The following is a 53809-nucleotide window of genomic DNA, read 5'->3' as shown; positions in this document are numbered from 1 at the left end:
GGGTATTACCCATGTGAGAGTAGGGTGCCGCCAGACTTTTAAATTAGAGCGAAAGCCCAGCAGCAATGCTGGGCTTTTTTGCATTTAGGGATCAGTATTTTTAATACTATTGAGCAAATAAATTCCTATATCTCTCTAATATTTTAAGCAACTTAATAATCAAAGAAAATAAAAGAATATAACAAAGCACTTCTTTTAAATGATTAATACGTTAAATGCTACTTGCCTATAACTTAAAAACATCATAATTTCTTTCATATTATCTTTAGTAACAAGATAATTTGGGGAAAAGGTAATCTTTTCTAAAATACTAAATACATCTAAATTAACAAAATTATTAAATTAATAATTGAAGGGTTTAATGACTTCATGATTGGATGAATAACGTTTAAATGAAACGAAAGTTAATTTGGTAGATAAAATATGAATTTTGAGAATACTCACAAAATCAATAACCATTAATAGTGAGGGATAAAAGCTTGTTAGATTTTGTGTTAATGGAGATTGAATAAATGAACAATAGATTGAAAAAAGCAATATTCATTAAATAAATATTGCTTTAAATTTTTATTATTAGCCTAAAAGTAGGGCATCATCTGTTACTTTTTCACCGCGAGTTTTTTCGAACATCTCTAATAAATCATTGACGGTTAATTTATCTCGCTTTTCCCCTGAAACATCAAGCACCACTTGCCCTTGATGAAGCATGACTGTTCTAGTGCCGTATTCTAAAGCTTGTTTCATTGAATGGGTAACCATCATTGTGGTTAACTTATTTTTTAAAACAATTTCATTAGTGAGATCCAAAACGAATTGTGCTGTTTTGGGATCAAGTGCAGCAGTGTGTTCATCAAGTAATAAAATCTTAGATGGTTGTAATGTCGACATTAATAGACTTACTGCTTGTCTTTGTCCTCCTGATAATAATCCCATCATATCTGATAAGCGATTCTCAAGGCCTAAATTGAGTGTTGCTAGTTTTTCTTTAAATAAGGCCCTCAGCTTGCGATTTAATGCTGGTAGTAAAGTGAAACTATTACCTCGGTTATAAGCAATCGCTAAGTTTTCTTCAATAGTAAGATTTTCACATGTCCCTACCATAGGATCTTGGAATACTCGTGCAACCATACCGGCTCTTTTCCAAGCAGGCCAACGAGTCAAATCTTTATTATTAATAATCACATGTCCCGAATCAGCAATCAAATCACCACTAATCACATTAAGTAAAGAACTCTTTCCTGCGCCATTACTACCGATTATAGTAACAAACTCACCTTCACTGATATTGAGATTTAAACCTCGTAATACATGATTTTCAATTGGTGTTCCTTGATTAAACGTCAATTGCAATTGCCCAACATTGATCATGCTTACTTCCCTCTTCTTTTTGAGTATTTTTTCAGTTGTTTTGGTAAGACTAAAGCTAAAACAACCAATATTGCCGTGATAAGATTTAAATCTTCTGTACCGACACCGATCTCTTGTAAAAATTCATTGCTAAGTGCAAAGGCAATAAATAAACGGTATAAGATAGCGCCGAAAATAACAGCAATCATAACCGCCCAAATGCGTTTTGTTGGGAAAATACTTTCACCTATAATGATTGATGCAAGGCCGATAACAATAGTCCCCACCCCAATAGTAATGTCAGCACCGCCTTGAGTTTGAACAAATAATGAACCACCAAGTGCGATTAATCCGTTTGAAATTGCCATACCTAAAATAGTGATACCACCTGTTGGAATTCCTTGGGATTTAGCCATTCGTTGGTTAGTACCAGTCGCTCTTAAAGCCAATCCGATTTGGGTATTTAAAAATAGGTTAAGTAGCAACCAAAATACAACAACAAAAGCTAAAACCATAAGTGGTTGCACTAAATATTGATTACTATAATCTTCATTAATAAATGGAGAGAAAATAGTTTTTGCATCGAGTAAAGATAGATTAGGCGAACCAGCCATTCTTGGTGTTTCATCCATGAGATAAGGTCCTAATCCTAAAATTCTTAGATTAATTGAATAAAGGCCTATCATCACGATAATACTTGATAGTAATTGTAATATGTTAAGTTTAACATATAACAGTCCAGTCATTGCACCGGCAATACAACCTGCAAACATACCTAGAAAAGTTGCAATCCATGGATCAATACCGACATACATACACAAACCACATACTGCCCCACCAAGTGGGAAACTCGCATCAGCGGTTAGATCGGGGAAGTCAAGTAGTCGAAACGATATAAACACGCCTAAGCTAACTAATGCGTAAATAAGTCCTATTCCAACTGAGCCTAATAAAAATTCAAATGACATGAAAATATCCACTAAAAAAAGTAACCGCCAAAGTAGGCGGTTTAGTTATTAAAACGGTTTAATAAATTATTTTTCAACAATTTTTGCTGCTGATTTTAAAACCTCTTCAGATAGAGTGACACCTTGGCGTTCAGCAGCCTTTTTATTAATAGTTAATTGTGTGATGTTACCAACTTGTGGTGGAATATCACCTGGTTTTTCACCATTAAGAATTCGAATAACAATTTTACCTGCTTGGCGACCAAGGTCATAATAACTCATTCCCAAAGCAGCAATTGCACCTCGTTCAGCTGAATCAGGATCTGATGCAAGAAGAGGAATTTTGTTTTCATTGGCAACCTTTGCTAATGCTTCATAAGCTGAAACGACGTTATTATCGGTTGTTGTGTAGATCAGATCAACTTTTCCTTTTAAACTTATTGCGGCGGTTGAAATATCAGATGTTCGTTGTGCTGGTGCAGCAATAATTTTCATGCCGCGTTTTCCAAGTGCAACTTGTAATTCTTTAAGCACAATTGTGGAATTTACTTCACTTGGGCTATAAACATAACCAATATTTTTTGCATCAGGTTTAATTTTTAACATCATATCGATTTGTGATTCTAAAGATAATGCATCTGATACACCAGTTACATTGGTTTTAGAAGCTTCCCAACTAGGTGTTAATTTAGCAGCAACGGGATCAGTGACAGCAGTGAATACAATAGGAATCGTTTTGGTTGTTGCCACTAAAGCTTGGGTGCTAGGTGTTGCAATACCAACGATAACATTGGGCTTATTAGCAACAAATTGTTTTGCTATTTGGGCAGCATTAGCGCTACTACCTTGAGCACTAGCAAACTGTAATTTTAAATTTTGACCAACAATATAGCCATTATCTTTTAATTCATCTTCAACACCTTTGCGAACATTATCTAATGCAGGATGTTCTACAATTGCTGTTATCGCGACATATTTTTGCTCAGATTTATTATCTGCTAATGAAAAAAATGTTACTACAGACAAACTAAGTAACATAAAAAGCTTGATGATTAAATTCCGCATGTGGTGCTCCTGTAATATTTATTTTACAACCAACCTAATTATACGTTTACTATAAAGCAAAAACAGATAATTTTCTAGATTTAATAAAAAGTATATGTGTAAATATTTTAATACACCTTATTGCAAGGAATTATGAATAGAATAGACTTATCAATAATACTTTAAAAAATTTTGCGGTGAGGAACGGGGTTTCTGAACATTCTTTGCCCATTAAAGTGGACAAAGAATTGATTTTATTTAGATATATGATTTTATTTTTGACCAATAACTTTATAGGCAGACTCGATAATGTCAGGAGGTAAAAAGATTCCTTGTTTTTTGGCTGCATCAGTATTGACGACAAGGCGTAATGTTTGTCCGATTTCGGGTTTAATATTGCCAGGATCTTCTCCATTTAAAACTCTTACCACCAGCTTACCTGATTGACGACCTACATCGTAATAGCTCATTCCATAAGCAGCAACAGCTCCTCGCTCAATGGCATCAGGAAACGATGCTAACAGTGGGATTTTATTTTCATTGGCAAATTTAACTAATGATTCATAAGCTGAAACAACGTTGTTATCTGTTGTGGTGTAGATAAGATCAACTTTTCCTTTTAATGTATTGGCTGCTGTTGAAATATCCGCCGTACGTTGGGCAGGCACCGCCACCAATGAAATATTTTGTTGGCTAAGTTCATTTTGTAGATTTTTTAACACTACAGTTGAATTAATTTCGCTAGGACTATAAATATAACCAACAGATTTTACATTAGGCACAACTTTTTTCATAAATTCAATTTGAGGGCCTATTTCTTGATAGTCTGAAACGCCAGTGACATTGTTATGAGAGGGATTCCAATTTTTAATTAATTTTGCTGCAATTGGATCAGTGATTCCTGCAAAAACAACGGGTATTTGTTTAGTTGCGGCAACTGTTGCTTGAGCACTTGGTGTTGCAATTGCAACGATGACGTCTGGTTTAGCTGCAACGAACTGTCTGGCAATTTGTGCGGCTGTTGCACTACTACCTTGGGCACTTCGATATTGGACATTTAAATTATCGTTTAACTTAAATCCATTTGCTGTTAACTCATCTTTTACTCCATCACGGATTTGGTCTAATGAAGGGTGTTCAACAATTGCTGTTATCGCAACATTTTTTACCGCATTAGCCAAACAGAAAAATGGCGTAATTACTAACATCAATATTAAAATTATAGCGCGTTTCATCATAAAGAACTCGTAAACTAGTACAGTGATATGATTCTAATCTTAATATTACAAAATGTTAAGTAATATTTTTAACTTTTGTAATTTCTTATTGGGCAAAGACAAAAGGATTTAACCCACTTTTTGCAAATCCTTCTTCTTCAGTCTTGATATCCAATATTAATGAGGCAATATCATCAGCAATGATTTCGATATGAGGATCTTTATCTTGGTCTAAGATTTTCAAATAGCTATGGCAAGCATCACAGCACTCGGTTTTTATTGCAGCTAATTCTTTATCCAAAGAGAAGTATTGAATATCTTGCATATTATCACAACAAGTACATTTCACTCGTGGTACATACCATTCGCTTTCACATAAGCTACAATGAAGGTATCTTAATCCATTATTTGCACCAAGCTGAATAATACTCGCAGCTGGCATACTATTACACACTGGGCATAGCCAGCTTTCATTGGTATTTTCAGCGACGGCTTTGCCTTTAATTTGACTAGCTAGTTGGCAATAATAGACTGATAAAGCTGACCAAATAAATATGGATTCATTACCGTCAACCAAATTAAATTTACCATTGAGTAAGTTGAGTGCTTTCTCTTGAAGTTGATTAGAATGGTTTTGTTTTAATTGTTCAATAACAGATTGAATTTGATAGGTTGTATTTGAAAATGAATTTAATAATGTTAATAAATAATCTTGCCAAATATCATTTAATGGTAAGTTTTCCAAACTTAATGGTGGTAAATCATTATTAAGTGATGGAGAGATATCAATAGGTTTTTTGATTAAAATAGCCTGTTGCTCGACAATCTTAGCGCAGAAATTTAAATAATCGCTTAAAGAATTGTTTCGTGCTAGCGTTTTTAAGCGCTCAGCGCGATGAATATAAAGTGTTTTCGGTGATGGATAAAAGAGTAAGGGAATCTGTCTAATTACGGTGTTTTGTTGTTCAAGCTGCTCTCGTGGGATGATTTTTATACTCATTCTTGATTACCAATTTTGTTATTTTTTCCATCATTAATCTAATAGGCTAAGAATTCCGCTGATTAATATCAGCGGAGATTAATTATTCTTATAAAGCAGGTTTTTGTTCTGTTTGAGATGATGGCTCAACATCGTTCTTTTGATTGTCTTTAAGTTCTTGCTGATAGATTTTTTTCATTTCATCTTCGTACCATGAGGAGTGGTTTTTAAATGCCCACGCTCGTGATACATATCCAGTTATCATTCCTTTTATAGACCCTTTAACCCAAATTGCCATATAAGCATGACCAATAGCCAGTAAAATAAGACAAATAGCAGCAAAAGAGTGGAAAAATATTGCGATTCGGACTATTTGAATAGGAAAATAATCAGATACATATCGGCGCCACATTATCAAGCCCGTAACGAATAGCACAAAGATTAAGCTCATAATGCACCAGAATAAAAACTTTTGGCCAACATTATATTTACCAATTGGGATACCTTCTTCTTTTCCCATAATCACGTTTTTAAAGTTTTTAATCCATAAAAGGTCATTTTTATTTGGAATATTGTGATGAGCTAATTTGATAAACATGAACATCAGTAAAATGAATACTACACAACCAATTATAGGGTGTAAAGCTCTCACCAATTGTGGCGTGCCAAGAAATAATCCAAATAACTTGATTGATGGAAAAAATAAAGATAAACCTGATAACGCGGTTAATATAAACAAACAGACCATACACCAATGACAGAAGCGTACAATAAGTGGTGTTCTTAATATCATTCCTTTCTTATTCATGACGAGCCTCCGATTGTGTTGAATTAGGACTATTTTTTCGACCTAAAATAGGTAATCCTAAACGTTTTCTTGCTTGTTTGTCCGCTTCTTTTTCGTGTTCAATATCTTCGTCATCGACTTCAACTGCACCTACCCCCATGTAGTGGAAGAGTAATCCGCCAAAAGTTGCAACAAAAGCAGCAGCTGATAGTGGTTTCCATGCGCCTTTCCAGAATTTAACGATTTCGCTAATTTGAGGATCTTTCGGTAATCCATGGTAAAGTTCAGGTTGATTAGCATGATGTAGTACATACATAACATGAGTACCGCCGACACCTTCTGGATTGTAGAGTCCTGCGTTTTCAAATCCACGTTTTTTTAAATCAACAATTCGGTGTTCGGCATGGCGAATCATATCTTGTTTGGTGCCAAAATGGATTGCTCCAGTAGGGCAGGTTTTTACGCAAGCAGGTTCTTGACCAACAGCAACTCGATCAACACATAATGTGCATTTATAAGAGTGGTTATCTTCTTTGCTAACACGTGGAATATTAAATGGACATCCTGCGACGCAATAACCACATCCAATACAGTGTTCTGATTGGAAATCGACAATCCCATTAGCATATTGAATGATTGCTCCTTCAGATGGGCACGCTTTTAAGCAACCAGGATCTGCACAATGCATACAACCATCTTTACGTATAAGCCATTCGAATTTGCCATTGATTTCAACTTCTGAATAACGCATTACGGTCCATGCTTTTGGTTCTAAGTCAGCTGGATTATCATAAACGCCGACGGTATTTCCTACTTCTGCTCGCAGATCATTCCATTCGCTACAAGCTACCTGACAAGCTTTACAACCGATACAGGTGGTCACGTCAATTAATTTAGCTACTTCCTGCTGATAATCTCTTGCCCTAGGTGCAGGTGTTAGGGCATTAGTTGCTGAGCGGCGAATAATATCTTGAGTTTGTAATGACATAATCTATCCTCCTTCTTATGCCGCTGTGGTAACTTTTTCGATGTTGACTAAGAAGGACTTGTATTCTGGGGTTTGTGAATTAGCATCACCTAAATGCGGTGTTAATTCATTAACCAAAAAGCCTTTTTTAGTTTGACCTGTGAATCCCCAAACAATTGGAATTCCTATAGTTTCGATCTCTTTACCATCAACTGTCAAAGTAGGTAAACGTTTTGTCACAACTGCTTTGGCTTTGATATAACCTCGATATGAAGTTACTTTCACTGTATCGCCCAATTTTATGCCTTTTTTATTCGCAAGATTTTCACTGAGCTCAATAAATTGTTCTGGTTGTGTTATTGAAGCTAATCTTGCATGTTGCGTCCAAAAGTGGAAGTGCTCAGTAATACTGTATGTTGTACCAACATAAGGAAATTCATCTGCTTTACCTAAGCGAGCTAAATCTTCTTTAAATGCTCGAGCTACTGGACTATTTACTTGTTTAGGGTGCATTGGGTTATTTGAAATTGGTGTTTCAAATGGTTCATAATGTTCAGGAAACGGTCCATCAACTAAACGATTCAAACAGAACAGCCCACCTAATCCATCATTGTTCATGATAAAGGCTCCCGCTCCAGAATCTGGTGATAATGTGGCAGTAAAATCTGGTACGTCATTGCCGACCCAACTTGTTCCGTTCCATTTGATTAACATCCGATTTGGATCCCATGGTTTTCCATTTTCATCAGTAGAAGCACGATTATAGAGTACACGTCGATTCATCGGCCAAGCCCAAGCCCAGCCAGCATGAATACCCTTACCTGATGGATCACTAGGATCTCGGCGAGCCATTTGGTTACCTTGTTCAGTCCAAGAACCACAAAATATCCAAATTCCAGATGAGGTCGTTCCGTCGGCTTTTAATTGAGAAAAACCACTTAATAGTTGGCCTTTTTTAAGGATGATGTTGCCATTAGTGTCCGTTATGTCAGCCAATGCTCGACCATTACACTCTTTTGCTAACTCTTCGGCTGCCGGACCTTCAGGATCTTGATAATCCCAAGTTAAATTATTAATTGGTTCGTGATAAGCGCCGCCTTCTTCTTCATAAAGCTCTTTAATTCTTAAATAGATTCGCGCAATAATCTCTGGATCGTAAAGTGATTCATAAGGTGGTCTAGCAGCTGCCCAATGCCATTGTAATAAACGTGATGAGTTAACAATTGTCCCATTTTCCTCTGCAAAACAGTTGGCCGGAAGTCTAAAGACTTCTGTTTGTATTTTACTTGGATCAACATCATTTGATTCACCATGATTTTTCCAAAACTCGGCTGTTTCAGTTGGCAATGGATCGATATTTACCAAGAATTTGAGTTTGGATAATCCCTCACGAATACTATTTTTATCAGGTAAGGCAGCCAGTGGGTTAAACCCTTGGCAAATAAAACCATTAGCTTGTCCGTCACGCATCATTTTACTAAAACGTAAAATATCATAGGTTTTATCCCATTTTGGTAACCAATCAAATCCCCAATTATTATCCCCAGTTGCCTTATCACCATACATTGCTTTCATAAAACTAATAAAGAATTTAGGGTAATTACCCCAAAAATTAACCTCATTTGGACCAAGAGGTTTTGGTGTTTTTTCTGCTAAGTATTGTTCAAGCGATGTTTGAGAATCTTTTGGTAGATCAAGATAAGCAGGTAACCGATTAGACAGTAAACCTACATCAGTTAATCCTTGAATATTTGAGTGACCACGTAAAGCATTTATACCACCACCCATGACACCAATATTACCAAGAATCAGTTGAATCATTGCTGCAGTACGGATGATTTGTGTACCATAAGTATGTTGAGTCCAACCTAATGCATATAGGAAAGTTGCCGTACGATCATTGGTTTTAGTACTGGCGAGTGAACGACAAACATGTAAAAAGCCATCTACAGGACTACCCGTTATTTTATTTACAATTTCTGGCGTATAGCGACTAACATGTTGTTTTAGTAAATTCCAAACACAGCGAGGGTGACTTAATGTTTTATCTCTTAATGCAAAACCATTTTCATCTTTTTGATATGCCCAACTGGTTTGATCGTATTGACGATTTTCTGCATCGTAACCACTGAACAATCCACTATTATTATCAAAGTTGAAATCGTCACGCACAATTAAGCTAGCATTAGAGTGTGTTATAAGATATTCAAAGTTGACTTCGTTATTAGTGATAAGGTAATTAATGATACCAAGTAGAAAAGCGATATCTGAACCTGCACGAATAGGTACATAATGATCAGCTACCGAAGCGGTTCGATGAAAGCGTGGATCAATCGCTATGAGTTCTGCACCGTTAGTAATTTTGGCTTCAATTGCCCATTTAAAACCAACTGGATGGGCTTCAGCTGCGTTACCCCCCATAACAATAACCACATTAGCATTTTTAATATCGTTCCAGTTATTGGTCATGGCGCCTCGACCAAAGGTAGCACCTAAACTAGATACTGAGGGCCCATGGCAAACTCTAGCTTGAGTTTCAAGGCTTAGCATTCCTAAAGAACGGGCAACTTTAAATGCTAACCAACCTGTTTCATTACTCGCAGCAGAAGTCACTAGCCAGCCAGTAGTTGTCCAGCGGTTAACCGTCGTTCCTTGTTCATTTTTTTCTTGAAAATTTTTATCACGGTCAGCTTTCATTAAGCGAGCTATGCGGTCAATTGCTTCATCCCAGCTGATTCGTTGCCATTTGTCAGAACCTGGCGCACGATACTCAGGGTATTTAACTCGTTGTTCGCTTTTAATATAGTCGAGTACGCCAGCACCTTTCGGACAAAGTGAACCGCGACTAACAGGATGGTCAGGATCGCCTTCGATATGAAAAATAGACGATTCGGCATTCTTAGCGCCATCTCCTCGGCTATAAAGGAGCATTCCACATCCAACAGAACAGTAAGTACAATTATTTCGCGTTTCTTTTGATTTTAACAATTTATATTGGCGAGTTTGTGCAAGCGCTACATTCGGCATTAATCCTAAAGTAGCGACAGTTGTTCCTGCCATGCCACCAGCACAGATCTTAAAGAACTGTCTACGGTTAAATAGCATATGAACTCCTTAAAAAGCTGACATTACATTTTATTATCTAATTTTTTCGATGTTATAAACATCCTTACTAATTGTAATGATAATATTTAATTGAATGGAAATAAAGGTATACTTTCACAAAAGTTTGACATATGTCAAAAAAACAATGGTGCTATTTATTAAATTAGTTAATGAAGATTATAAAGAATAAAATTATTTAGAAAACAGTGATAAAGCATAAAAAAAGATACTTTATTTAATGATTGAAGTTTATTCGGCTTACCCAGAATAATCAAGTAAGCCCAAGATAATTTAATTTTTAAGGATTGATTTCATCAATTGTTTGCATTACACGGTTAGTAATTAATGGTTTAAGTATATTATTCATGGTTTCGATTTTCGGTAAATTTGCATCACCTTTATCATCTAAATAACCTTGTTCCCGAAGCGAAGCAACTAGTGTTGAAAAAACACCTTTATCAAAAAATTCAGGAGCATTTATACCATGTAATATTGAAAGCCGTTCTGCAATTAAACGTCCTTCTTTTTCTAAGGTTGCACGACTAATTGTTGGATCTTTTTGTAACAATGAAAATGCAATGACATAGCGTTGTAATGTATCTCTTGATGATGACGCTAACAACTGTAATCCTGACATTTTTAAGTAGTTCAATGTTAATTTATCAGGTGAATAACTTATTAGATTCAAATCAGCATAAGTTGCAATAATTTTATTAACGTATTCAGTTAATTGATCTTCATTATGATATAAAAATAGCTCTGATTTTATTAAAGGGAAGAGCAATTTAACCTGCATAAGTACTTCATCAATTGAAATGCGATTATGTTTAAGTAAAATTCTAGCCACAATTGCCGGTATAATCAGTAAATGCTGAATATTATTGCGATAATAGGTCATCAATACTGCTTGTTCGGTCGTTAACCCCACCATTTCACCAACTTCATCAGTAGTAATGACAAATTTACCCATTTCTTTGGCATGTTCAAACATCTCTTCGGCAGTTTGATCGGGAATGGTAATCAAATCAGAGTAAGGAATGTTTTTTAATAATTTTAAAAGATAATCTAAATGCTCTAATAATTTTACTTTTGTTAATGTGCATTGATCAGCGGCTAATAATATTGAACAACATAAATTCATAGCATTAATCGCAGCCGAAGAATTGATGTGCTCCATAATTTGTTTCGCAAGCAAATTAGTTGTTGGTGTTAACCAATTAGGGCGCGGTGTTCCTGTAGGATCAATAGCATCTCGCCATTCAGGTATATGCTGATTTAAAAATTGATTTAAAGGTATTGGGCTCCCAAAGTTAACGTAGCCAAAGCCTAGTTTTTTTAATTTTAAGAAGGCTTTAATTGTGCTCCACAAGCTTTCTTTTTCTTTTTTAGCGCCACGCAGCTCGTTAGCATAAGTGGCAACTTCTAAAACATGTTCATAACCAATATAGAGCGGGACAATTGTGATTGGGCGTGTATCACCCCGTAATAAAGTTTGGATTGTCATCAACAACATTCCGGTTTTAGGGTCGAGTAGTCTTCCTGTGCGTGAGCGCCCACCTTCAATGAAATATTCGACGGCATAACCCCGGATAAATAACTCTGCTAAATACTCTCTAAATACGGCGGTATAGAGTTTGTTACCTTTAAATGAACGGCGGATAAAAAATGCCCCTAAGCGCCTAAAAATAGGGCCTGCTGGCCAGAAATTTAAATTGATACCAGCTGCAATATGTGGTGGAACTAATCCTTGCCGATAAAGTACATAAGACAATAACAAATAGTCCATATGACTTCGATGACATGGTGCGTAAACGATTTCGTGTCCATTTTCAGCAAGCTCTCGAACTGGGTCAGCATTCGTTACTTTTAAACCTTGATAAAGTCTATTCCATGCCCAAGTAAGAACAGAGTCAGTCACTCTTAGCATGCGGTAAGAAAAATTAGCCGCGATTTCATTTAGAAGTGATAAAGCATTTTTCTTGGCTTTATCTAGCCCAATATGTTTACTTTTAGCTTCTTCTTGTATTGCTTCAGCAAGAGCTGGGTTAGTTAATAATTTATTAAGCATTTCCTGTCTAACAGGCAATTTAGGACCAACAGAAGCCGCTCTTTGTTTAGCAAAGTGAATACGTGCTACACGCGCAAGTTTATGTGCTAAAACAGAAATATCTTGTTTATCGTCGACTTTAATATCTTTAAAAGATACGGTTCGAGAAAATCGAGTATAGCAGTCACGACCAGAAATTAAGATTTTATAAAGTTTATAGGTAGCACCTAACACTTGCAGTGAAGGCATTTTTTTGCCTTCTTTATCTGGTTTACGACCAAACATTACAGATACAGGCAACATTTGAACATCAAGTTCATCATTTTGTTGATGGGCTGAAATGTATTCCCTTAAAATTTCGATAGATTTATTTTTTTGTTTACTTGAAGCAAAAATTCCTGGGCCTTTATCGATATAAATATAAGCAGGTACAGTTTTATCATTAATATCAATTCCTAATAAAGGATCTGGTAAATGATATTTTAGACAAAGCGACCTAACTACCATTAAATCAATTTGAGAGTTATAAGGAAGCACATACAAAATTGGACGATGGATATCGAGGTCCAGTTCAGTAATGGGATCGGTAGGAATTGGTTTACTTTTAACAAAAAGCTTAACAGGAATTTGAATTAGTGAAAAATAAATTTTTGTCCACCAAGAAAACATAAAAATAAACCTCATACTTTGTTGCTAACTATATACTTAAATCATTTTAAGTTATTTATTTACCAACCTAATAATGAATGTTTAAGCTGTAAATTGATATGATTACTCTAATATAAAAAACATTAATCCAAGTATATATGCGTTACAGTATAGCAAATTTGCATAATCTTGTAGTGATTACATTATAATAATGACAACGTATTATAAAGGTTTATTTCTATCAGCACCATATCAGCATGAATTGAATATTACCGTTAATTAAAGCAAGTTATTCACACAATTTTCATTAAGGATACAAATCGGTTATTCTTTATTTGCAATGTTAGCATTAAATTTATTATAAGTTTTCTTTAGTCTTACCTAAAAAATAATTTACGCTAGTAAGCGTATACTAACAATTGCACTTTATATATCTATCGCCTAGAATAACTATCTTTATTTTGCTACGAAGAATCTATTTATGAATACTATTCTTGAGCTGTTTTCCTCGGTAAATGCAGTGGTTGTTGCAGTTATTTTAATGTTAGTCCTTTCGCTTTGCCGTGTTCATGTGGTGATTAGCTTAATCATTGGTGCTTTTGTCGGTGGTTTATGTAGCCATTTAACATTAAAAGAAACAATTGACGCTTTTAATACTGGGATTAGCAACGGGGCTAATATTGCGCTTTCTTATGCTATGCTTGGTGCGTTTGCAGTAGCAATTTCAAAATCAGGATTACCAGAATTGTTAGCTGACAAAGCCATTAAGCAGTTAACGACTAATGATGCTAAAACTCGAATTAAATGGTTGTTAATTATCATAATCGGGTTAGTTAGTATTTCCTCACAAAATATCATCCCAATTCATATCGCCTTTATACCGTTGTTAATTCCGCCACTTTTATATGTGATGTCGAGATTGCAACTAGATAGACGAATGATTGCTTGTATCATGACATTTGGTTTGATTACACCATATATGTTTTTACCTGTCGGATTCGGAAATATTTTCTTAAATCAAATCTTATTAAAAAATATTATTTCATCGGGGATGGATGTTAGCCATGTTAATGTTATGCATGCTATGGCTATTCCGGCTTTTGGTATGTTTGTTGGTCTACTTTGGGCTATTTTCGTTAGTTATCGTAAACCGAGACAATATAAACTGATTAATGAAGAAAGCCATGCCGAAGAGTTTAGTAATGTAAGTACTCGTTCACTTGTCGTCTCATTATTAGCAATTATTCTCTCTTTTACTGTCCAACTTTATACTGGATCGATGATTTTGGGTGCTTTAATTGGCTTTATCTGCTTTATTGCTTCAGGCTCAATTAAATGGGGTGAGGCAGACGGAATCTTTACCGATGGTATCAAAATGATGGCGATGATCGGCTTTGTGATGATATCAGCTCAAGGCTTTGCTGAAGTATTAAAACAGACTCATGAAATAGAACCATTAGTTGTTAATAGTGCCTCATTATTTGCGGGGAATAAAGTAGTTGCATCTTTTATGATGATGTTAGTTGGCTTGATCATTACACTTGGTATTGGTTCATCTTTCTCTACTGTACCAATTATTGCAGCTATCTATGTTCCTTTATGTGTTCAGTTGGGCTTTTCACCAATAGCAACCGTTTGTTTAATTGGTGCGTCAGGAGCGATTGGCGATGCAGGTTCACCTCCTTCAGATACTATTTTAGCAACATCTGCTGGTTTAAACAGTGATGGTCAGCATGATCATATAAGAGATAGTGTTATTCCAACCTTTACCCATTTTAATATTCCATTGTTTATAGCTGGTTGGGTGGGATCATTAATTTTATAAATATTTAGATTGATGAGTTAAGGTCATTATTGATTATGAATAAAAAGTCACACTCAAATATTCGAGCTATTTGTGCTAAAGCGATTTTTAATGTACTTGAAGAGGGGCAATCGCTTAGTACGGCCTTAACGTTATTTAGCCATAAAGTAGCAGAAAAAGATCGCGCGCTAATGCAAGAAATCTGTTTTGGTGTGATGCGTGTTTTACCTGAACTTAATTTTTATATTCATACTTTGATGAATAAAGTTCTTACCGGGAAAAATCGAGTTCTACACTATTTATTGTTAGTGGGTATTTACCAAATTTTATATACCAGAATACCTGAACATGCAGCTGTAGGTGAAACAGTTAATGCAGTAAATGATTTAAAAAAATCAGCGCTCAAAGGATTAGTAAATGGCGTATTGCGTGAATTTTTACGCCAACAAGAATCATTACAACGAAAATTTGTACAGGATGATAAAACACCTCAAACTTTGCATCCAAGTTGGTTAGTTAATCGTCTTAAGCAAGCTTATCCCGAGAAATGGCAAGCAATCATTTCTGCCAATAACCAAAAACCACCAATGTGGTTACGCGTTAATCTTAATCACTATTCAGTTAGTGAGCATCAACAATTGTTAACTGAACGGCAAATTGAATCAGAAGCTTTTGCTGATTTGCCTTGTGCTATTAGGGTATTATCGCCTGTAAATGTAACGAAATTACCTTATTTTGCTGAAGGAGCCGTTACCGTACAGGATTTGTCTGCTCAATATGCTGCATATTTGTTAGAACCCCAAAATGGTGAGAAAATTTTGGATATGTGTGCCGCTCCAGGTGGAAAAACAACCCATATCTTAGAAATTGCACCTAAAGCAAATTTATTAGCGGTAGATGTTGATGCAGGTCGTGCTAAACGTATTGAAGAAAATCTGGCTCGCCTAAAACAAGTAGCAGAAGTTAAAGTGGGTGATGGTCTTACACCGGAAAAATGGTGCTTGGGTAAACAATTTGACCGAATTTTGCTTGACGCACCATGCTCGGCAACAGGCGTAATTCGTCGCCATCCTGATATCAAGTGGTTACGGCGAGATAGTGATATTGCGCAACTCACTGAATTGCAACATGGGATCTTAACCAATATTTGGTCTTATTTAAAAACAGGTGGCACTTTAGTCTATGCTACCTGTTCAATCCTACCTGATGAAAACAGATTGCAAATTGAGCGTTTTTTAAAAGAAAACAGCAATGCCCAACTTGTGGGTGATACGAAACAATTTTTACCAACTATACACGGCGGCGATGGCTTTTTCTATGCTGTTTTAAAAAAAAGTAGTTAATACATTTTTACAATGCCAGCTCTGTTTAAAAATGATTAATGTATTAACGCTGAGCATCCAGCTTAAAAAGTTGGAGGAAGATGAACTTATCACTCGTAGTGTATATGGTGAAAAAACACCACTTAAAGTGTTATACAAATTACCCCCTTTGGGTGAAAAAATTGGCCCAGCACTTGAACAGCTTTGTATGTGGGGACTATCTGTTTAGTATTCTTTCTTCATTTCTAAACTGAAGCTAATTAATATTGATTAACAATGAAATTTCTTGCAAAAAAAGTTGAGGAACAGGGTTTTTGAGCCGTAAAATTTAAGAAATAACTTCTTATAATCCTTACTTGGACAATCTTTAGTAGATATGGTAAATTCCGAATCTGTTTTACATTTTTAAGACTTTCGATATATGGCTTATACATTAACCTATAATGATCTCCCAGAAAATATTCAATACTGGCAAGGTTTACCTTTGTCTTTAAATGGTTGTGAAGTTGTTCCATTGGATTACAATGCGGGTAAAACGGGTTGGATTATTTATGGGAAAAAGTTAAATAAAACACTGCTTTCAAAATTTCAAAGACAACTTGCAATGCCAATGGTTGTAGTTTCATCTTGGAAAATTAAAACCTATCAAATAGTACGTATTGCTGGCGTAATGCCAAAAAAAGCCAAATCGATTTCGCTAACATTAGGTATTGATGTTTCACCAATTGATAATTTACCCACATTGCATTCTCCAGGTTTATTAGTCATGGATATGGACTCGACCGCAATTGGTATTGAGTGTATTGATGAACTAGCAAAATTACACGGTGTCGGTGAACAAGTTGCTGCAGTGACTGAGCTTGCTATGCGTGGTGAACTTGATTTTGCTACCAGCTTACGTAAACGAGTTGCTACATTAAAAGGCGCACATCAAGATATTTTAGAACAAGTAAAAGAGAGTCTACCATTAACACCAGGATTAACTTATTTAGTTAAAGAGTTGCATAAAAAAAATTGGCATGTTGCCATTGTTTCGGGTGGATTTACCTATTTTGCAAATCATTTAAAACAGAAGTTAAAACTAATTGACGCTCACGCTAATGAATTAGAAATTAAAAACGGTAAGCTGACAGGTAAAGTTAATGGGCAAATTGTTGATGCTAAATATAAAGCGCGGATGTTACAACAATTAGCCACCTCTTTAGATATTCCTATTGAGCAAACTGTTGCGATTGGTGATGGGGCAAATGATTTAATGATGATTAGAATTGCAGGGCTTGGTGTTGCTTATCATGGAAAGCCTAAAGTCGTTGAAAAAGCAAGAATCAGCATCAATTATGCTGATTTAACCGGTTTATGGTGCATCTTATCTACCAGTTTATTAAGTGAAGGCTAGGAGAAGAATTTGGCAAAAACAGTAAAGCGCGCTTATGTCTGTAATGATTGTGGTGCTGACTATCCTCGTTGGCAAGGTCAATGTAGCGCTTGTCATGCATGGAATACCATTACTGAAGTTAGGTTAGCTAGTAGTTCATCACGCAATGACCGATTAACCGGCTATGCCGGTGGTGCAGGGCAAACTAAAATCCAAAAATTATCTGAAATTAGTCTGGAAGCCTTACCCAGATTTTCAACTGGATTTTCTGAATTTGACCGTGTACTTGGTGGTGGTGTAGTACCAGGTAGTGCTATCTTAATTGGTGGTAACCCCGGTGCCGGTAAAAGTACTTTGCTACTGCAAACCATGAGTAAACTGTCAGCACAAATGAATACCCTTTATGTAACTGGTGAGGAATCATTACAACAAGTAGCGATGCGTGCACATCGTTTAGGTTTACCGACAGATAATATTAATATGTTGTCTGAAACCAGTATTGAGCAGATCTGTTTACTTGCTGAACAGTCACAGCCAAAGTTAATGGTTATTGACTCAATTCAAGTTATGCATCTTGCTGATATTCAATCTTCGCCAGGTAGTGTGGCTCAAGTTCGTGAAACTGCAGCTTATTTAACGCGTTTTGCGAAAACCAAAGGCATAGCTATTATTATGGTTGGCCATGTGACTAAAGATGGCTCACTAGCAGGCCCTAAAGTACTTGAACACTGTATTGATTGCTCAATTTTACTTGATGGTGATGCTGACTCTCGATTTCGAACTTTACGTAGCCATAAAAATCGTTTTGGCGCAGTCAATGAGTTAGGTGTGTTTGCTATGACTGAACAAGGATTGAAAGAAGTCAGTAATCCATCTGCAATCTTTTTAAGTCGTGGTGAAGAGATGTTATCGGGCAGTTCGGTAATGGTGTTATGGGAAGGTACTCGTCCATTACTGGTTGAAATTCAAGCGTTAGTTGATCATTCTGTATATGGCAATCCAAGGCGAGTGACTGTCGGGCTTGATCAAAATCGGCTGGCACTTTTACTCGCGGTTTTGCATCGCCATGGTGGTTTACAAATGGCTGATCAGGATATTTTTGTTAACGTTGTTGGCGGGGTAAAAGTGACCGAAACTAGTGCCGATTTAGCATTGATTGCTGCATTGGTATCCAGTTTTCGAAATCGCCCTTTACCACAAGATGTGGTTATTTTTGGTGAAATAGGTCTGGGAGGAGAAATACGACCAGTACCAAGTGGTCAAGAGCGTATTTCTGAAGCCGCTAAACATGGTTTCAAAAAGGCAATAGTGCCTATAGCTAATATGCCAAAGAAAAAGCCAGAAAATATGCAGATCTTTGCTGTTAAGAAAGTGTCGGAAGCGTTAGATATTTTAAGTGATCTTTAGAGTGTTCAAATATTGCTAAATACTCCGCCGATTTTTGTATCGGCGAAGTATAACTGGCTAATATTAAGGTTAATTAATAACAAATTTCATAACAAGGTTGATAGGCACTACCGCCAGGAAGCTTCATGCGATCTTGTTTTACATAGCTAAGCAGTAAATTATCTAATTGCTTCATGATTTCAGGATCACCTTGCAATTTATAGCGACCATGTTCAGCAATTTGCTTCATACCAAACTCTTTAACATTACCTGCAACAATTCCAGAAAAAGCACGGCGTAAATCAGCAGCTAATAATTCAACTGGCTGATCTTTATGTAGATTAAGTGATGCCATGTTTGCATGGGTTGGTTCAAATGGGTGCTGTAATGCTTCATCAATTTTGAGTAACCAGTTAAACCCATAAGCATCACCAGTTGCTAACCGTGATGATTTAACCTGTTTTACCCCATGTTTCATTATGCGTGCAACTTGTTCAGGTGAATCAATGATAATTTCATACAATTTAGTCGCTTCTTCGCCTAAAGTATTACGAATAAATTGATCAATCGCGTCAAAATAATCTTCACACTCTTTTGGACCCGTTAGAATAATTGGTAAAGTCTGATTTTTATTAGCAGGATTGAGCATAATCCCCAAAATATAAAGTAGTTCTTCAGCAGTACCAGGTCCGCCAGGAAAGATAACTATACCATGCGCCATTCGAACAAACGCTTCAAGTCGTTTTTCGATATCTGGCATAATGATGAGTTCATTAACTAATGCATTTGGTGGTTCGGCTGCAATTATCGATGGCTCAGTCATACCAATAAAGCGACTATCTTTTATACGTTGTTGTGCATGACCAACAGCGGCGCCTTTCATTGGTGCTTCCATTATTCCCGGACCGCAGCCTGTACAGATATTAAGTTCTCGTAATCCAAGTTGCATACCAACTTGACGAGCATAATAATATTCACTTTCGTTAATTGAGTGTCCACCCCAACAAACAATTAGATTAGGCTCTTCGCCAACGTGTAGGGCATTGGCATTACGCAGAATAGAAAAAACAAGATTGGTGATGTAATAGGAGTGCTCTTTTTCAAGCTTCTCGTTAGGTACCAAGTGTTTAATTGCCGTAATTTGGCCATTTAAAAAAAGAATATCACGTAAAACCGCAAACAGATTAGCTTGTATGGAGCGAATAATGCGTTTGTCGACAAAAGCACTTTCAGGTGCATCAATAAGCTCTAATTTAACTCCACGCTCTTTACTGATAACGTTAATTTCGAACGATTTAAATCTATCTAGTAATTCTTTAGTGTTATCCGTTTTACTACCCGCATTAAGAGTAGCTAATGAGCAATTTCTAAACAATTGATAAAGTTCGCTATTTGCTGATTTTTTTAAAATATCAACTTCAGCCTGCGCAAGTAAATCCATTGATCCTAACGGACTTATATGGGTAATCATCACAACCTCCATTTGACGGTTTTATCGACAAGGAAATCATTATATACCGAAATATAATGAATACTAAGCAAAGCTGTAAATAAGCTAAAAATATGAGGCAATAGGGTGAATTAAAAAATTTTTTCTAGTTATGAAATAAATACCTCATAATAAGAAAAAATAAAAAAATTAGAATATTATTCAACCTTCAAGGTGTTTGTCAGGTTAGTGAGTTATCAATGAAAAAGGAATTTATTTGTTTATAGGGGTTGTCAGTAAGTTAAAGAAGAGAGAAAAGGGCGACCGAACGCTTTTATTAATCTTGTCGAAGGGCAACTTACTTAATTACATCACGGTTATTTATACTTAAAAGAAAAATGATGAAATTGAATCATCTAATCAATTATCGAATAGTGATAATTGTCCGTAGTCAATAAATAGTGTCTATGCTAGACTTAAACAAACTCTGAAGCTTTTTCACCTAAGTGAATTCATATGGTGGACTAGCCGCGGTATAGCGCAGAAATGGCTATGCTTCCCGATTTGGATAAGGTGTTTGTGATATGCAATTAATGGATAATTATCAGCGTCGATTTCAATATCTACGCTTGTCGATTACCGAGCAGTGTAATTTTCAGTGCCAATACTGTTTGCCTAATGGTTATCGACCTAATAAAGATCATCAATTTTTATCGTTAAATGAAATTGACAATGTTGTGTCAACGTTTACTGAACTTGGTGTACATAAAATTCGGCTAACGGGCGGTGAACCGACTTTGCGTCGAGACTTTATTGATATTTTGTCAATAATTTCTGCTTATCCCAGCATCAAACAACTCGCTATCACAACCAATGGTTCACGGTTATTAAAAAATGTGCATTATTGGCAACAAGCAGGACTTAATGCTATTAATATTAGTATTGACAGTTTTTCTCCTTACATTTTTAAACAAATAACAGGCCAAGATAAATTACGTGAGCTGATTCAAGGCGTTGAAAAATCATTAGAAGTAGGTATTAGGAAAGTTAAAATTAATACCGTTTTGATGAAAAATATGAACGACCATCTGGCTGATTATTTAACTTGGATTAAAGATCGTTCAGTTGAGTTACGTTTTATAGAATTGATGGAAACAACAGAAAGCCGTGAATTATTTAATCGTTATCATTTAGCTGGTCATGTGATGGAATCACAACTTATTGAACAAGGTTGGCAATTACAGTCAAAAGAGGCGTTCTCTGGACCTGCTAAAGTTTACGCGCATAGTGATTATCGAGGTAAGATTGGTCTGATTATGCCGTATTCAAAGGATTTTTGTAAAAGTTGCAATCGATTACGTGTCTCGTCTATCGGTAAATTACATTATTGCTTGTTTGGTGATGCAGCGGTTGATTTACGGGATTTACTACAAAGCTCTGAGCAAAAAGCGCAACTTAAAGCTAGAATTTTATCTTCACTATTAATAAAACCTGAAAAACATTTATTACATACCCACCATTTAGGTATCACACCTAATTTATCTTATATTGGTGGTTAACATACAGTCTTGTTTGGGAATATGATTAATGTCCCAGTGTGATATCGCCCAATCTAATAACGCTTTCTGTGTGGCATCTTGCCAATTTTCGGGTATTTGTTGATCTAAAAATTGTAATGCTTGCACCGTTAATAATTTGGTTTTTTTTATATCAATTGGAGAGGCATGATTTTGCTTCGAGAGTTTATGACCATGACTATCTAAAGCTAATGGTAAGTGGCAGTAATTTGGGATTGTAAAATTAAATAATTGATAAAGTGAAATCTGTTTAGCGGTCACAGGTAATAGATCTGCACCACGAACAATTTCGGTTATTCCTTGATAATTATCATCTAATACAACAACTAGATTATAAGCAAATAATCCATCTTTTCGATGAATAATAAAATCTTCTAGTGCATTGATATGATCAATGCTTTGTTGACCTCTAATTTTATCATCAAAAGAGAAAATCGGATGATTTTGCTTTAAACGAATAGCAACGTTATTTAATGCTAAATGTCGCTCACGACAAAATCCATCATAAATATTGTTTTTAAGGCTATGGATCCGTTGTCTGGTACAATCACAATAGTAAGCTTTTTGCTCAGAAATTAATGATGCTAACACTGATCGATAACGTTCACTACAGTTAGACTGATATAAAACTTGATCATCCCAATAGAGATTAAAAGCTTCTAATGTTTTTAATATTAAAGATGATGCGCCTTTGACTTCCCTTGGGGGATCAATATCTTCAATACGAACAAGCCATTTACCATTGCTGGCCTTGGCTTGTAAGTAGCTACCGAGAGCTGTCACCAACGAACCAAAATGTAATGGTCCAGAAGGTGACGGAGCAAAACGACCAATATATTGCATGGGCGTATAGGATAGAAAGAATAGTTAAATGAGAATCACATACCCATTTGTTTTTCACGAAGTTCAGCTAATGTTTTACAATCGATACATAAATCAGCGGTAGGTCTTGCTTCTAAACGACGGATACCAATTTCAACACCACATGATTCACAATAGCCAAAATCATCGGTTTCAATTTTCTTTAATGTTTTTTCAATTTTTTTGATAAGTTTGCGTTCTCTATCACGCGCTCTTAGTTCTAAACTGAACTCTTCTTCTTGAGTTGCGCGGTCGGCTGGATCTGGGAAATTAGCAGCCTCATCTTGCATATGAGAGACAGTTTTACCCATTTCACCTTGTAATTGTGAAAGCCACGCTTCTAAGATTAGTTTAAAATGTTTCAATTGCTTAGGATTCATATACTCCTCACCTTTCGCCTCTTTATAAGGCTCAAGCCCAGCAATTGATAGCAGACTAAGAGAAGATGTATTTACTTTTTGTTCCTTTTTCACAGCAATCCCCTTAAATACACATTATTTTCAAGCGCTAAACTATAGCAATAAATTAGCCTTTGGCAAATTTTTTTTACTATTTTTTTTGTGCTAAAAGTGCAGAATATTACAACTATATGTTATTAATAAGATTAATTATTCATCCCATTTTTTTAAATTATTCAAAGGACATTTTTTAATTAAATCAAACAGCTTATCGTTATCAGGTAAGATAAGTTCTGGTGAAATATCAAATAAAGGATAGAGTACAAATTCTCTATTTTTCATATGATAATGAGGAATTGTTAGTCTATCGTTGTCTATTATTAAGTCATCATATAATAATATATCTAAGTCTAATGTCCTTGCTCCCCATCGATTATCTTTGCGTACCCGACCTTGTGATTTTTCTATTGCTTGTAGTTCATCTAATAAAGCTATAGGTTTAAGTGAGGTGGTTAACTTTATAACTGCATTGAGGTAATCATTTTGATCTTGTGGACCGAGCGGTTTACTGCGATAAAATGGTGAAATGTCAGTAACTACGGTATTGGGTAATTGTTTTAGGGCTGCAATAGCTTGATTAGCTTGAGCTAATGGATCGTTAAGATTACTGCCTAAGGCAATATAACATATTGACATAATTGGATGTATTTTTTCGTGATGTTTAAGCATAGAGATATTTTAGCACATATAAAGTGTTATCAAGCTAGATTGCTAAATAATGATTATTTCTAGTTATTAAGATATAGCGATATAATCTTTTAAACGTATATTTAGTATCCACTATTTGCTCAATATTTATTGAGATTTGTATGAGAGTTTATAATGCATTTAGGTCAACAATTGAGTTTGTTAATAAAAAATACGCCAATTATTGAGCAACAATCAGTCCTTGAATGTGCAATTAATGGTGTTATTGATTATTTTGCGAGTAGCTTACAGGCATCTAATGAAACTAATGCTCAGCAATTACTGGCCTGGATAAATGATGAAGGTGGCAACAATCGAGCTTGGCTAATTGGTCAAAAAACGTTAGCAACTAGCCGGCAAGCAGCATTATTTAATGGTTTTCAAGCACATTGTTTAGATTATGATGATGTACATATTGATGTACGTGGTCATCCATCAGCGGTTATCTTATCAGCCTTATTTGCTAGTATCCGCTTAGATGATTCATTAACGAGTTTAGATGGTCGTCGTTTTTTAACTGCCTATGTAATAGGTATTGAAGTTATGGCCTTATTGGGACGATGTGTCAATCCTGAACATTATGAAAAAGGTTGGCATACAACAATCACTTTAGGTGGTATTGCCGCAACAGCTGCTATTTGTTATTTATATGATGAACCATTTCTTGCTCAAGCATTAACTTTAGCTGCGACGCAAGCGTCAGGTCTGCGATTAATGATGGGGACACCAATAAAATTTTTGCATGCGGGATTGGCTGCACAACATGCTATACAATCGGTTGAATGGTTAAGAGCTGGGATTTCAGCAGATAAGGATTTTCTTGATGATAACCTTGGTTTTTTATCAATATATGGACAAGGCAATGATAATTTAGATTTAACTGTCTGGGCTAAACCATGGAAAATTGTTGAACCAGGGTTATGGTTTAAGACTTATTCATATTGTTCTGCCGCTTCATATATTGCTGATGCGGGTAAGTTAATTTATAAGCATCCTAAGTTTAATGTAGATAATATTGATTATATTACTCTTTTCTTTGCACCAATTAATAGTGATGCAGCACTGATCTATAAAAAGCCATTATTAGCTGAGCAAGGACGTTTTTCAGCAGAATATATTTTGGCATTGATTTTACTCGGTATACCTATCGATTTTGAACAATTTGCTTCAAAGCCAATAGCTGACAATATCCTACAATTAATCCAAAAAATGCAGCGTAGTTATGATATACAATTAACCCCTCATCCTGATGCATATAATAAGCGCTATGTCGTTATTGAAATAGTATTAAATGATGGACAAAAAATTAGCCAACGACTGGATATTCCTAAAGGATCACCTAAAAATCCTTATAGCCAACAAGAATTGGCCGCTAAGTTATTTGGAGCATTGCAAAATGAAATTAAAGCACAACAATTATTGTCTGATATCTATGCTCTAGCCAATGGTATGGATATTAAACAATTACTCATATCGCATTGGAAAATGCTTTGATATCTACTATAAACAGTTAATTATTTTATAAATATAAGCTTAAATTTCAAAATCAATATCATCATTGATTTGCCGTAAAAAGCGTTGAGTTAACTCGTGTTGTGGGTTATCAATTAATGATTTTGCTGGCCCTTCCTCAACAATAATACCATTAGCCATAAAGATGATGCGGTCGGCCACGTACTTTGCAAACTCCATTTCATGGGTTACGATTAGCATAGTTATCTTTTCTTTGGCTAGTTTCAGCATCACTTGTAAAACTTCATGAACTCTCTCAGGATCTAACGCAGAAGTTGGTTCATCAAATAATAATACTTTTGGTCTTACAGCTAATGCCCTAGCAATTGCAACACGTTGTTGTTGCCCTCCCGATAATGTTACAGGATATTGATCAGCATAAGCTAACATTCCAACTCGCTCTAACAATGATATTCCGTACTGTTGTGCCTCACTTTTCTTCATTTTCTGTGCAACAATTAATGGATAAGTAATGTTTTCTAAAGCTGTTTTATTTCTAAATAAATTGTAGTGTTGAAAAACCATTGCTGATTGTTTGCGTAAATTGGTCTCTTGCTTATGGTTGTAATGTTCACTATTGAGTATTACTTTATCAATACGAATCGTTCCTGTATTAGGTTTTTCAAGTAAATTAAGACAACGCAATAAGGTTGATTTTCCCGATCCGGATGGTCCAATAATGGCAACTACTTCACCTTCTTTGATATTAAGATTTATTTCTTTTAAAACTTCATTATTTCCAAATCGTTTTGATAAATGAGATACACTAATCATCATGCTCTCCTTAACGATGATATGGTTTAGTTAGTTTACGTTCTAACTGCTTTTGTAACCATGAATAGGCGACAACAGTTAGCCAGTAAACAATACCGACGGCTAAGTAAGTTTCAAAATAGAGAAAAGAATTAGCAGTTAACATTTTTCCTGCTGCTAATAATTCTTGTACCCCGACAAAAAATGCTACAGAAGAGTCTTTGAGTAGTGAAATAAACATATTCCCCGCATTCGGTAAAGCATTAATTATCGCTTGAGGTAATATAATTCCTCGATAAACCTGAATTGTACTTAATCCTGAGGTTAATCCTGCTTCTTTTTGTCCAAGATCAACCGAAGTTAAGCCAGCACGAAATATCTCGGCTAAATAAGCTGAATATTTTAAACTAAAACAGATAATAGCCGCCGTGGTTGCGCCTACTTGTTTCATAATTGGAAATATTTGTGGTAGGCCATAGTAAATAATAAACAGTAAAACGACAGATGGAATTCCACGAAATAAAGAAATAAACAGCGCCAAAAAAGAATCAATTACAATAATTTTATTGTTTCTAATCAAAGCAATAGCAAGCCCTAATATAGTGGCAAACACAAATGATGTAATGGCAATAAAAAGTGTAACTGGCAGATAAGGTAATATCTGCGGGAATACACTAAAGAAATAGTTTATATTAAAATTCATGAGGTAATATCTTCACCAAAATATTTAATTGAAAGATTTTTCAATGTTCCATTAACACGTAATTTTTCGATGGCTTGGTTAAATTTTTCTTGTAAAGCTTTACCTTTTTCATCCTTACTAAATGGGAAGGCAACTTGTTCAATAGTAATTGGTTCGCCCACTAATTTGAATGGTAGATTTTTTCGTTTAATTTCTGCCAATAAAATTGGTTTTGAATTGACATAACCATCGACTCTTTGAAATTCTGTATCATGCATTGCACCATCTCGAGTTTCATAGGTTTTGATCGTAATTTCGTTATTAGGAAATGCTTTTTTAAGATTATTAATATGGTTTGAACCAAGTACCCCTGCAATAGTTTTACCATTAAAATCAGTTAGCTGATTAATATTGTTATTATCTTTGTGTGTAACAATTTGACTACCATAAAAACTATACGGCTGAGAAAAATCATATTTAGCTTGACGAGTTGGTGTAACTGCCACCGCATTTGCTACCGTATCTAAACGACCTGAGTCAAATTGGCCCATTAATCCACCAAATTCAGCAATTACCCATTCAACTTTAAAACCTAACTCATTGGCAATTGCTTCTGTGACTTCGACATCAAATCCAACTAACTTTCCATCTTGTTTATAACCATTCGGGTAACTTTGACCGGTTGAGCCTACTTTTATAATGTTTTGTTCCGCCGCCTGATTGTTTGATTGATTATCACAACCACTCAGGGTAATTAATAAAATAGCAGAAAACCATGTTATTATTTTTTTCATTATTGATGACTCCTCTTTTTCCATTCGGAATAGTTTTTGTGATTTAATATTTTTTTAAAATAAAGGGTAGTGTGATCACTGGTTAAATTTACTTGCCCTATTTGTTGATATCCTCTTTTGCGATATATATTGGCTAGCCATGGATGATTGGCTGCTGTACCTAAAGTTACGGCGGGAACCTTAAGTTGGTTAATTAAAACTTCTTTTTCAACCCAATCCCATAAAGCATTACCATAGCCTTGTCCTTTATAAATTGGATCTGTTGCAAACCAGCCTAAATGTGGTAATCCATAAGGTCCTGGGTTATTTCCCCATGGAAAACGTATGCTTAAGGTTGATATTAATTTATTGTCCTTTTCTATTATATAAACTGCATTCGAATCAATATGATGAATTATTTCTTCAGGTTCGACAGTAGCTGCTGCAAAATGAATGCCTAACTGTGACGTAGCTTGATATGCTCGGTGCAATAATTGTTGATATGCTGGAATATCGGAACAGCTGATTAAGCGAAAATTCATAATAAAACTCCGCTTTGTTCCGCATATTTGATTACTTGGTCGACTTTTTGTGGTGCAGAACCCAGATAATTAATTGGATTTAACCAATTATCAAGTTCAGACTCGGTAAATTGTTCACTTAAACGTGGATCATCCAATAGGAGGGATTTAAATGGTCGGTTTTGTTCAAATGCTTGCATAGCATTTTCATAAATTAAATGGTGAGCAGTTTGTTTTCCTAATCGCTTGCCAATTTCGAACATTATTTTTTCTGATAACAGTAAGCCATTTTGTTTTTTTAAATTAGCTAACATTTGATCAGCATTGACTTTTAATCCTTTTAAAACAGCTAAAGCGGTTTGAAGTTGTGCTGAAATATAAAGATTAATTTCTGGCAGGGCAATCCATTCTGCCCGCCAGCTCATGGCATCACGTTCATGTTCAACTTTCATTGATTCATGAATAAGTGCCACACTTTTTAATAAAGGCGCGGTAAGACTCGCTAAACCTTCTAAGGCGGCTGGATTACGCTTATGAGGCATGGTAGTCGAACCAATTTTACCATCAGAAAATGGCTCTTCCACTTCATTAATTTCCGTTCGCATAAGGTTGTAAAATTCGTTACCAATTTTGCCAAGCGAACCGCTAATAAGAGCAATAACTGATGCGTATTCAGAAAAACGATCTCGTGCAGATTGCCAACCAATATTGGGTGTATTTAGTCCAAGTGAAGTTAATGCACGATTTTCCACTTGTGGACCTAATTCACCCATTGATGCATAAGTGCAAATAGCTCCGCTAATATTACCGACTAAAACTCTTTGTTTTATTTCAGATAAACGTTGTAAATGACGAACAAACTCGTCTAACCAAACCGCTAATTTAAAACCAAATGTTGTCGGTAATGCTTGCATACCATGGGTGCGACCTACCATGGGTAAATATTGATATTGTTTAGCCAACCGTTTTAATTGATGCGCAATTAATTTGGTATCCCGTTCAATTATATCAAATGACTGTTGTATCTGGAGAACAGTTGCGGTATCGACAATATCTTGGGTGGTTGCTCCATAATGAATGTATTGACCAGCATCACCTACTTGTTTTTGTAATGCGTTGATTGTTGACATCAGTGAATGTTTCGCTTTGGCTGCTTCTTGAGCAAGTTGTTCAAGTGATAATTTTGATGCATCAGCTTTGGCAATAATTGCATCAGCAACGTCAGCAGGAATTACACCTAATTCACCTTGAGCTTTTGCTAAAGCTACTTCTACTTTTACTTGCTTTTCTAAGCGATTTTGTTCAGACCATATTTGGCGCATTTCGCTAGTGCCAAAATTATTGCCTAAAATTAAAAAATCTAAAATATGTGATGCCACAAAACCGTCCTCAATGAAAATTAAATAAATTGATAGCAATTATTATTAATTATTGATTTAACGTCTAATAGCTAGTTTTCCTAAATATATAACTAAAAGGAATAATGGAATGAATGACACGACTCTTTATCGAGTTTAAAAAGAGTGTTATTTAGCAAAAAATTTTGAGGAGAGGCTTTTTTAGATTGATAATATAAATTATTTAATAATATTCAAATGGTTGATGGGGATATCAATTCAGGACAAAACATAATTTAGATAGAGCTTATAAAAAAATTCTTATTGTTAATATATCGAATACATTGGTGATTAAAATTTAAATTAATTGCTAATGTATTCGACTATTACTAGAAATATTTTATTAAACTTGAGGTTTATAATACTTCGACAATTGATTCACAAAGTCTAGACATATTATCGATAGTCATTCCCGCAACATTGATGCGACCTGAATTAACCATATAGATACCATACTCATCACGCAATTTTATTACCTGTTCTTCACTTAAACCACTAAATGAGAACATACCATTTTGTTTAGCAATAAAGCTGAAGTCTTGGTTAGCACTTTTATCTTGTAGTGTTTTTACAAATAACTGTCGCATACGATGAATGCGTTGTCGCATACTGGTTAATTCGTCAATCCACTCTTCTTTTAGCTCATCATTATTTAAAATATAAGAGACAATTTTTGCGCCATGTGCTGGTGGATTAGAGTAATTGGCTCTAATAATAGTTTTTACTTGACTAAATGCTCGATCGGCAATTTCGCTATCAGCAGCAATTAAAGTAAATGCCCCAACACGTTCATTATAAAGTCCAAAGTTTTTTGAGTAAGAACTAGCAATTAGGAGTTCTGGTTGGTTATTGGCAAATAGTCTAAGTCCATATACATCTTCTTCTATTCCTTGTCCAAATCCTTGATAAGCTAAGTCGAATAGTGGTAACCAACCGTTTTTTAACGCTAATTCCGAAATAGCTTGCCATTGTTCAGGCGTTGGATCGATACCAGTTGGGTTGTGGCAGCAGCCATGAAATAGTACCGCATCACCAGCGACAACTTGACTTAAATCAGTCATTAAACCATCAAAATCTAGGTCTCGCGTTAATGGATTGTAGTAACGATATTCACGAACTTCTAAGCCTGCGGTTTGAAATACGCTACGATGATTAGGCCAAGATGGATTACTTATCCATACTCGTTTTACTTTTGTACGTCGAGATAAAAAATCAGCCATAATTCGTAATGCACCAGTGCCTCCAGGTGCTTGAGCTGTTCTAGCTCGTTGATTTTCAGTACCAAATAGTAGAATTTGGGTAGCATCATTAAATGAGTTAAGACCATCAATTGGTAAATAACTTTTTGTGATTTCATCATTTAAAATCAGATGCTCAGCTTTTTTTACACTTTCTAAAATAGGTGTTTTGGTCGTCTCGTCTTTATAAACACCAACACTTAAATTGATTTTGTTAGTGCGTTCGTCCTTGTTATAAAGATCCGCTAAACCTAAAATGGGATCTGCAGGCGCTGCTAATAAATATTCAAACATAATATACCTATTTCTTTTTTTGAGCTTCAATGCATTATATACACATTGTTTGGCAAGTTACAATTTCGTTAACAATCAGGCTTCGAAGCAATAATTTTACCACTATTGGTGTTTTCAAATACAAATTGTTAACTTTCAATTTTAAGTTTTTCAAGAAATGATTTTAAATCAGGTGCCAATGTGATTAATTGTCCTGTTATTAAATTTTCTTTAACAATTTCAGCAGTTAAATTATTTATTGCAATAATTTCAGTGTCCTTATTAGTTGAGCCAATAAAAAGAGTCGGATGGCGTTTTAATTTTTTTTGCTGTGATAAATGCGCAATTAAATTCTGCTCTAAATTAGAGAAGTCGTCATCACTCCATGGTTGAAGTAAAATTACATCAATATCGGCAAACTTTGCAGCCATATTAGCCGCATATTGTGTGCCATAATAAATATGAGTGCTTTGATGTATTTTTATATTAATTACTTGTTCAACGATGGTTAAATTTCTTGGTGGAATAAGTAAATAAGGCTGCCAATAAACAATAAGATTTTCGGTTTTTGTAATACAAGGAGAAGGTAATGAATGTAACTCTTCACTTTTGGGTGCACCATCAAATTGAGCAATCCAACGATGGGTAAAATCAATTAAGGCAATTTTTTCAGGTAATTCCATAGATAAATATTCGTTCATTTTGTAAGCAAATCTAAATTATATTATACGGATAAAATTGGGATATGCACCTGTGTTAATGTTAGGTTTGTAAATTACTAAAATAGGTCATAAAACTATCAGTAATGATGTAGAAAATTTAGACAAAATCAAATTTAGAAAACTAGCGACTAATGCTGCATTTTATTATACTTTTAGCCTATTTTATTGAGCGTTTAAAATTAATACTTAATTGTTTATAAAATAATCACTTTAATTTACTTGCTATCCTCTGCTGAAACGTGAATAATAGACAAGGATAATTTATCCTTGTAATGCAGCAATGGCGTTAGACATTACAGTTTGTCAAAATAAAATAGCGTAAGTAGAATTATTATAATTAATTAATATGTTTATTTTAAACAATCATATAAAGATTTAGTGGTTTGTTAAATTGTAGAAATTTGCAAACTCATCATTGAAATAATATCAATAATTGTATGTTTAGTGGTGTTCAAAAAGTATATAAGTGTTTTGAATGTAATATTACCTCTAAAAATGTATTGATGTTGTATATACGGATTTCACATAAAATAATAACAAAAATAACATAAATAAAATAATGAAATACTGTATACAAAATATTAAGTTAAGTACTATTGTTTATCATTGTTAAAATAAGCATTTATTAATAATAAGATTCTACCTACAGTTAATTTAGATTAATGAAGAGTGTAGAATAATGAAAAGAATGCTAATCAATGCAACCCAGCAAGAAGAGCTGCGAGTTGCCCTTGTTGATGGCCAACGCTTGTATGATTTAGATATCGAAAGCCTTGGTCACGAACAAAAAAAAGCCAATATATATAAAGGCAAAATCACTAAAATCAACCCTAGTTTAGAAGCCGCTTTTGTTTCATATGGTGGTGAGCGAGATGGTTTTTTACCATTAAAAGAGATCGCAGAAAGCTATTTCCCTTCAAATATTTCTGGTCGGCGTAGTATTAAACATCTGCAAGAAGGCCAAGAAGTCCTTATCCAAATTGAAAAAGAGATTCGTGGTAAAAAAGGTGCTGCTTTAACGACTTATATCAGTTTAGCCGGTAGCTATTTAGTATTAATGCCAAATGACCCAAGAGCAGGTGGGGTTTCGCGCCGTATTGAGGGAGAAGAGCGTGCAGATCTAAAAAGAGTTATCGATGCGCTAGAAAAACCAAAGGGCATGGGTGTAATAGCTAGAACAGCGGGTGTGGGTAAAAGCCAAGAAGAGTTACAACAGGATTTAAATGCGTTAGTTAATTATTGGACAGCGATTCAAAATGAGTCAAAAAATCATCCAGCACCAAGCTTAATTCATAAAGAAAGTGACATTATTACTCGAGCATTTCGTGATTATTTACGTGATGATGTGGGTGATATTCTTATTGATAATCCTAAAGTACTGGAAATTGCAAAAAAACGATTAGCTGATTTAGGTCGTGTTGAGTATGTTAGTCGTCTTAAACTTTATGAAGGTGATGTACCATTATTTAATCATTTTCAAATCGAAGGTCAGATTGAATCGGCATTCCAACGGGAAGTTCGCTTACCATCTGGTGGTTCAATTGTTATTGATGCAACTGAAGCATTAACTGCGATCGATATTAACTCAGCTAAATCTATTCGTGGTAGCGATATTGAAGAGACTGCATTTAATACTAATCTTGAAGCGGCAGAAGAGATTGCTCGCCAATTGCGATTACGTGATTTAGGTGGCTTGATTGTCATCGACTTTATTGATATGACGCCAATTCGTAATCAACGTGAAGTGGAAAATCGCTTAAAAGAAGCGATGAAAACCGATCGAGCAAGAATCCAAACCACTCGTATTTCCCGTTTTGGTTTGCTTGAAATGTCTCGTCAACGTTTAAGCCCATCTCTACGTGAAGCAACTCATCATATATGTCCTCGTTGTCAAGGAACAGGTACAGTTCGTGATAATAATTCATTATCACTTTCAATTCTTCGCTTAATTCAAGAAGAGGCGATGAAAGATAATACGGTTCAAATTGATGTGATTGTGCCAGTACCAATTGCTAGCTATTTGCTTAACGAAAAGCGTCGTGCGATTAATAATATCGAAAGAATGCATCCGGATGTTAAAATCGTCATTGCTGGTGATGAAGAAATGGAAACACCACTTTATAAAGTGATTCGTAAACGTAGTGGTGAAGAGACAGATGTATTAAGCTACAATTTACCTAAACTAATCCGTGAGCTTGAAGAGGAAGAAGAAGATCAAGTCGCTGAATTAGTGGTAGAGCAAGCTGTATTATCAGGTCCTAAAGTAGAAGCGAGTAAAGCATCTAAAGCGAAAAGTGAACCGAAAAAAGTTGAAAAATCTAGTGGCTTATTTGGTGGTTTATTTAAGAAAATTCGTCAGTTATTTGTTTCCGAAAAGGTAGAACCTAAACCAGAAGTTAAGCCTCAATCAAATAAAAAACGAGATAATCAACGCTCAAATAATAGACGTCAGCGTAATAATCGTAACAATTCAGCTGCAAATAATAATGTTGCAACTGATGAAGTTAAAGAGACTACACGCTCTAATCGTCGTACAAAACAAAATAATAATTCATCTAATGCTGCGAATAATATAAAAGCTGATAAAGTCGTTAATGAGGCGGCACAACCACCTAAGCAAAAAGAAGCGAAACCAAGACGTCAACAGCGTGCATTAACGAAGAGTGTTCGTGTTAAAAATAGTGATGTACCTGCTCAAGCTGAAAAAGTGTGTATCCCTACTTTATTATTGCCAGTTATTGTTCCTGAAACAGGCGATAATGCTGTAACTAACGATTCACAACCGAAGCGTCAACGAAGAACATCTCGTCATTTGCGTATGAATACACCACGGACTAAACGACGCGGTAAAAATAGCGAATTAAAACAGTCTGCAATGCCATTGCAATTTGCTGCTGCGTCATTAGAGCTTGCATTAGGCCGTGTATCGGTTGATTATAGTCAAGTTAGCCATGATGAATCGTCTAATGCTGTTCCAGTGATCCCTTCACTTTTATTACCAATCGTAATTAAAGATGATGTAGACATCGCTAAAAACGTAGTTGCTAGTGAATCTCAATCAAATATCACAACTCAAGCAAATATTGAGAAATCACCTACAACTCAGGTAACAACAGAATCTACAGCAGATCATGCAGCGGGTTATTCATCATCAATAATGACTAAGGCTCCAGCTCCGGACTATGTGGAATCTGATAGTGGAATAAAAACACGAGAAGAGTTGGATTATCGTTATGACGGTAAAGGTAATGCTGGTGGATTAAGTGCTCAAGATCATGCTTATGCCGCAGCAAGTAAACCGGTCATACCTGAATAGCAGATAACTAAAACAACAGTGATGGATATCACTGTTGTTTTTGCTCATAATAAAGATAAACAATGATTATCTATATTTTAAAAAAAATTGTGACGTTTTCATTTATTATCTGCGTACTTGCTCAGATCAGCTCCTGTCTGGTCTATTTTGATCCTCAATCTATTTTTAGTGATTTAACTTTTGTTGATGCCTATAATGCTTTTTTTAAACAATTACTACAAGGTCAATTTAGGTTAGCATCAGGTGAAACTTTACCGTTTTTAGATACCTTATTAACAACGTTTGAACTTTGTATTTTAGCATTGCTTGTAGCTTTACTTATTGGATTACCTTTGGGTATATTTCTAGGTTTAAGTAATATAAATTGGTTGAATACTACCATTCGTTTAGGCTGTTTAATCTTTTATTCTTGCCCGATTGTTATGCTCGCAACAATTGTAATGTTTTATCTTTCCTCGACAATGCCGATTTCAATGAACTTTGATATCGCACCATCAGTAACCGGTAGTTCTTTGCTAGATATTTTAATTTCATCAAGGCCAGATAAATTCACTGCATTGTTAGATCAGCTTCACTATTTACTTTTGCCAACAATTATTTTAGCTATTCAACCAAGTATTATGACCATTCAACTAGTTAGTGAAAATGTCAAAAATACTTCAAGACAAAATTATATTAAAATGGCAATTATCCGGGAACGTTCACCGTTTAAAGTGTTACGTCGACATTTATTACCAAATTCAATTCCGGCAACAATTCCACAATTGACATATAACACCACGACTTTATTATTTTTAACTATGGTTATTGAAATTTTATTCAATCGAGTTGGTTTAGGCCAATGGGTGATGATGGCTTATCGTAACCATAATTATTTTATTATTGCGATAGCAATTCTTGCGTGTGGAACAGTAATTAGTTTATTGACTTTATTAGGTGAGATAACAGCTATCGCTATTTATCCATTACGTCATAAGGAACATTATGTCTAGGATAATTTTGTTAGGTAAGCGAATAAATTCATGTTTCCAAAGACTTCATAGCAATTTATACCTGATCATAAGTTTTTATGGGGTTTTAGCAATTGCTTTTATTGCCTTATCAACCAAATGGCTTTTCCATGCTCACTTGAACCCTATCTATGCAACTTCATTGCCTCCTGCTTGGTGGCCTAATGGAGATATTAATCACATATTAGGAACAACTGATCAAGGGCAAGATATTTTTGATTACTTATTAATTGGTTATCGGTCAACCATTTCAATGACTTTAAAAGCGGTTTTTTATGTCATCATAATCGGTGGAGTGATTAACTATTTAATGTTTTTTGTTTCATTTATTAGGCCTTTTATTTTATTTATTTTTAGATTTTTTATGGTCGTTCCGCCATTACTTGGTGTAATTGTTATTAGCTTGTTATTGGAAGATGATATTACCAATATTTTAATTGTGATTGGTTTATCCTATTCACCGCGCTTCATTTATAATATCCATCAACGTGTTATTAAGGAATGGAATAAAACCTATATTACTGCGTATCGACTCGATGGATTATCCTCATTTTCTATCTTAAATCATTATATTATCCCTAATATTTTACCCGTTTATTTGGCTGAAATTGTTTCATTATTTGGTTCAGTTATTTTAGCGATAACAACAATTACCTTTTTGGGTTTTGCTAATGATTTTTCTCGGCCAGATTTAGGCATGATGATGTTTAAGATGAAAGATATGATGGATGTTAATTTGCTTGCTTTTTTAGCTCCGGGTATTGCTGTGTCTACTACAATTACTTTGGTTTATTTATTCAATTTTGGATTATTTGGCCAGCGAGTAGGACATTAATTATGGCATTATTAGACATTCGTAATTTAACTATTGAGTTTATTACTCCAGATGGCCTTTTACGCGCAATTGATCGTGTGAATTTGAAGCTGTCTGAAGGCGAAATTCGAGGTCTAGTTGGCGAATCTGGTTCTGGTAAAAGCCTTATTGCTAAAGCTATATTGGGTGTGACAAATCATAATTGGAAAATATCTGCTGATCGTTTTCATTTTAATGATATCGATTTACTTAAATTAACACCCAAACAACGTCGAAAAGTCATCAGTGACCATATTTCGATGATTTTCCAAGAACCGCAGTCTTGCTTGGATCCCTCAATGAAAATAGGGCAACAGTTAATCGAGGCTATCCCACGAAGAACCTTTAAAGGACATTGGTGGCAGCGTCTATTTTGGCGTAAACATCGAGCTGTTGAATTATTACATCGCGTTGGAATTAAAGATCATAAAGAAATCCTTAAATCATATCCTTTTGAATTAACGGAAGGTGAATGTCAAAAAGTGATGATTGCAATTGCATTAGCAAACCAACCTAAGTTACTTATTGCAGATGAACCAACTAATGCTATGGAAGCAACAACTGAAGCGCAAATCTTCAGGTTATTAGCGAGTATGAATCAGAATATGGGGACGACTATTTTACTTATTAGTCATGATTTACAAATGGTTACTCGCTGGACAGATCGCATCAATGTCCTTTATTGTGGACAAACCGTTGAGGTTGCGGATAGTGAAGATTTAATAAAATCGCCTTATCATCCTTATACTCAGGCATTGATTTATGCTATACCTGATTTTGGTAAAGCCATGCCACATAAAAGTCCATTGAACACGTTACCAGGGGTTATCCCATCATTGGAGCATTTACCTATTGGTTGTCGATTAGGGCCACGTTGTCCTTATGCTCAAAAAAAATGTATTCAAGCACCAGAACTTATTCTTATAAAAGACCATTCTGTGGCTTGTCATTTCCCATTAAATACTGATGAGTAAATACAGGAATAGTTAATGAACCCAATATTAAAAGTCCGAAATTTATCAAAACGATTTAAAATTCCTAAAGGACTCTTTGGTCATTTACAAATTGATGCCGTTAAACCATTATCGTTCTCGCTCAACGAAGGTAAAACACTCGCCATTATAGGGCAAAATGGTTCAGGAAAATCGACACTAGCCAAAATGCTGGTGGGTATGATGAAACCAGATAGTGGGGATATTTGGATCGACGGTAATAAAGTTGAATATGGTGATTTTGTCCATCGGTCACAACTTATTAGAATGATATTTCAACATGTTGAAAGCTCTTTTGACCCAAGACTTCGTATTGGTCAATTACTTGAAATTCCACTTAAACGCAATAGCAATTATAGCGCTCTTGAACGTGAAAAATTGATTAGTGATGTTTTAAAACAAGTAGGCTTACTGCCTGAACATGCTTCTTATTATCCATCAGTGATGGCAGCGGGGCAAAAACAACGCGTCGCATTGGCTAGGGCCTTAATTCTGAGACCCAAAGTTATTATTCTCGATGAAGCTTTAGCTGCGTTAGATATTTCAATGCGTTCACAGATTGTTAATTTGATGTTGTCTTTACAAGAAGAACAGAATATTTCTTATGTCTATGTAACACAAGATATTGGTATGATGAAACATATCAGTGACCAAATTTTAGTTATGCATAATGGTGATTTAGTTGAATATGGTAATACTGCTGAAGTCTTAGCTTCGCCATTAAGCGAAATCACACAAAAACTGATTAATAGTTATTTTGGTGAGGCTTTAACCGCAGATACTTGGCGGACCGATACTCGAATCATTTAAATTCTATTTTTACTATTTATATAACTATAATCACACTTATTTGTTAATTCATATAATCTGCTATTGTTCTGATTTTGTTTAAAATATTATATCTATTTTTTCTAACAAAACGCTCGACAATCTTTCTAAAAAACACTATATTTAGCTATATGGATTTCTAGACGTCTATTTGAAATGTTATAAAAAGTAATTAATAGGAGCTTTTAATATGCCTATATGTATTCCAGATTCATTACCGGCAGTAGATGTGTTACGTAATGAAAATGTATTTGTGATGACTTCAACTCGTGCTAATACTCAAGAAATTCGTCCACTAAAGCTTCTCTTCTTAAATTTAATGCCTAAAAAGATCGAAACTGAAAATCAGTTTTTACGTTTGCTTTCCAATTCATCTTTACAAGTCAATATTCAACTCTTGCGTATTGATCAACGTGAATCCAAAAATACCCCTGTAGAGCATTTAAATAGCTTTTATTGTGATTTTGAAGATATTCGTGAGCAGAATTTTGATGGTCTTATCATAACTGGCGCACCATTAGGTAAAGTCGCATTTTCAGATGTAGTGTATTGGCCAAAATTAGCTGAAATAATTACTTGGGCAAAAGATCATGTTACTTCAACAATGTTTGTTTGTTGGGCTGTACAAGCTGCATTAAATGTACTCTATGATATGCCAAAATTTACTCGTTCACAAAAATTGTCAGGCGTCTATCAACATCAAATCATACAACCTAATGCACTTTTAACTCGAGGTTTTGACGATACTTTTTTAGCACCACATTCACGTAATGCTGATTTTCCAATAGATAAAATTAAAAGCTATACTGATTTGACGATTTTAGCTGAATCAGATTTAACCGGTCCATATTTGATGGCAACTGCGGATAAACGTATGGCTTTTGTAACAGGGCATCCAGAATATGACTCCTTCACCTTATCTAATGAATATAATCGAGATTTGAAAGCTGGAATAAATCCGGAAATTCCATACAACTATTTTCCTGAAAATAACCCAAATTTAACGCCAAAAGCCACATGGCGAAGCCATGCTTATTTATTATTTAGTAACTGGCTCAATTATTATGTTTATCAATTAACACCATTTGATTTAACAACTCGCAATTTGACAATTGATTAAATGGGAAAGTAAATAAATTTATAAACTAGATACCTACTGGTAAAAAAGTTTAATTAATTACCAGTAGATAGAATTTTTCAACTAACTTAATTTGAATGGATAAATCCTTATCTTGCATCATGTTATCCATAGTTATATCATGGTTAATAGTGCTATATTAATTAAGGAATAAGTTATGTTAAAGTCAATAGATCCAACTACTACATCCGCTTGGAAGTCCCTTCAAGTTAGTTATCAGAAGCATTGCGATAAGACGATTGCTCAAATTCTAAAAGATGAACCTAAACGAGTTGAAAAGTTAAGTATTCCTTTTGAAGATGAGTTCTTGGTTGATCTGTCTAAAAACCGCATTACTGAGGAGACCTTAAAGCAACTTTATCAGCTCGCTGACGAGTGTGATTTAAGCGGGGCTATTAATGCCATGTACAGTGGTGAAAAAATTAATCGGACCGAAAACCGAGCCGTTTTACATATTGCGCTTCGCAATGTATCAAATTCACCAATTTATGTTGATGGTAAAAATGTTATGGATGACGTCAATGCTGTGCTGGCGAAGATGGAATCCTTTAGTAAAAAAATTATTAGTGGTGAATGGAAAGGCTATACTGGTAAAGCGATTACTGATGTAGTTAATATCGGAATTGGAGGTTCAGATTTAGGACCAGTGATGATTACCGAAGCATTACGCCCTTATAAAAACCATCTAACTATGCACTTTGTTTCTAATGTCGATGGTACTCACATTGTTGAAGCTTTAAAAGGTTTAAATCCAGAAACAACGCTATTTTTAGTTGCATCGAAGACCTTTACAACTCAAGAAACTATGACTAATGCACAAACCGCTCGTCAATGGTTACTTGATGCTGCAAAAGATGATAAAGCTGTTGCGCTTCACTTTGTAGCTTTATCAACCAATGCCAAAGAAGTAGAAAAATTTGGTATTGATACTGCCAATATGTTTGAATTTTGGGATTGGGTTGGTGGTCGTTATTCTTCTTGGTCTGCAATCGGCTTATCAATTGTACTTTCAATTGGTTTTGAAAACTTTAAACAGTTTTTAGCTGGTGGACATGCGATGGATAAACATTTCCAAAGCACACCAATTGAAAAAAATATCCCAACATTACTTGCTTTAATTGGGATTTGGTACAATAACTTCTATGGTGCAGAAACCGAGGCTATTCTACCTTATGATCAATATATGCATCGCTTTGCAGCTTATTTTCAGCAAGGGAATATGGAATCAAATGGTAAAAGTGTTGATCGTAATGGCAACAAGACTACTTATACTACAGGTCCTATTATTTGGGGTGAACCAGGGACAAATGGTCAACATGCGTTTTATCAATTAATTCACCAAGGTACTAAACTTATTCCTTGTGATTTTATTGCACCGGCAATTAGTCATAATCCAGTTGGCGATCATCATCCTAAATTGCTTTCTAACTTTTTTGCTCAAACAGAAGCTTTAGCTTTTGGTAAGACTGCTCAACAAGTAGAACAAGAGTTTCTTGCTGCTGGTAAAAAGCTTGAAGAAGTTAAATCTATTGTTCCATTTAAAGTTTTTGAAGGCAATAAACCGACTAACTCTATTTTAGTGAAAAAAATTACACCGTACACTTTAGGCGCATTAGTGGCGATGTATGAGCACAAAATCTTCACGCAAGGTGTTATTTTAAATATCTTTAGCTTCGATCAGTGGGGGGTTGAATTGGGTAAACAGTTAGCTGGTCGCATTTTACCTGAACTTGCTGATGATAAACCAGTCAGCTCGCATGATGAATCAACCAACAGCTTGATTAATCAATACAAAAAATGGCGTTAAACGAATTATTTGAACTCTATGTTTGATTATTCTCAATAAAAAACCTTCAGTGAAAACTGAAGGTTTTTTTATGGGTAGTAACTTTGTGCGATGTTATTTTTTAACACGCATAATTGGTGTTTTACCTGCCTCAACTGAGCCGGATAACTTAGTTAATTCAACAACAGTTTCCATATTAGATATTACAACTGGTGTTAACACTGATTTGGCTTTACTTTCAAGTAAAGGCAGATCGATTTCGATGATAGTATCTCCAATTTTAACTTGTTGTCCTTCTTCGGCAACTCGTGTAAAACCTTCACCTTTTAATTCCACCGTATCTATACCGAAATGAACAAAAAGTTCGATACCTTCATCTGATTCAATAGCAAATGCATGATTGGTTTCAAAAATTTTACCAATTTTACCATTTAATGGTGCTACAATTTTATTACCAGAAGGTTTTATAGCAACACCATCACCAACGATTTTTTCTGCAAAAACTACATCTGGCACATCTTCGATCTTAACGATTTCACCACTAAGAGGTGCAATAATTTCGATGCTGTTTTTGTTATCATCAGATACAAATTGCTTTATTTTATCGAATAAACCCATCATTGCCTCCTAACAAATTTGCTTTTCAGCAGTATATTTTTCAATTAAATCGGTTATTTCTTTATCTGTTGCTTTTTCAAGAACAGTATCAGCAAATTTCTTCGCTTCTTCATAATTCGTATTACGAATTAATTTTTTGATTTTAGGAATTGATACCGCACTCATACTGAACTCATCAAGCCCCATACCTAGTAATAAAATTGTTGCTCTTTCATCACCAGCAAGCTCTCCACACATTCCTGTCCATTTACCTTCTTTGTGAGAAGCATCGATTACATTTTTAATCAATGTTAATACTGATGGTGAAAGTGGATTATAAAGATGTGAAATAAGCTCATTACCACGGTCAACAGCAAGTGTATATTGGGTTAAATCGTTAGTTCCAATACTAAAGAAATCAACTTCTTTAGCTAAATGTCTAGCAATAACCGCAGCGGCTGGTGTTTCGATCATCACACCAATTTCAATGCTTTTATCGAATGCTTTACCTTCAGATGTTAATTGTTCTTTAAGGATATTAATTTCAGATTTTAGAATACGAATTTCTTCTACCGAAATAATCATTGGGAACATAATACGCAATTTACCAAATGCAGAAGCGCGTAAGATTGCTCGTAACTGTGCATGTAGTATTTCTTTACGATCTAAACAGATACGAATTGCACGCCAACCTAAGAATGGATTTTCTTCTTTTGGTAAATGCATATATGGTACATCTTTGTCACCACCGATATCCATTGTACGAACAATAACTGATAGGCCATTAGTTGATTCAGCAACTTCTTTATATGCTTTGAATTGTTCATCTTCATTAGGATAAGCTTCACGATCCATGAATAAGAATTCTGTACGATAAAGTCCAACACCTTCATAACCATTACGATCTGCACCAGCAATATCACGAACAGTACCAATATTTGCACAAATTTCAACTTGATGACCATCAAGTGTTACAGCTGGTAGATCTTTTAATTTTGCTAACTCTTCTTTATCAGCAAGATATTTTGTTTGTACTTGTTTTAGTTTTTCTTGAGTTGCATGATCTGGATTAATGTAGATAGCATTGTTGATTGCATCTAAAATAACAAAATCACCTTGTTTGATTTCTTGTGTTGCATTAGATGTACCCACGATTGCTGGAATTTCTAATGAACGGGCCATGATTGATGTATGTGAAGTGCGCCCTCCCGCATCAGTGATGAAACCTAACACCATATCTAAATTTAATTGAGCAGTTTCAGACGGTGTTAAATCAGTCGCAACTAAAATACAAGGTTGGCTAATAGCACTTAGATCAACAATTTCGATGCCTAAAATATTTTTTAGCAGTCGTTTACCAATATCACGGATATCGGCAGCACGTTCTTTTAGATATTCATCATCTAGATTTTCTAACTCTTTTGCTTGGGTTTCAAATACAGATTGGACAGCTGCGTCAGCACTTGAGTGTTTACTTTTGATGCGTGAAATAACTTCTTGTTCAAGATCTTCATCTTCAAGAAGCATGATATGACCTTCAAAAATAGCAGCTTTATCCTCACCTAAAGTGGTTTTAGCTCGTTCCATGATCGCATGTAATTGTTCGCTTGATTTTTCACGTGCTTCTTTAAAACGATCAATTTCAGCGTCAATTTTGTTATCAAGAATTTGCCTATTATTTATAACAATAGGTTCTTCTTTTAATAATAGCGCTTTTGCAAAAGCGATACCTGGGGAAACAAGTATACCTGATACCATAACATTTAATCCTTATCTAATATTAAAACCGTTCAACGCTAACATGGGAGTATTATTCCAATTCAGGAATTAATTTTACTAAATGAGTTACTGCTTCTTTTTCATCTTCACCTTCGGCTGAAATAGTAATAGTTGTACCTTGAGTTAAGCCTAATGTTTGTAATTTGAATAAGCTTTTAGCACTTGCACTTTTTCCATTTGATGTGACAGTAATTTCAGAATTGAAGTTTTTAGCTTCCTTTACAAATTGTGCAGCAGGGCGGGTGTGAAGACCGTTCGATGCAGTAATGGTTACATCTTGCTTGTACATAATTATTTTACTCCCAAAAATATATTTGTTCATGCGACAATATAAATAAAAACAGCTTGAAAGGCTAGTAAGATTTCACGGATATGTGACAATTAGTCAATCTTATTAGCGATACTTTACAAAGTAAGCTGAAATATTTATTAATATCGGTAAATTCGAGTGACTCTATCACTACATTTTTTAAATTCAACCTGACCGTGAATTCCTCGTTTGATATTTTCAAATACCATCTCTTCACTACCATCTAGTTGTGAGGCACGGATCTCGTCTCGGCAGAAAGCTTCAAACTTATCAAGTTCTTGTTCTCCATTGCCTAACTGATAATCTTTAGGTAAGTCTTGGCTGGTTATATAGGTATTATTCTGTACATCAAGAACAATCACACCTTTATTTTTCAGCCATGAACTACAAGCAGTTAACGATATAACTATATACAGTGATGTTAAAATTAATCTAAAAATGTTCAAAATAATTCCTTTATAAAGCACAATAACCTGTTTATTATTTACAGCTAGGCACAAATTATATACTAATAATGAGTGAAAGTGCAGAGGGATGTATTTTCACTATTATTACAAACTAATAAGGTGGAGTTAATGACTAATACCAAGATTTATGACGAGCTTAATCGTCAACTTATCCAAAATAAAGTTGGCATAACTGCAGCCGAGTTACATGGATTCTTATCTGGCTTATTAGCTGGAGGAAATCATGACGAAAGTTGGAGAGTGTTAGTTCAAGACATGTTGAATGATGGGCAAAAAATAGCTGAACCTTTAAATAAGGAAGTGGAAGAATTATATCATACAACTAAACAACAATTTATTGATGAAGATTTTGAGTTCCAACTTCTACTTGGTGAGCAAGATTTGTTTACACAAATTGACGATTTAGTGGGATGGGTAAATCATTTTTTATTGGGTATTGGTTTAGTTCAACCTAAACTTAATCGAGTTAAAGGTGATGTGGGTGAAGCAATATATGATCTAAGACAAATAGCTAAACTCGGTTATGATGAAGATGAAGATCAGCAAGAGCTGGGCTTTGCATTTGAAGAGATCAAAGAGTACGTTCGCATTACGGCGATGTTATGTTTTGATGAATTTAATGAACCCGATATCACACCAACACTTCACTAATATACGATATTACTGATTATCAAGGTAAACGCTATGATAGATATTCAGACCAAGACAGAACTGCTAGATCGGCGAAATAAATTATTGGCTCAGATGGAGCCAAATAGCATTGCCTTATTTTTTGCTTCACCAGAAGTTAAACGAAGTAATGATACCCACTATCCTTATAGACAAGATAGTGACTTTTGGTATTTTACTTTTTTTGCAGAGCCAGAAGCGCTTTTGGCAATAATTAAGCAACAAGACGGTCAAGGACGATATATTTTATTTAATCGCAAGAAAGATCCTTTAGCCGAAACATGGACTGGCTATCGCTTAGGCCAGCAAGAGGCATTAACAAAGATTTTAGTCGATGAGGCTTATCTTTTCGATGATATAGAGAGTGTTTTACCAAATTTAATAAATGGAAAAAAAGCAATTTATTATGCAGACCAACTATATGATTATGCTGACGAGATAATTAAGAAAGCAATCAATACATTACGGCAAGGTGCTCGATTCAAACTTTCTGCGCCGAGTACAGTTATTGATTGGCGACCAATTGTTCATGAAATGCGAATGTTTAAGTCTGAATATGAAATGGCTCTTTTACGTAAAGCGTGCGAAATCAGTGCTCAAGCACATATTCGGGCAATGCAAAAATGCCAGGCTAATTGGTATGAATATCAATTAGAAGCTGAAATATTACATGAGTTTGCATGGCATGGCGCTCGATGGCCGTCATATAATACTATTGTTGGCGGAGGTAATAATGGTTGTATATTGCATTATGAAAATAATAGCGACACGCTCAAAGATGGCGATTTAGTCTTAATTGATGCAGGTTGTGAATATCATTATTATGCAGGTGATATTACTCGAACATTTCCGATTAATGGTAAATTTAGTCAAGCACAACTCGAAATATATAACATTGTGTTAACTGCGCAATGTACAGCTATCAAATTATTGAAACCAGGCACCTCAATATCATTAGTTAATCAAAAAATTATTCGGATTATGGTTGAAGGATTAGTTAAGCTTGGAATTATGCAAGGTGATGTTGAAACATTGATTACAAACAAAGCTTATTTAGCATTCTATATGCATGGATTAGGTCACTGGTTAGGTATTGATGTGCATGATGTTGGCAGTGATCGTGATCGCATACTCGCTCCGGGTATGGTCTTAACCGTTGAGCCTGGACTTTATATTAATAAAGATGCTGATGTGCCAGAATGTTATAAAGGTATTGGGATTCGTATCGAAGATAATATTTTGGTTACCGAATCTGGCAACGAAATTTTAACCTCAACGGTACCTAAACAACCGCAGGAAATTGAACTTTTAATGCAAAAGAATAGATAAACTATTTATCAACTAAGCACTAATTGAATTATAAAATTAGTGCTTTTACAGTTTTTTATTTAATAATAGTTATTGATTGAGGAATGAGTGATTAATTGCTTCCTAAGCTAATTGAACTATCACGATTGAAAACAATTTTTATTTTGAGATCTTTTCCGGCAATCGGCTTATATTTCCACATTTTCATTGCTGAGATAACCGAGCGATTAAAAATATTATTAGGTTGGGCTTCAATAATCCTAATATTTTCAACACGGCCCTCACTAGTTACATCAAACATAGCAACAACATAACCTTCTAAGCGCATATCTAGTGCTCTTCGAGGATATTCTGGTCGATTACGACTAATTGGAGAGGGATTACCAGAATATTGTCGATTATCAGATATTTTAGGAGCTACTGAAGTATTTGCTATATTATCACTTGTCACATCTTGTCTAACTTGTTGACGAGATGATTTTTGTGTCGGTGGTTTTTTCTTATTTGGTTTAGGTTTAACAATAACTGGTTTATCTGGCTCTGTTGCTGGTTTTTTTTGTTCTATTTCAGGTGTAGGTTCCGGAATCTTTTCTTCAACGACTTCTGGCTCTACGACTGGTTCTTCAATTGGTTTATTGTCAATGATTTCACTGTTTTCAGCACCTTTGATTTCAGGTGTTTCTTCAACCAATGATTGTTCCGGAGCTGCTAACTGAGTAAGGTCAATCATAACAGCTTTAATTGAATTATCACCTTCATCAACAACGATATTATTTGCAAATAGAGCAGAGCTGAACAATAATCCAAATAAAAATAAATGTGATATTACAGAGATCGATGTATATATATAGGCATCCTTTTGCTTATTAGAAGCAGGTGATTGCGGCTCTTTTTCGTTGTTGATATCTATATCAAAGTTGATCTTCATAACAGTAATTAATGTTCATTTAAGGTGTGTATTCTAAATGAAAATGCTTATCATTTGTAGTATTTTTTTAAATATGATTTAGCAGTACTTGTTGCATAAAAATATTTATCAGATAATAGTAAATAAATATCTCCCATTTGTAGTGGTTAGACTGATGAATAATCCATCGATAAAACAAATACTCGATCTAGTGCAAGATGATTTAGTTAAAGTTAATGAAGCAATACAAGCAGAACTTAGTTCCGATGTTGTACTAATTAATCAATTAGGGAATTACATCATTAGTAGTGGTGGAAAACGGATTCGCCCAGTTATTGCCTTGTTAATAGCTAAAGCGCTTAATTATCAGGGTGATAAACATATTATTACCGCAGCTTTTATCGAATTTATTCACACTGCAACTTTATTGCATGATGATGTTGTTGATGAATCTGATTTACGGCGAGGTAAATCAACCGCTAATGCGCTATTTGGTAATGCGGCAAGTGTCTTAGTTGGTGATTATATTTACACAAGATCTTTCCAAATGATGGTACGCACAGAATCATTCAAAGTATTGAAGATAATGTCAGAAGCAACAAATATTATTGCTGAAGGTGAAGTTCAACAGCTGATAAATTGTAATGATCCTGATATTACTAAAGAGCAATACTTACAAGTTATTTATCGCAAAACAGCAAGACTGTTTGAAGCAACATCGCATTCAGCAGCAGTATTAGCAGGAGCAACACCAGAGCAAGAATTTGCACTGCAAGAGTATGGAAAATACTTGGGAACCGCCTTTCAAATTATTGATGACTTATTAGATTATAGTGCGGATAGTAATCAAAAATTAGGTAAAAATTTGGGTGATGATCTCAATGAAGGTAAACCAACCTTACCATTATTGCATGCAATGCATCATGCTAATTCAGAAGATGCGACATTAATCCGTCAAGCTATCGAGCAAGGTAATGGCAGGCATTTATTAGATCATATTTTAAAAGTTATGCAGTCGTGTGGATCTCTTGAATTTACTTTAAAAACGGCTCAACAAGAGGCCAATAAAGCATTCAATGTTATTTCAATCTTACCTGATTCCCCTTATAAAAAAGCGCTACAAGATCTGGCTTTACTATCAGTAAAAAGGGATAACTAAACGTGATGTGATATTGAAAAAATATTATTTATACGATTCGTTTAATAATAAAGCTTTTAGCGAAATATCGTAATAATCTTAAATTGATTTTACGTTGCTATGTAAACAAATTGCTTCCCTTAATATGCAATTACTTTAATCTAGGTAGTCATTATGCTCAAAAGATCTTGGCCTGTTTTTTTAATTTTTATTTCGATGATATCAGTGCAAGCAAGTGCTTCATTTGCTAAATACTTGTTTCCTGTACTAGGGCCTGAGGCGATGACAGCATGGCGGTTGTTTTTCTCAGCGATTTTATTGGTAATAATCTTTAAACCTTGGCGTAAAACTATTACTAAGCCAGCCATTAAATATATTATTTTGTATGGTGTCGCTATGGGATGTATGAATTTGGCTTTTTATAATGCCATATCTCGAATCCCAATAGGAATTGCTGTGGCAATAGAGTTAACTGGACCAATTATGGTTGCGATGTTTTCTGGGCGCCGATTAACTGATTTTGTTTGGTTAGCTATTGCGATCATTGGATTGGGGATGTTGCTTCCTATTCATCAGGCTTCTAACGATTTGGATCCTATCGGTATATTACTAGCTTTATGTGCAGGAAGCTGTTGGGCTGGTTATATTGTTTTTGGGCGAAAAGCGGGTGAAATTTATGGTGCCTCAAGTGTTGCGGTAGGTTCGATTATTGCCTCAATATTACTCTTTCCTATTGGTGTATGGCACAGTGGTAGCACAATGTTTTCGATGGATCTGTTGCCTCTCGTTTTTGTCGTTTCATTATTGGCGTCTGCTATTCCATATGGCCTGGATATGATCGCTTTGCCACGATTACCCGCACAAACTTTTAGTACTTTAATGAGCTTGTCACCTGTATTTGCTGCGTTTTCTGGATTAATTGTTTTACACGAACAGTTAACTCATTATCAATGGATTGCTATTCTATTTATTATAGTTTCATCGATTGGTACTGTATTAACTATGCAGCGTCCAACCAAAATTAAAGCGCTAAATCGAGAAAATTGAGTTTATTGAAATACTATCGTGTAACTTTGCACGATAGTATTTTATTGAAAGAAAAGCGAAGTAAAATGTTATCTAGGTGGGAAGCCCATGCCTCCACCCATTAGACCTTTCATTTGGCGCATCATCTTCATCATGCCACCACCTTTCATCTTTTTCATCATTTTTTGCATATCTTCAAACTGCTTAAGCAGCTTGTTAACATCTTGCACTTGGGTACCTGAACCATTAGCAATGCGGCGTTTGCGTGAGCCTTTGATGATTTCGGGATTAGCTCGTTCTTTTAATGTCATCGAACCAATTATGGCTTCCATCTTGATGGTGATTTTATCATCCATCTGTGCTTTGATATGATCAGGAAGTTGACCAACGCCAGGTAGTTTAGCCAGCATAGCGCCCATTCCACCCATATTACGCATTTGTCGAAGTTGATCTTGGAAGTCATTAAAATCAAACTTATCGCCTTTTTTGAGTTTCTTGGCGATTTTCTCTGCCTTTTCACGATCAATATTACTCTGTAACTCTTCAATTAAAGAGAGTACATCACCCATCCCTAAAATACGTGAAGCGATACGGTCAGGATAAAAAGGTTCTAATGCATCCGTCTTTTCACCCATCCCTAAGAATTTGATTGGTTTACCGGTAATATGACGAATCGATAACGCCGCACCGCCACGAGCATCACCATCCACCTTAGTTAAAATAACCCCGGTCAAAGGTAATGCGTCATTAAATGCTTTTGCCGTATTAGCAGCATCTTGCCCGGTCATGGCATCGACCACAAATAACGTTTCAATTGGATTGATTGCATCATGCAGTGCTTTGATTTCATCCATCATCTCGCTATCGACATGTAATCGACCAGCGGTATCGACAATAAGGACATCAAAAAATTGTAATTTAGCATGTGAAATTGCTTTGTTAACAATATCAATAGGTTTTTGATTGATATCTGACGGGAAGAACTCCACATCAATTGCTTTAGCTAGTGTTTCTAACTGTTTTATTGCCGCAGGGCGATAAACGTCGGCAGAGACAACTAACACTTTCTTTTTCTGTTTTTCTTTTAAAAATTTTGCTAGTTTTGCGACGCTGGTAGTTTTACCCGCACCTTGCAAACCTGCCATGAGAATGACGGCTGGAGGCTGGGTGGCTAAGTTAAGTGAACTATTAACTTCACCCATAGCTGTAGTAAGTTCTGCTTGAACGATTTTGATGAATTCTTGGCCTGGTGTTAGGCTTTTATTAACATCTAAACCAACAGCTTTTTGTTTAACTTGGTTAATAAATTCTCGTACCACAGGTAGGGCAACATCAGCCTCAAGTAATGCCATACGGACATCACGTAGGGCATCTTTGATATTATCTTCAGATAAGCGTCCACGCCCACTAATATTGCGAAATGTCTGTGATAAACGGTCAGTTAAATTCTCAAACATGCTAACTCTCAACAAATGAAAAAATTTTCAACTATCATATCAGAAAATTGGCAGAAGTCCCATGATCATAAATTTACCATGACTTGACACCAAATTTGGTTCCTGTTGAAATGAGATGCATAACAAGATGAAAGGAGAAATCATATATGGTAAAAGTTGTTAATACCAACAAAGCACCAGCAGCAATAGGCCCTTATGTTCAAGGTGTTGATTTGGGCAACATGTTATTTGCTTCAGGTCAAATTCCAATTAATCCAGCTACAGGTGAGATGCCAAGTTGTGTCAAAGAGCAAGCTAAACAAAGTTTAGCGAATGTAAAAGCAATTGTTACTGAGGCAGGATATCAAGTTAAAAATATCGTTAAAACGACGATTTTTTTAGCGGATATGAATGATTTTGCGGATGTGAATAGTGTCTATGAGGCATTTTTTACAGAGAATCAGGCAACATTCCCTGCTCGTTCTTGTGTGCAAGTTGCTCGCATTCCTAAAGATGCGAAAGTTGAAATAGAAGTTATTGCGGTTAAATAATCGACTTATAATTGTTAGCACCGAAAGGTGCTAATGAAGTAAAAAAAGTTGAGGAACGGGGTTTTTGAGGTTTTTTTTATTTAAAATCCCTTTTTTGACCATCTATTCTAACGTTTTATATCCAAATCAGTCTTTTAAACGGTCTATTTTATTATCCTAAAATTATTTATATTTAAACTATTATTTAGTGATTGATTGCCAATTAAGTTGGTGCAATAATCTACAATTATCTATTGATATTTACTGATTTAATTAGGTTGGGAAAATGTTTGAAAAAGTAGAGTCGTACGCAGGGGATCCAATATTATCATTAGTCGCTGAATTCAATAATGATAAGCGCGAAAACAAGACCAATTTGAGTATTGGTTATTATTATGATGAAAATAGTGTGGTTCCTCAATTATCGTGTATTAAAACGGCTCGTGACTATATTTATCATCATCAACAAGGCGCACAACTTTATTTGCCGATGAGTGGCTTACCGAGTTATTGTCAGGCAATCCAATCATTGCTTTTTGGTGAAGATAATCCTGCTTTTCAAACAAAGCGGATTGCCACTGTTCAAACATTAGGGGGATCAGGTGCGCTGAAAGTCGGTGCTGACTTTTTATATCGTTATTTTCCTGATTCTCAAGTTTGGGTTAGTGATCCAACTTGGGAGAATCATATTGCCATTTTTAATGGCGCAGGATTTAAGGTAAATAAATACCCTTATTTTGATCCTCAGACTTGTGGCGTGAATTTTGATGCGATGCTTGAAACACTAAATACCTTACCAGCTAAAAGTATTGTGTTATTGCATCCTTGCTGCCATAACCCAACTGGTGCAGAATTAACAAACCAACAATGGGACAAAGTGATTGATGTTTTACAAAACCGAGATCTCATTCCATTTATGGATATCGCTTACCAAGGTTTTGGCGAAAGTATCGAAAGTGATAGTTATGCAATAAAAAAAGTGGCTGAGCGAGGATTGTGTGGGTTTATCAGCAATTCGTTTTCTAAAACTTTTTCACTTTATGGTGAGCGAGTGGGCGGTTTATCCGTTTTATGTGATAATAACCAAGTGGCTAATCGAGTGTTTGGTCAATTACAAGCAACGGTTCGTCGAAATTATTCTAGTCCTGCCGCTTACGGTGCACAACTTGTATCATACGTATTAAATAATGCTGAACTTAAAGCTTTATGGTTTAAAGAAGTCGAATCAATGCGTAATCGTATTGTTATCATGCGCTCAACATTAGTCGATTTATTAAAAACAGCAGCACCTAAACAGAATTTTGACTACCTACTTAAACAAAGAGGTATGTTTAGTTACACCGGTTTTTCTAAAGAGCAAGTCGCACAACTAAAAGATGATTTCGCTGTTTATTTGGTGGGCAGCGGGAGAATGTGTGTGGCGGGTTTAAATCACCATAATATACATCGTGTAGCAGAAGCATTTGCCACAATCAAATCATAATGTGACTAACTAGAGGAGAATCACATGTTACGTAAAGTATTTATTTTATTGGTAAGTATCGCGATGACAACACTTGTAGTAGGTTGTAACACGGTTAAAGGTGTAGGTAAAGACGTGCAATCTGGCGGTAAAGCTATTACCAATACTGCCGAAGATGTTAGTGAAAAATTGTAAATAATAAATGGGTTTGCTTATAGCTTCTTAAAAGCAAACAAAACCATATGTATCGACTATTTATTTTAGCATTTTTACTTGTAGGGTGTGGTTCGTTGAACTTTCGAACTGCACCTTTAATCATGGATAATTGCCAGTATCAAAATCGTTCTGGTGTTGAATTTAAGTTAAACCAACTTGAATCCAATTTTACACAATATCCCC

48 protein-coding genes and 1 riboswitch (1 of these 49 running past the window's edge) are annotated in these 53809 nt (G+C 35.2%); of the genes, 22 read left to right on the top strand and 26 right to left on the bottom strand.

Annotated features, from left to right (window positions below):
* Positions 1–573: 573 nt before the first annotated feature.
* From J3U09_RS09825 to plsB, 9 genes are all read right to left on the bottom strand, one after another.
* A complete protein-coding gene (locus J3U09_RS09825; protein WP_267358065.1) occupies positions 574–1368 on the bottom strand; it encodes an ABC transporter ATP-binding protein in 795 nt (264 codons plus the stop codon).
* Between the two features lie 2 nt (positions 1369–1370).
* Positions 1371–2315, bottom strand: coding sequence for an ABC transporter permease (locus J3U09_RS09820; RefSeq protein ID WP_065561756.1), 945 nt, complete (start codon positions 2313–2315; stop codon positions 1371–1373).
* 66 nt (positions 2316–2381) lie between these two features.
* Positions 2382–3359, bottom strand: coding sequence for an ABC transporter substrate-binding protein (locus J3U09_RS09815; protein WP_065561757.1), 978 nt, complete (start codon positions 3357–3359; stop codon positions 2382–2384).
* Positions 3360–3610: 251 nt separating this feature from the next.
* Positions 3611–4576 (bottom strand): ABC transporter substrate-binding protein, encoded by a 966-nt coding sequence (locus tag J3U09_RS09810; RefSeq protein WP_267358063.1) that lies wholly within the window; start codon positions 4574–4576, stop codon positions 3611–3613.
* A gap of 85 nt (positions 4577–4661) precedes the next feature.
* Positions 4662–5555 carry a formate dehydrogenase accessory protein FdhE gene (fdhE, locus tag J3U09_RS09805; protein ID WP_267358062.1) on the bottom strand — a complete coding sequence of 298 codons (894 nt, stop codon included), beginning with the start codon at positions 5553–5555 and terminating at the stop codon, positions 4662–4664.
* 88 nt (positions 5556–5643) lie between these two features.
* Positions 5644–6342, bottom strand: coding sequence for a formate dehydrogenase subunit gamma (locus J3U09_RS09800; RefSeq protein ID WP_267358060.1), 699 nt, complete (start codon positions 6340–6342; stop codon positions 5644–5646).
* The gene (gene fdxH, locus J3U09_RS09795) at positions 6335–7309 is read right to left on the bottom strand and encodes a formate dehydrogenase subunit beta (RefSeq protein ID WP_324170060.1); all 975 of its coding nucleotides are present in this window, start codon (positions 7307–7309) and stop codon (positions 6335–6337) included. The genes J3U09_RS09800 and fdxH overlap by 8 nt, the downstream gene beginning before the upstream one ends.
* 15 nt (positions 7310–7324) lie before the next feature.
* A complete protein-coding gene (gene fdnG, locus J3U09_RS09790; protein WP_267358059.1) occupies positions 7325–10393 on the bottom strand; it encodes a formate dehydrogenase-N subunit alpha in 3069 nt (1022 codons plus the stop codon).
* Positions 10394–10691: 298 nt separating this feature from the next.
* Positions 10692–13124, bottom strand: coding sequence for a glycerol-3-phosphate 1-O-acyltransferase PlsB (gene plsB / locus J3U09_RS09785; RefSeq protein ID WP_220225502.1), 2433 nt, complete (start codon positions 13122–13124; stop codon positions 10692–10694).
* A gap of 445 nt (positions 13125–13569) precedes the next feature.
* On the opposite strand from plsB, the gene J3U09_RS09780 reads away from it, so the two are divergent.
* From J3U09_RS09780 to radA, 5 genes are all read left to right on the top strand, one after another.
* Positions 13570–14913, top strand: a complete 1344-nt coding sequence (locus tag J3U09_RS09780; RefSeq protein WP_267354059.1) for a Na+/H+ antiporter family protein — start codon at positions 13570–13572, stop codon at positions 14911–14913.
* Positions 14914–14948: 35 nt separating this feature from the next.
* A complete protein-coding gene (gene rsmB / locus J3U09_RS09775) occupies positions 14949–16235 on the top strand; it encodes a 16S rRNA (cytosine(967)-C(5))-methyltransferase RsmB (protein ID WP_267358057.1) in 1287 nt (428 codons plus the stop codon).
* 31 nt (positions 16236–16266) lie between these two features.
* A complete protein-coding gene (locus tag J3U09_RS09770; protein WP_220225504.1) occupies positions 16267–16443 on the top strand; it encodes a winged helix-turn-helix transcriptional regulator in 177 nt (58 codons plus the stop codon).
* Positions 16444–16635: 192 nt separating this feature from the next.
* Positions 16636–17610, top strand: coding sequence for a phosphoserine phosphatase (serB, locus tag J3U09_RS09765; protein WP_267354054.1), 975 nt, complete (start codon positions 16636–16638; stop codon positions 17608–17610).
* Between the two features lie 9 nt (positions 17611–17619).
* Positions 17620–18996: a DNA repair protein RadA gene (radA, locus tag J3U09_RS09760; protein ID WP_065561765.1), complete on the top strand. Its 1377-nt coding sequence runs from the start codon at positions 17620–17622 to the stop codon at positions 18994–18996.
* 73 nt (positions 18997–19069) lie between these two features.
* Here the strand turns inward: radA and ppnN are convergent, their stop codons facing one another.
* Positions 19070–20446 (bottom strand): nucleotide 5'-monophosphate nucleosidase PpnN, encoded by a 1377-nt coding sequence (gene ppnN / locus J3U09_RS09755; RefSeq protein WP_267354052.1) that lies wholly within the window; start codon positions 20444–20446, stop codon positions 19070–19072.
* A 431-nt stretch (positions 20447–20877) separates the two neighbouring features.
* Positions 20878–20996: riboswitch (molybdenum cofactor riboswitch) on the top strand.
* Between ppnN and moaA the strand changes: the two genes are divergently transcribed.
* Positions 20989–21963, top strand: coding sequence for a GTP 3',8-cyclase MoaA (gene moaA / locus J3U09_RS09750; RefSeq protein WP_267354050.1), 975 nt, complete (start codon positions 20989–20991; stop codon positions 21961–21963). (Overlaps the previous riboswitch by 8 nt.)
* Here moaA and gluQRS read toward each other — a convergent pair.
* The 3 genes from gluQRS to folK all read right to left on the bottom strand — a co-directional run bounded on the left by gluQRS (position 21943) and on the right by folK (position 23936).
* Positions 21943–22824, bottom strand: coding sequence for a tRNA glutamyl-Q(34) synthetase GluQRS (gene gluQRS / locus J3U09_RS09745; RefSeq protein ID WP_267354048.1), 882 nt, complete (start codon positions 22822–22824; stop codon positions 21943–21945). The two genes, moaA and gluQRS, sit on opposite strands and share 21 nt — an antisense overlap.
* Before the next feature lie 35 nt (positions 22825–22859).
* Positions 22860–23315, bottom strand: coding sequence for an RNA polymerase-binding protein DksA (dksA, locus tag J3U09_RS09740; protein WP_065561769.1), 456 nt, complete (start codon positions 23313–23315; stop codon positions 22860–22862).
* Positions 23316–23450: 135 nt separating this feature from the next.
* A complete protein-coding gene (folK, locus tag J3U09_RS09735; protein ID WP_065561770.1) occupies positions 23451–23936 on the bottom strand; it encodes a 2-amino-4-hydroxy-6-hydroxymethyldihydropteridine diphosphokinase in 486 nt (161 codons plus the stop codon).
* Between the two features lie 186 nt (positions 23937–24122).
* Here folK and J3U09_RS09730 point away from each other — a divergent pair, with 186 nt between their 5' ends.
* Positions 24123–25481 carry an MmgE/PrpD family protein gene (locus tag J3U09_RS09730; RefSeq protein WP_267358055.1) on the top strand — a complete coding sequence of 453 codons (1359 nt, stop codon included), beginning with the start codon at positions 24123–24125 and terminating at the stop codon, positions 25479–25481.
* A 39-nt stretch (positions 25482–25520) separates the two neighbouring features.
* On the opposite strand, the gene J3U09_RS09725 is transcribed toward J3U09_RS09730, so the two are convergent.
* The 7 genes from J3U09_RS09725 to syd all read right to left on the bottom strand — a co-directional run bounded on the left by J3U09_RS09725 (position 25521) and on the right by syd (position 31837).
* A complete protein-coding gene (locus J3U09_RS09725) occupies positions 25521–26273 on the bottom strand; it encodes an amino acid ABC transporter ATP-binding protein (protein ID WP_267358067.1) in 753 nt (250 codons plus the stop codon).
* Positions 26274–26283: 10 nt separating this feature from the next.
* Positions 26284–26955 carry an amino acid ABC transporter permease gene (locus J3U09_RS09720; protein ID WP_267358053.1) on the bottom strand — a complete coding sequence of 224 codons (672 nt, stop codon included), beginning with the start codon at positions 26953–26955 and terminating at the stop codon, positions 26284–26286.
* On the bottom strand, positions 26952–27728 hold the full coding sequence (locus tag J3U09_RS09715) for an amino acid ABC transporter substrate-binding protein (protein WP_267358052.1): 777 nt from the start codon (positions 27726–27728) through the stop codon (positions 26952–26954). The genes J3U09_RS09720 and J3U09_RS09715 overlap by 4 nt, the downstream gene beginning before the upstream one ends.
* Complete coding sequence (locus J3U09_RS09710; RefSeq protein ID WP_267354042.1) at positions 27728–28249, bottom strand: GNAT family N-acetyltransferase; 522 nt, start codon at positions 28247–28249, stop codon at positions 27728–27730. Before J3U09_RS09710 ends, J3U09_RS09715 begins: the two co-directional genes overlap by 1 nt.
* A complete protein-coding gene (gene purB / locus J3U09_RS09705; protein WP_065561775.1) occupies positions 28246–29607 on the bottom strand; it encodes an adenylosuccinate lyase in 1362 nt (453 codons plus the stop codon). The genes J3U09_RS09710 and purB overlap by 4 nt, the downstream gene beginning before the upstream one ends.
* A gap of 374 nt (positions 29608–29981) precedes the next feature.
* Entirely contained in the window at positions 29982–31157 is a 1176-nt protein-coding gene (locus J3U09_RS09700; RefSeq protein ID WP_267354039.1) for an aromatic amino acid transaminase, read from the bottom strand.
* Positions 31158–31285: 128 nt separating this feature from the next.
* Entirely contained in the window at positions 31286–31837 is a 552-nt protein-coding gene (gene syd, locus J3U09_RS09695; protein WP_267354037.1) for a SecY-interacting protein, read from the bottom strand.
* A 700-nt stretch (positions 31838–32537) separates the two neighbouring features.
* Here syd and rne point away from each other — a divergent pair.
* From rne to pgi, 7 genes are all read left to right on the top strand, one after another.
* Entirely contained in the window at positions 32538–35174 is a 2637-nt protein-coding gene (gene rne, locus J3U09_RS09690) for a ribonuclease E (protein WP_267358050.1), read from the top strand.
* 62 nt (positions 35175–35236) lie between these two features.
* Entirely contained in the window at positions 35237–36166 is a 930-nt protein-coding gene (locus J3U09_RS09685; RefSeq protein WP_267358048.1) for an ABC transporter permease subunit, read from the top strand.
* Positions 36159–37019, top strand: a complete 861-nt coding sequence (locus J3U09_RS09680) for an ABC transporter permease subunit (RefSeq protein WP_065735240.1) — start codon at positions 36159–36161, stop codon at positions 37017–37019. The genes J3U09_RS09685 and J3U09_RS09680 overlap by 8 nt, the downstream gene beginning before the upstream one ends.
* Positions 37020–37021: 2 nt before the next feature.
* Entirely contained in the window at positions 37022–38011 is a 990-nt protein-coding gene (gene sapD / locus J3U09_RS09675) for a putrescine export ABC transporter ATP-binding protein SapD (RefSeq protein WP_065561781.1), read from the top strand.
* Between the two features lie 15 nt (positions 38012–38026).
* On the top strand, positions 38027–38839 hold the full coding sequence (locus J3U09_RS09670) for an ATP-binding cassette domain-containing protein (protein WP_267358046.1): 813 nt from the start codon (positions 38027–38029) through the stop codon (positions 38837–38839).
* Between the two features lie 208 nt (positions 38840–39047).
* Positions 39048–39977 carry a homoserine O-acetyltransferase MetA gene (gene metA / locus J3U09_RS09665; RefSeq protein ID WP_267358044.1) on the top strand — a complete coding sequence of 310 codons (930 nt, stop codon included), beginning with the start codon at positions 39048–39050 and terminating at the stop codon, positions 39975–39977.
* Between the two features lie 175 nt (positions 39978–40152).
* Positions 40153–41802, top strand: a complete 1650-nt coding sequence (gene pgi / locus J3U09_RS09660) for a glucose-6-phosphate isomerase (protein WP_220225518.1) — start codon at positions 40153–40155, stop codon at positions 41800–41802.
* 93 nt (positions 41803–41895) lie between these two features.
* Here the strand turns inward: pgi and crr are convergent, their stop codons facing one another.
* The 4 genes from crr to J3U09_RS09640 all read right to left on the bottom strand — a co-directional run bounded on the left by crr (position 41896) and on the right by J3U09_RS09640 (position 44913).
* Complete coding sequence (gene crr, locus J3U09_RS09655; protein ID WP_065561785.1) at positions 41896–42399, bottom strand: PTS glucose transporter subunit IIA; 504 nt, start codon at positions 42397–42399, stop codon at positions 41896–41898.
* A 9-nt stretch (positions 42400–42408) separates the two neighbouring features.
* Complete coding sequence (gene ptsI / locus J3U09_RS09650) at positions 42409–44136, bottom strand: phosphoenolpyruvate-protein phosphotransferase PtsI (protein WP_267358042.1); 1728 nt, start codon at positions 44134–44136, stop codon at positions 42409–42411.
* Between the two features lie 52 nt (positions 44137–44188).
* The gene (gene ptsH / locus J3U09_RS09645; protein ID WP_065561787.1) at positions 44189–44446 is read right to left on the bottom strand and encodes a phosphocarrier protein Hpr; all 258 of its coding nucleotides are present in this window, start codon (positions 44444–44446) and stop codon (positions 44189–44191) included.
* A gap of 140 nt (positions 44447–44586) precedes the next feature.
* On the bottom strand, positions 44587–44913 hold the full coding sequence (locus J3U09_RS09640; RefSeq protein WP_065561788.1) for a hypothetical protein: 327 nt from the start codon (positions 44911–44913) through the stop codon (positions 44587–44589).
* A gap of 129 nt (positions 44914–45042) precedes the next feature.
* Between J3U09_RS09640 and J3U09_RS09635 the strand changes: the two genes are divergently transcribed.
* Positions 45043–45585 (top strand): YecA family protein, encoded by a 543-nt coding sequence (locus J3U09_RS09635; protein ID WP_065561789.1) that lies wholly within the window; start codon positions 45043–45045, stop codon positions 45583–45585.
* A gap of 33 nt (positions 45586–45618) precedes the next feature.
* Entirely contained in the window at positions 45619–46932 is a 1314-nt protein-coding gene (pepP, locus tag J3U09_RS09630) for a Xaa-Pro aminopeptidase (RefSeq protein WP_220225521.1), read from the top strand.
* Positions 46933–47023: 91 nt separating this feature from the next.
* Here the strand turns inward: pepP and J3U09_RS09625 are convergent, their stop codons facing one another.
* Positions 47024–47839, bottom strand: coding sequence for a TonB family protein (locus J3U09_RS09625; RefSeq protein ID WP_267331005.1), 816 nt, complete (start codon positions 47837–47839; stop codon positions 47024–47026).
* 154 nt (positions 47840–47993) lie between these two features.
* Here J3U09_RS09625 and ispB point away from each other — a divergent pair, with 154 nt between their 5' ends.
* Both ispB and J3U09_RS09615 read left to right on the top strand, forming a co-directional pair.
* Entirely contained in the window at positions 47994–48977 is a 984-nt protein-coding gene (gene ispB, locus J3U09_RS09620) for an octaprenyl diphosphate synthase (RefSeq protein WP_065561792.1), read from the top strand.
* A 153-nt stretch (positions 48978–49130) separates the two neighbouring features.
* Complete coding sequence (locus tag J3U09_RS09615) at positions 49131–50003, top strand: EamA family transporter (RefSeq protein WP_267358041.1); 873 nt, start codon at positions 49131–49133, stop codon at positions 50001–50003.
* A 68-nt stretch (positions 50004–50071) separates the two neighbouring features.
* On the opposite strand, the gene ffh is transcribed toward J3U09_RS09615, so the two are convergent.
* Positions 50072–51439 (bottom strand): signal recognition particle protein, encoded by a 1368-nt coding sequence (ffh, locus tag J3U09_RS09610; RefSeq protein WP_267358039.1) that lies wholly within the window; start codon positions 51437–51439, stop codon positions 50072–50074.
* 146 nt (positions 51440–51585) lie between these two features.
* Between ffh and J3U09_RS09605 the strand changes: the two genes are divergently transcribed.
* The 4 genes from J3U09_RS09605 to J3U09_RS09590 form a co-directional block, all read left to right on the top strand.
* Complete coding sequence (locus J3U09_RS09605) at positions 51586–51969, top strand: RidA family protein (protein WP_065735223.1); 384 nt, start codon at positions 51586–51588, stop codon at positions 51967–51969.
* 265 nt (positions 51970–52234) lie between these two features.
* The gene (locus tag J3U09_RS09600) at positions 52235–53431 is read left to right on the top strand and encodes an aromatic amino acid transaminase (protein WP_267331008.1); all 1197 of its coding nucleotides are present in this window, start codon (positions 52235–52237) and stop codon (positions 53429–53431) included.
* A gap of 63 nt (positions 53432–53494) precedes the next feature.
* Positions 53495–53605: an entericidin A/B family lipoprotein gene (locus J3U09_RS09595; RefSeq protein WP_370632592.1), complete on the top strand. Its 111-nt coding sequence runs from the start codon at positions 53495–53497 to the stop codon at positions 53603–53605.
* 47 nt (positions 53606–53652) lie between these two features.
* A protein-coding gene (locus J3U09_RS09590) for a hypothetical protein (protein ID WP_267358038.1) crosses the window boundary here: on the top strand, positions 53653–53809 show its beginning. The gene runs 341 nt beyond the window's last position; only the first 157 of its 498 coding nucleotides appear in the window; its start codon is at positions 53653–53655; the stop codon falls past the right edge of the window.

Source organism: Gilliamella sp. B2889, assembly GCF_026536885.1.
In the GTDB taxonomy this organism is placed as follows: Bacteria; Pseudomonadota; Gammaproteobacteria; order Enterobacterales; family Orbaceae; genus Gilliamella; species Gilliamella apicola_E.
This window is presented reverse-complemented; position numbering and strand designations above follow the sequence as displayed.

Coding starts and splice junctions, on each gene's coding strand:
- fdhE (WP_267358062.1), bottom strand. CDS start 5,555: ATGAGTATAAAAATCATCCCACGAGAGCAGCTTGAACAACAAAACACC.
- J3U09_RS09670 (WP_267358046.1), top strand. CDS start 38,027: ATGAACCCAATATTAAAAGTCCGAAATTTATCAAAACGATTTAAAATT.
- ffh (WP_267358039.1), bottom strand. CDS start 51,439: ATGTTTGAGAATTTAACTGACCGTTTATCACAGACATTTCGCAATATT.
- J3U09_RS09810 (WP_267358063.1), bottom strand. CDS start 4,576: ATGATGAAACGCGCTATAATTTTAATATTGATGTTAGTAATTACGCCA.
- J3U09_RS09725 (WP_267358067.1), bottom strand. CDS start 26,273: ATGATTAGTGTATCTCATTTATCAAAACGATTTGGAAATAATGAAGTT.
- crr (WP_065561785.1), bottom strand. CDS start 42,399: ATGGGTTTATTCGATAAAATAAAGCAATTTGTATCTGATGATAACAAA.
- sapD (WP_065561781.1), top strand. CDS start 37,022: ATGGCATTATTAGACATTCGTAATTTAACTATTGAGTTTATTACTCCA.
- folK (WP_065561770.1), bottom strand. CDS start 23,936: ATGTCAATATGTTATATTGCCTTAGGCAGTAATCTTAACGATCCATTA.
- J3U09_RS09625 (WP_267331005.1), bottom strand. CDS start 47,839: ATGAAGATCAACTTTGATATAGATATCAACAACGAAAAAGAGCCGCAA.
- J3U09_RS09825 (WP_267358065.1), bottom strand. CDS start 1,368: ATGATCAATGTTGGGCAATTGCAATTGACGTTTAATCAAGGAACACCA.
- J3U09_RS09770 (WP_220225504.1), top strand. CDS start 16,267: ATGATTAATGTATTAACGCTGAGCATCCAGCTTAAAAAGTTGGAGGAA.
- plsB (WP_220225502.1), bottom strand. CDS start 13,124: ATGAGGTTTATTTTTATGTTTTCTTGGTGGACAAAAATTTATTTTTCA.
- J3U09_RS09595 (WP_370632592.1), top strand. CDS start 53,495: ATGACAACACTTGTAGTAGGTTGTAACACGGTTAAAGGTGTAGGTAAA.
- fdxH (WP_324170060.1), bottom strand. CDS start 7,309: ATGTCATTACAAACTCAAGATATTATTCGCCGCTCAGCAACTAATGCC.
- rsmB (WP_267358057.1), top strand. CDS start 14,949: ATGAATAAAAAGTCACACTCAAATATTCGAGCTATTTGTGCTAAAGCG.
- ispB (WP_065561792.1), top strand. CDS start 47,994: ATGAATAATCCATCGATAAAACAAATACTCGATCTAGTGCAAGATGAT.
- J3U09_RS09730 (WP_267358055.1), top strand. CDS start 24,123: ATGCATTTAGGTCAACAATTGAGTTTGTTAATAAAAAATACGCCAATT.
- J3U09_RS09820 (WP_065561756.1), bottom strand. CDS start 2,315: ATGTCATTTGAATTTTTATTAGGCTCAGTTGGAATAGGACTTATTTAC.
- J3U09_RS09715 (WP_267358052.1), bottom strand. CDS start 27,728: ATGAAAAAAATAATAACATGGTTTTCTGCTATTTTATTAATTACCCTG.
- ppnN (WP_267354052.1), bottom strand. CDS start 20,446: ATGATTACCCATATAAGTCCGTTAGGATCAATGGATTTACTTGCGCAG.
- serB (WP_267354054.1), top strand. CDS start 16,636: ATGGCTTATACATTAACCTATAATGATCTCCCAGAAAATATTCAATAC.
- J3U09_RS09720 (WP_267358053.1), bottom strand. CDS start 26,955: ATGAATTTTAATATAAACTATTTCTTTAGTGTATTCCCGCAGATATTA.
- fdnG (WP_267358059.1), bottom strand. CDS start 10,393: ATGCTATTTAACCGTAGACAGTTCTTTAAGATCTGTGCTGGTGGCATG.
- rne (WP_267358050.1), top strand. CDS start 32,538: ATGAAAAGAATGCTAATCAATGCAACCCAGCAAGAAGAGCTGCGAGTT.
- J3U09_RS09600 (WP_267331008.1), top strand. CDS start 52,235: ATGTTTGAAAAAGTAGAGTCGTACGCAGGGGATCCAATATTATCATTA.
- J3U09_RS09710 (WP_267354042.1), bottom strand. CDS start 28,249: ATGAATTTTCGCTTAATCAGCTGTTCCGATATTCCAGCATATCAACAA.
- J3U09_RS09815 (WP_065561757.1), bottom strand. CDS start 3,359: ATGCGGAATTTAATCATCAAGCTTTTTATGTTACTTAGTTTGTCTGTA.
- J3U09_RS09800 (WP_267358060.1), bottom strand. CDS start 6,342: ATGAATAAGAAAGGAATGATATTAAGAACACCACTTATTGTACGCTTC.
- ptsH (WP_065561787.1), bottom strand. CDS start 44,446: ATGTACAAGCAAGATGTAACCATTACTGCATCGAACGGTCTTCACACC.
- J3U09_RS09685 (WP_267358048.1), top strand. CDS start 35,237: ATGATTATCTATATTTTAAAAAAAATTGTGACGTTTTCATTTATTATC.
- pepP (WP_220225521.1), top strand. CDS start 45,619: ATGATAGATATTCAGACCAAGACAGAACTGCTAGATCGGCGAAATAAA.
- metA (WP_267358044.1), top strand. CDS start 39,048: ATGCCTATATGTATTCCAGATTCATTACCGGCAGTAGATGTGTTACGT.
- ptsI (WP_267358042.1), bottom strand. CDS start 44,136: ATGGTATCAGGTATACTTGTTTCCCCAGGTATCGCTTTTGCAAAAGCG.
- J3U09_RS09680 (WP_065735240.1), top strand. CDS start 36,159: ATGTCTAGGATAATTTTGTTAGGTAAGCGAATAAATTCATGTTTCCAA.
- gluQRS (WP_267354048.1), bottom strand. CDS start 22,824: ATGCAATATATTGGTCGTTTTGCTCCGTCACCTTCTGGACCATTACAT.
- J3U09_RS09605 (WP_065735223.1), top strand. CDS start 51,586: ATGGTAAAAGTTGTTAATACCAACAAAGCACCAGCAGCAATAGGCCCT.
- moaA (WP_267354050.1), top strand. CDS start 20,989: ATGCAATTAATGGATAATTATCAGCGTCGATTTCAATATCTACGCTTG.
- pgi (WP_220225518.1), top strand. CDS start 40,153: ATGTTAAAGTCAATAGATCCAACTACTACATCCGCTTGGAAGTCCCTT.
- J3U09_RS09635 (WP_065561789.1), top strand. CDS start 45,043: ATGACTAATACCAAGATTTATGACGAGCTTAATCGTCAACTTATCCAA.
- J3U09_RS09700 (WP_267354039.1), bottom strand. CDS start 31,157: ATGTTTGAATATTTATTAGCAGCGCCTGCAGATCCCATTTTAGGTTTA.
- syd (WP_267354037.1), bottom strand. CDS start 31,837: ATGAACGAATATTTATCTATGGAATTACCTGAAAAAATTGCCTTAATT.
- J3U09_RS09615 (WP_267358041.1), top strand. CDS start 49,131: ATGCTCAAAAGATCTTGGCCTGTTTTTTTAATTTTTATTTCGATGATA.
- J3U09_RS09780 (WP_267354059.1), top strand. CDS start 13,570: ATGAATACTATTCTTGAGCTGTTTTCCTCGGTAAATGCAGTGGTTGTT.